Origin of the sequence: Geobacter sp. OR-1 (genome assembly GCF_000813145.1) — a bacterium.
Lineage (GTDB): Bacteria > Desulfobacterota > Desulfuromonadia > Geobacterales > DSM-12255 > Geoanaerobacter.
The window spans coordinates 284,925-329,634 of sequence record NZ_BAZF01000003.1 but is presented as its reverse complement, the minus strand read 5'-3'; the positions used below and the strand labels follow the sequence as shown (position 1 = coordinate 329,634).

39 protein-coding genes, 1 tRNA gene, 2 pseudogenes and 1 riboswitch (1 of these 43 running past the window's edge) are annotated in these 44,710 nt (G+C 57.0%); of the genes and pseudogenes, 27 read left to right on the top strand and 15 right to left on the bottom strand.

What is annotated here, in order from left to right; all coding sequences use genetic code 11:
• The coding region (locus tag OR1_RS05105) for a tetratricopeptide repeat protein (RefSeq protein WP_041970415.1) at positions 1 to 1,814 on the top strand (1,814 nt) is incomplete at its 5' end.
• A 163-nt stretch (positions 1,815 to 1,977) separates the two neighbouring features.
• Here OR1_RS05105 and OR1_RS05100 read toward each other — a convergent pair.
• The 4 genes from OR1_RS05100 to mqnB form a co-directional block, all read right to left on the bottom strand.
• The gene (locus OR1_RS05100) at positions 1,978 to 2,430 is read right to left on the bottom strand and encodes a septal ring lytic transglycosylase RlpA family protein (protein ID WP_041970414.1); all 453 of its coding nucleotides are present in this window, start codon (positions 2,428 to 2,430) and stop codon (positions 1,978 to 1,980) included.
• Positions 2,431 to 2,681: 251 nt separating this feature from the next.
• A complete protein-coding gene (locus OR1_RS05095) occupies positions 2,682 to 4,295 on the bottom strand; it encodes a PAS domain S-box protein (protein WP_152609811.1) in 1,614 nt (537 codons plus the stop codon).
• 34 nt (positions 4,296 to 4,329) lie between these two features.
• A complete protein-coding gene (locus OR1_RS05090) occupies positions 4,330 to 5,205 on the bottom strand; it encodes a 1,4-dihydroxy-6-naphthoate synthase (RefSeq protein ID WP_041970413.1) in 876 nt (291 codons plus the stop codon).
• 4 nt (positions 5,206 to 5,209) lie between these two features.
• Positions 5,210 to 5,929, bottom strand: coding sequence for a futalosine hydrolase (gene mqnB, locus OR1_RS05085; RefSeq protein ID WP_041970412.1), 720 nt, complete (start codon positions 5,927 to 5,929; stop codon positions 5,210 to 5,212).
• Between the two features lie 160 nt (positions 5,930 to 6,089).
• Here mqnB and gspC point away from each other — a divergent pair, with 160 nt between their 5' ends.
• From gspC to gspN, 13 genes are all read left to right on the top strand, one after another.
• Positions 6,090 to 6,977 carry a type II secretion system protein GspC gene (gspC, locus tag OR1_RS05080; RefSeq protein WP_041970410.1) on the top strand — a complete coding sequence of 296 codons (888 nt, stop codon included), beginning with the start codon at positions 6,090 to 6,092 and terminating at the stop codon, positions 6,975 to 6,977.
• A gap of 11 nt (positions 6,978 to 6,988) precedes the next feature.
• Complete coding sequence (gspD, locus tag OR1_RS05075; protein ID WP_041970409.1) at positions 6,989 to 8,878, top strand: type II secretion system secretin GspD; 1,890 nt, start codon at positions 6,989 to 6,991, stop codon at positions 8,876 to 8,878.
• Positions 8,875 to 10,434 carry a type II secretion system ATPase GspE gene (gene gspE / locus OR1_RS05070; protein WP_041970408.1) on the top strand — a complete coding sequence of 520 codons (1,560 nt, stop codon included), beginning with the start codon at positions 8,875 to 8,877 and terminating at the stop codon, positions 10,432 to 10,434. Before gspD ends, gspE begins: the two co-directional genes overlap by 4 nt.
• Positions 10,415 to 11,488, top strand: coding sequence for a type II secretion system F family protein (locus OR1_RS05065; protein ID WP_237754226.1), 1,074 nt, complete (start codon positions 10,415 to 10,417; stop codon positions 11,486 to 11,488). The genes gspE and OR1_RS05065 overlap by 20 nt, the downstream gene beginning before the upstream one ends.
• Positions 11,421 to 11,627, top strand: a complete 207-nt coding sequence (locus tag OR1_RS22695; protein WP_370543328.1) for a type II secretion system F family protein — start codon at positions 11,421 to 11,423, stop codon at positions 11,625 to 11,627. The genes OR1_RS05065 and OR1_RS22695 overlap by 68 nt, the downstream gene beginning before the upstream one ends.
• 50 nt (positions 11,628 to 11,677) lie before the next feature.
• Positions 11,678 to 12,121, top strand: a complete 444-nt coding sequence (gspG, locus tag OR1_RS05060; protein ID WP_041970406.1) for a type II secretion system major pseudopilin GspG — start codon at positions 11,678 to 11,680, stop codon at positions 12,119 to 12,121.
• A 142-nt stretch (positions 12,122 to 12,263) separates the two neighbouring features.
• Positions 12,264 to 12,770: a prepilin-type N-terminal cleavage/methylation domain-containing protein gene (locus OR1_RS05055; RefSeq protein WP_041970405.1), complete on the top strand. Its 507-nt coding sequence runs from the start codon at positions 12,264 to 12,266 to the stop codon at positions 12,768 to 12,770.
• Positions 12,767 to 13,105 carry a type II secretion system minor pseudopilin GspI gene (gene gspI, locus OR1_RS05050; protein ID WP_041970404.1) on the top strand — a complete coding sequence of 113 codons (339 nt, stop codon included), beginning with the start codon at positions 12,767 to 12,769 and terminating at the stop codon, positions 13,103 to 13,105. Before OR1_RS05055 ends, gspI begins: the two co-directional genes overlap by 4 nt.
• The gene (locus OR1_RS05045; RefSeq protein WP_041970403.1) at positions 13,105 to 13,758 is read left to right on the top strand and encodes a type II secretion system protein GspJ; all 654 of its coding nucleotides are present in this window, start codon (positions 13,105 to 13,107) and stop codon (positions 13,756 to 13,758) included. Before gspI ends, OR1_RS05045 begins: the two co-directional genes overlap by 1 nt.
• Complete coding sequence (gene gspK, locus OR1_RS05040; RefSeq protein ID WP_041970401.1) at positions 13,755 to 14,690, top strand: type II secretion system minor pseudopilin GspK; 936 nt, start codon at positions 13,755 to 13,757, stop codon at positions 14,688 to 14,690. The genes OR1_RS05045 and gspK overlap by 4 nt, the downstream gene beginning before the upstream one ends.
• Positions 14,690 to 15,961, top strand: coding sequence for a type II secretion system protein GspL (gene gspL, locus OR1_RS05035; protein ID WP_041970400.1), 1,272 nt, complete (start codon positions 14,690 to 14,692; stop codon positions 15,959 to 15,961). Before gspK ends, gspL begins: the two co-directional genes overlap by 1 nt.
• Positions 15,961 to 16,503: a hypothetical protein gene (locus OR1_RS05030; RefSeq protein WP_041970399.1), complete on the top strand. Its 543-nt coding sequence runs from the start codon at positions 15,961 to 15,963 to the stop codon at positions 16,501 to 16,503. Before gspL ends, OR1_RS05030 begins: the two co-directional genes overlap by 1 nt.
• On the top strand, positions 16,500 to 17,345 hold the full coding sequence (gene gspN, locus OR1_RS05025) for a type II secretion system protein GspN (protein WP_041970397.1): 846 nt from the start codon (positions 16,500 to 16,502) through the stop codon (positions 17,343 to 17,345). The genes OR1_RS05030 and gspN overlap by 4 nt, the downstream gene beginning before the upstream one ends.
• Positions 17,346 to 17,350: 5 nt before the next feature.
• On the opposite strand, the gene OR1_RS05020 is transcribed toward gspN, so the two are convergent.
• Together OR1_RS05020 and OR1_RS05015 are read right to left on the bottom strand one after the other, a co-directional pair.
• Positions 17,351 to 18,418, bottom strand: coding sequence for a methyltransferase (locus OR1_RS05020; protein WP_041970396.1), 1,068 nt, complete (start codon positions 18,416 to 18,418; stop codon positions 17,351 to 17,353).
• Between the two features lie 39 nt (positions 18,419 to 18,457).
• A complete protein-coding gene (locus tag OR1_RS05015) occupies positions 18,458 to 19,411 on the bottom strand; it encodes an HD-GYP domain-containing protein (RefSeq protein WP_041970394.1) in 954 nt (317 codons plus the stop codon).
• A 249-nt stretch (positions 19,412 to 19,660) separates the two neighbouring features.
• Between OR1_RS05015 and OR1_RS05010 the strand changes: the two genes are divergently transcribed.
• Genes OR1_RS05010 through OR1_RS05000 form a run of 3 tightly spaced genes read left to right on the top strand, consistent with a single transcriptional unit; the run spans position 19,661 to position 25,127 of the window.
• Complete coding sequence (locus OR1_RS05010; protein WP_041970393.1) at positions 19,661 to 22,627, top strand: NAD-glutamate dehydrogenase domain-containing protein; 2,967 nt, start codon at positions 19,661 to 19,663, stop codon at positions 22,625 to 22,627.
• The gene (locus OR1_RS05005) at positions 22,620 to 24,203 is read left to right on the top strand and encodes a sensor histidine kinase (protein WP_041970391.1); all 1,584 of its coding nucleotides are present in this window, start codon (positions 22,620 to 22,622) and stop codon (positions 24,201 to 24,203) included. Before OR1_RS05010 ends, OR1_RS05005 begins: the two co-directional genes overlap by 8 nt.
• 45 nt (positions 24,204 to 24,248) lie before the next feature.
• Positions 24,249 to 25,127, top strand: coding sequence for a hypothetical protein (locus OR1_RS05000; protein ID WP_041970390.1), 879 nt, complete (start codon positions 24,249 to 24,251; stop codon positions 25,125 to 25,127).
• On the opposite strand, the gene OR1_RS04995 is transcribed toward OR1_RS05000, so the two are convergent.
• The 9 genes from OR1_RS04995 to trxA all read right to left on the bottom strand — a co-directional run bounded on the left by OR1_RS04995 (position 25,102) and on the right by trxA (position 32,104).
• Positions 25,102 to 26,199: an MBL fold metallo-hydrolase gene (locus tag OR1_RS04995; RefSeq protein WP_041970389.1), complete on the bottom strand. Its 1,098-nt coding sequence runs from the start codon at positions 26,197 to 26,199 to the stop codon at positions 25,102 to 25,104. The two genes, OR1_RS05000 and OR1_RS04995, sit on opposite strands and share 26 nt — an antisense overlap.
• 152 nt (positions 26,200 to 26,351) lie before the next feature.
• Positions 26,352 to 27,191: a hypothetical protein gene (locus OR1_RS04990; RefSeq protein WP_152609810.1), complete on the bottom strand. Its 840-nt coding sequence runs from the start codon at positions 27,189 to 27,191 to the stop codon at positions 26,352 to 26,354.
• A 131-nt stretch (positions 27,192 to 27,322) separates the two neighbouring features.
• Positions 27,323 to 27,952 carry a hypothetical protein gene (locus OR1_RS04985; protein ID WP_041970386.1) on the bottom strand — a complete coding sequence of 210 codons (630 nt, stop codon included), beginning with the start codon at positions 27,950 to 27,952 and terminating at the stop codon, positions 27,323 to 27,325.
• Positions 27,953 to 28,007: 55 nt separating this feature from the next.
• Positions 28,008 to 29,093 (bottom strand): hypothetical protein, encoded by a 1,086-nt coding sequence (locus OR1_RS20605; protein WP_052440263.1) that lies wholly within the window; start codon positions 29,091 to 29,093, stop codon positions 28,008 to 28,010.
• Between the two features lie 176 nt (positions 29,094 to 29,269).
• Positions 29,270 to 29,347 (bottom strand) — tRNA-Glu (locus OR1_RS04975).
• A gap of 86 nt (positions 29,348 to 29,433) precedes the next feature.
• Complete coding sequence (locus OR1_RS04970; RefSeq protein ID WP_041970385.1) at positions 29,434 to 29,697, bottom strand: hypothetical protein; 264 nt, start codon at positions 29,695 to 29,697, stop codon at positions 29,434 to 29,436.
• Between the two features lie 211 nt (positions 29,698 to 29,908).
• Positions 29,909 to 30,976, bottom strand: a complete 1,068-nt coding sequence (locus OR1_RS04965; protein ID WP_052440262.1) for a GGDEF domain-containing protein — start codon at positions 30,974 to 30,976, stop codon at positions 29,909 to 29,911.
• 285 nt (positions 30,977 to 31,261) lie between these two features.
• Positions 31,262 to 31,765 (bottom strand): TlpA disulfide reductase family protein, encoded by a 504-nt coding sequence (locus tag OR1_RS04960; RefSeq protein ID WP_041970383.1) that lies wholly within the window; start codon positions 31,763 to 31,765, stop codon positions 31,262 to 31,264.
• 9 nt (positions 31,766 to 31,774) lie between these two features.
• Positions 31,775 to 32,104: a thioredoxin gene (gene trxA, locus OR1_RS04955; protein ID WP_041970382.1), complete on the bottom strand. Its 330-nt coding sequence runs from the start codon at positions 32,102 to 32,104 to the stop codon at positions 31,775 to 31,777.
• 183 nt (positions 32,105 to 32,287) lie between these two features.
• On the opposite strand from trxA, the gene OR1_RS04950 reads away from it, so the two are divergent.
• The 10 genes and pseudogenes from OR1_RS04950 to OR1_RS20600 all read left to right on the top strand — a co-directional run.
• Complete coding sequence (locus OR1_RS04950; protein WP_041970381.1) at positions 32,288 to 32,962, top strand: bifunctional precorrin-2 dehydrogenase/sirohydrochlorin ferrochelatase; 675 nt, start codon at positions 32,288 to 32,290, stop codon at positions 32,960 to 32,962.
• Positions 32,959 to 33,774, top strand: coding sequence for a c-type cytochrome biogenesis protein CcsB (gene ccsB, locus OR1_RS04945; protein ID WP_041970379.1), 816 nt, complete (start codon positions 32,959 to 32,961; stop codon positions 33,772 to 33,774). The genes OR1_RS04950 and ccsB overlap by 4 nt, the downstream gene beginning before the upstream one ends.
• A gap of 18 nt (positions 33,775 to 33,792) precedes the next feature.
• Complete coding sequence (hemA, locus tag OR1_RS04940) at positions 33,793 to 35,097, top strand: glutamyl-tRNA reductase (protein WP_041970378.1); 1,305 nt, start codon at positions 33,793 to 33,795, stop codon at positions 35,095 to 35,097.
• Positions 35,098 to 35,168: 71 nt separating this feature from the next.
• Positions 35,169 to 36,122 carry a hydroxymethylbilane synthase gene (hemC, locus tag OR1_RS04935; RefSeq protein WP_041970376.1) on the top strand — a complete coding sequence of 318 codons (954 nt, stop codon included), beginning with the start codon at positions 35,169 to 35,171 and terminating at the stop codon, positions 36,120 to 36,122.
• Between the two features lie 69 nt (positions 36,123 to 36,191).
• Positions 36,192 to 37,738 (top strand): annotated as a pseudogene (cobA, locus tag OR1_RS04930) (uroporphyrinogen-III C-methyltransferase).
• 2 nt (positions 37,739 to 37,740) lie between these two features.
• Entirely contained in the window at positions 37,741 to 38,721 is a 981-nt protein-coding gene (hemB, locus tag OR1_RS04925; RefSeq protein ID WP_041970375.1) for a porphobilinogen synthase, read from the top strand.
• A 129-nt stretch (positions 38,722 to 38,850) separates the two neighbouring features.
• A pseudogene (locus tag OR1_RS04920) lies at positions 38,851 to 39,415 on the top strand (elongation factor P).
• A gap of 150 nt (positions 39,416 to 39,565) precedes the next feature.
• Positions 39,566 to 41,617 carry a sodium-translocating pyrophosphatase gene (locus tag OR1_RS04915; RefSeq protein WP_041970373.1) on the top strand — a complete coding sequence of 684 codons (2,052 nt, stop codon included), beginning with the start codon at positions 39,566 to 39,568 and terminating at the stop codon, positions 41,615 to 41,617.
• 159 nt (positions 41,618 to 41,776) lie between these two features.
• Positions 41,777 to 41,874: riboswitch (cyclic di-GMP riboswitch) on the top strand.
• A 135-nt stretch (positions 41,875 to 42,009) separates the two neighbouring features.
• The gene (locus OR1_RS04910) at positions 42,010 to 44,088 is read left to right on the top strand and encodes a S8 family peptidase (RefSeq protein WP_052440261.1); all 2,079 of its coding nucleotides are present in this window, start codon (positions 42,010 to 42,012) and stop codon (positions 44,086 to 44,088) included.
• Positions 43,973 to 44,710: the 5' end (the start) of a CARDB domain-containing protein gene (locus OR1_RS20600; protein ID WP_160295211.1), read on the top strand. Its footprint extends 3,453 nt past the window's final position; 738 of the gene's 4,191 nt are visible here — the first part of the coding sequence; it begins with the start codon at positions 43,973 to 43,975; its stop codon lies beyond the right edge, outside the window. The genes OR1_RS04910 and OR1_RS20600 overlap by 116 nt, the downstream gene beginning before the upstream one ends.

Here is a 44,710-nt window from a genome sequence, read left to right as displayed (position 1 = left end):
CCAAGGACCAATGCACCGAAGCCCGTGAAATCATAGAAGAAGCGGCGGCTGCCGGCGACACCGAAAAGGCCGCTGCCGAAAGCAGGGCCATGCAGGCCTGCCCCGATGGTGCGGCCAGCCACTATGTCAAGGGGCGGAGGCTCGAAACCGCCGGCAATCGGGACGCAGCAATCAATGAATATCGTGAAGCGCTCAGGATTGACTCGTCATTCGCCCCTGCGAGCGGCAACCTGGGCCTGCTTTATCTCGACAAGGGGATGCTGGACGAAGCAGCCGTTGAGCTGACCCAGGCGGTGAAGACCAACCCGTTGCCGCAGTATCAAAAAGGGCTGGGCAGGATCTTCAGCGAACGCAAGATCTACTCGCTGGCCCAATATCATTTTGCCGAGGCGCTCAAGTCAGCCCCGGGCGATTATCAGATCCACATCGACCTGGCAAAGGTTTACGCCCGCCAGGGACAGCTCGAAAACGCCGAGACCGAGTACAAGAGAGCACTGTTCACTGCCCCGGCGGCAGAATCGGCCCGGCTGGGTCTTGCCGAAATAGAGATTGCCCGCAACAGATCGGATAAGGCGCTGGAAGAGCTCAAAAAGGCTTCTGCCGCCAACCCGAAGAACAAGGATATCCACAAGCGGCTGGGCGAGCTTTACGAGCGGCTCGGCGACAAAAAATCTGCTGACTTCGAGTATCTGCTCGCCGGAATTACCCCCAAGCCCTCCCCTGACCTTTATCTTGATTACATTAAAAAGGGTGACGCCTTTATGGCGGAACGGAGATTTGAAAAGGCCCTGGCCGAATACCAGGCAGCTATCAAACTGAATCCCGACTGGCCCGAATCCCACCAGAAGCTTGGCGAAGCCCTGGCAGCGAGCGAACGGACCGACGAGGCCATTGCGGCATTCCGGGAGGTAATCCGCTTGAAGGGCGGCTCTGCCCCTCTATATTTCAATATCGGGCAGATCTACGAAAAAAAGGGGCTGGTCGACGAGGCCGTGGTCGAGTACCGCAAGGCGGCCAAGCTGTCGCCGGACCATGCCGAATCCCGTTACCGGCTGGCCGAGATCTATGCCAATCGAGGCAGTGCGAATCAGGCCGTGGAGCAGTATCGGGAACTGCTGAAGTTACGAACCGACGATACGCAGATCTACCTCCGCCTCGCCCGAATCCTGAGCAGCGCCAAGGATCCGAAGGATGCGATCGCCGCCTACTCTGAAGCAATAAGGCTGCAACCCGAGAATATTGACGCGCACCGTGAGCTGGCGCAGCTTTACCGGAAGCACAACATGGCGGATGAGTCCGAAAAGCAGCTCAAGGAACTCATCAAGCTCAAGAAAGACGACACCGAGGCCCGCAATGCCCTGACAGCGATCTATGTCAAGAACAAGAATTATGACGAACTGATCAGTTTGCTCAAGGAAAACGTCGAGATGGCCCCCAATGACGCCAACAGTCATTACAAACTGGGGCTGGTGTATGAATTCAAGAAAAACTACGAAGACGCGATCGCCTCCTACAAGGCTGCACTGGTGATCAAAGCTGATCATGCCAAAGCGCTCAACGCCCTGGGGCGTGCCCATATGAAGACCGGCAATATCAAGGAAGCAAAAGAGGCGTTGGAAGCGGCAAAAATGGCCGATCCCGCCCTGGAGGAACCGACCGTCCTGTTGAGCAACATCAGGGACGAACTTTCCACGGAACCGAAAAAGTACAAGAAGGGGAAGAAAGCCAAGAAGGGCAAAAAGGCGAAGAGCAGCAAAAAATCCAAGGGTAAATCAAAGTCAAAGACGCAGAAGAAGGCCAAGAAGCAGCAATAACCCCCCTCAATACCCCCTTAGATAAGGGGGGGAAGCGAACAGAGTGAGCAGGGGGGTTAGATCCTCTGTATTTATAGGCGAAGCCGTGTAAAGAAGATGCGAAAAGGCCGGGGATTGCTCCCCGGCCTTTCCTTTTTCGCCCTGTAATTTTTTGTTTTGCTCGCTACCCGGCCTCTTCTTCAAGCTGGATAATCTGAACCTTGACGAGCCCCTTGCCGAGGATGCCGATCTTACCGGCAGCGCTCCTCGAAAGGTCAATATGCGGTTTCTTTCGAGATTTGCAGCGATCATTCACGGTAACTACCACCTCTTTACCGTTGGCAGGGTTGACCACCCGTACCTTTGTCCCGAATGGAAGCGTTGAATGAGCTGCTGTCAGTTTTTCGGGGCGGTAGCGCACCCCTGATGTCGTCCGTCTGCCGTTGTACCGCTTTGCATAGTAAGTAGCGTAACCTTCTACTCCACTGCTTGACGGTTGTGCCTGTTCGGCACTCTGCGCTTGACCATTGGCTACTTCTACAGGTTCGGCCTGCACAGGAAGTGTGTGGAGCGGCAGGAACAGCTGGCCGGCAATGAGCGCGGCAACAAGACTGCCCCGCAGGTTCACTGGCGCCATGCGCACCTCCTTTTGGGCGAGGCTGTCTTATATCACGCGGCCGGGAGGGGGTCAAGAAAAACCGTCCCTTTGCGTCATAACATGCCGGCATTGCTGCTATTTTTTTCAGTAAACCATGTGCGATGGGGAACAAGCCCCGAGAACCGGGGCTGGCAAGTCATAACAGCAAGCGGCATCGAACAGGACGCAATTTGGCGATAAGCCAATCGCTACCGTCGAGGCCCGGGCAGCGCAGTCTGCCCTTCCGGGCATTACCTCTGTTCCTTTGCCTCCAACTCCCGGACCGCCTGTTCAAGCTGGGCAGAGATCTGTTTCAACTCGGTGGCGTCGTGAATGGTAATGACCGTGCCGGAGAGATCGGGCAACTCCGGGTCATCGAAGGGGTAAGGGTTTAGAACGAACCAGCGGCCGGTCGGTTCATGGTACAGTTCGATACTCTGCAGGTAGATCATGCCGGTTATTAGGTCATACTGGTGCAAAAGCTCCACCCAGTCCGAACCGAGGATCTCGGTATACGGAAGCCCAACGAACTGCTGCAGAGCGCGGTTGCACCGCTTGATCTTGCCGTTCCGGTCCGCAAGGATGACCATGTCGCCGACATGATCCATGGTCATCTCCCACTCTTTCTTCACTGTTTCAACCTGATCGAAGATGCGCGACAACTCCTCATGCTTACTCTGCAGTTTGGCCTTGCTCTCAATGAGGTCCCTTTCCAGCTTCCGCTGCTCGGTGACGTCCCTGGCCACGGCAATCAGATACGCTTCCCCGTTGAACTCGATCACCTCGGCCGACCAGACCATGAACCTGACGTCGCCGGACTTGATGCGGAACGCCACGTCGAGATTGCGGACCTTCCCCTTCTCATCCAGCAGTTTCAGCATCTTGACCCGCTCACGCGGGTCCACCCAGATTCCGAGCTCGATGGCGGTGCGGCCGATAACCTCGTCACGGTCATAACCGGTGATCTGCAAAAAGGCATCGTTGACCTCTACATATCTGCCATCCGCAACCCTCGTCATCACCCCCCAGTCCGGGCTCGAATGAAAGGCCTTGGAGTACTTCTCTTCCATGAGGCGAAGGGCATCCTCGGAATGGCGGCGGTCGGTAATGTCCTGAACCGTCCCCATCATCCGCAGCGGCGCGCCGGAATCGTCGTAAGTTACTTCGCCCTGCTGGTGAACGATCCGCTCCCCCCCGGACGGGATGATCAATCGGTGCTCAAAGCTGTACCCCTGCCGGTCATATAGCGATTCATTCACCTTGCGGTTTACCAGGGCCCGGTCGTCCGGGTGCACGATCCGGAGAAATGCCTCGTAGGAAGCCTCGAAAGCCTGCGGATAAAGGCCGAAGATCCGGTAGATCTCGTCCGACCAGGTCATCTCGTTGGACCGGACGTTCCACTCCCAGTTCCCGATATGGGCAATCATCTGAGCCTTGGCCAGACCTGATGCGATCTTTCGGAGCGACTCCTCGGCCTGGCTCCTCTGCAAGGCATAGCGGATGGAACGCTCCAGGTTGCCGCGGGTCAACTCACTCTTGACGAGGAAATCAACCGCGCCCGCCTGCATGGCCTCAATATCTATTTCCCGGTTATCGATCCCGGTAAACACCACCATGGGACCGGTGCACCCCGATCTGCGCGCTTCACGGATCAGGTCGAGCCCATTCCGCCCCCGCAGATTGTAATCAAGAAGATAGATATCATGCCGGTTAGAGAGCATCGCCTCAAGACCTGCCCCGTATGAGGAGACCCAATTCAGCTCGAATTTCCCCCAACGGCTTGAGGCCAGCAACTCCCTGGTCATGACGTAATCATCCTCGTCATCTTCGACAAGCAGCACTTTTATCGGCAATTCGCTTTCCATGGCCACATGGCCCCCTTCCGGATCAAACAAACATTTAATCCGTAAAAATCCCCTTACCGGCCCGCGGTATCACGCCTGCAGCTTCGGCGCGCGCCATCAGGCACTCGACCGCCCGCTGCCCGTCAACGCCGATATCAACGGAAAAATCATTCACATACACACCGATATGGGCGGCGCACACCTCGTCGCTCATCTCCTGGGCATGGCTGCGGATATACTCCTTCGCTACGCCGGGATTTGCCAAGGCATGGGTCACACTGGCAGCCACGGCACTGTCAAGCTGGGAGATCACCTCTCTACCCAGGGAGCGCCGGGCGACTATCCCGCCGAGCGGAATGGGAAAACCGGTCGTCTCCTCCCACCACTCGCCCAGATCCAGCAGCTTCACCAACCCGGATTCCTGATAGGTGAATCTCGATTCGTGGATGATCACGCCGGCAGCAAACTCTCCGGAAGCCACCTTGGGCATGATCTCGTGAAAAGGGAGGAATTTCAGCCTGCTGAACCCGGCATCGAACAGCCGGAGCAGCAGACAGGCGGTCGTAAACTCGCCGGGCACGGCAATCGGGAGGTTCCTGAGACCCGATAATTGCATATTTCCGGCTGCCACTAGCAGCGGGCCGCACCCCCTGCCGAGCGCCCCGCCGGAGCGAAGCAGGCAGTAACTGTCGCGGACATGGCCGAAAAGATGATAGGAAACCTTGCTCAGGTCCAGGGAGCCGGCCAACACCAGCCTATTGAGGGTCTCAACGTCCTCCAGTCTCTCGACGAAGCGAAACGGCGTTGAAATCAGCCCTTTTACCAGGGCATGAAAGATGAATGTATCGTTCGGGCAGGTGGAAAACCCCAGAGACAGTGTCGGAGTCGAAGCGTCAGCCCCGGATACTTTGGAGGTAGAGGCAATTGTCATCGGATCAGTAGCTTTCAAGATACTTGAGGATAAAGCGTTGCGCCTGCTCTACGGCAAGCGGGATATCCCATCGGGACAGATCGCGGTCTTCCACCATGTTGCTTATCCCTCTCACTTCGAGACAGTCGACCCCGTACTGCATGGCAACCAGCGCAACCGCCGCACCTTCCATGTTCTCGCATACCGGCGCAAAGCGGTCGTAGAGTTCGCGCCCCCGGAGCACAGTACCGCTGCAGGCGGAAACCGTCAGGAACCGCCCCCGCCTCAGAGTAATGTCAAGGGCCGAGGCCAGCTGTCCCGCCTTTTCCGCGGCGGCAAACGACAGCGGAATTTCGTTGAAGTACCGCTCACCCTTGATTTCGTGCACGGGAATGCCGATGAATTCCAGCCCCTGCCATCCTTCCGGAGTGATTACTCCGTCATCGCCGAAGATTTCGCTGACGGCAAGGGCCAGATCCCCCACCTTGAGTCCGCCTTCCGGGTAGGCCCCGGCACAGCCGATATTTATGACCAGTTCCGGCTGCCATTGAAAAATCAGCGCCGAGGCAACGCTCGCGGCATTCACCTTGCCGATGCCGGCGGCCGCGATAACAACAGGCCGCTGGTCGGTCGGGCTGACATAGGCCACGGGAAAACCCCGGTCCCTGACCCGTTCGCACCGCAGGCTGCGGACAAGATAGGAAACCTCCTGCTCAACGGCTGATATTATCAGAACTGGCTGCAATGTTGCCCCTGGACCGCAGATTTTGTTGGCAAATCATATCATACCGCCCCACCTCCGGCAACTCCGTTCTGATCCAGGCTTCCGGCCTCTTTTCCCTTGCATAACCAGACCGCTTCAACTATCATTCAGCAGTTTTATCAGCCATGCACAAGGTTTTCCTATGGAGAAATGGATAACGCCGGTCAACAGCTGCCTGGCGCTTCTGATCATAATGGCTCTGGCCATGATTTCTGCCGACCTGGTCGCGCGCCGCATCGCCGGAATCACACCGCCATCGTCCGGACTGCTCCGGAAAGCCCCCCAGCAAACTTCCGCCAGCCAGCAAAACGAAGAACTCTCATCTTTCGCTCCGATCCTCGAACAGGGGCTTTTCGGGCCCGCCTCCCGGGGGAAGCTCGCCCCCGTAACTGCTGCCGCAACGAATCAGAACCAGAGTGCGCCGGTCCTCGCGCAGGGAGATTTGATGCTGCTCGGTAGCGTCCTCGGATCGTTCCGGGAAACTTTCGCTTTGATCCAGAAGACCGGGACCAAGGAAGAGCGGGTTTTCCGGCTTGGCGACCGGGTATTCGATGCCGGAGAACTGGTATCGGTCCGGAAGGAGTATGCCGAGGTCCTCGTCAACGGCAACCGCATCAAGATCCTCTCGCCGACCGCTCCGGGAACTGTGCCTACCGGTCCGGGCGGCTCCTCGCCCCCCCTGCAGGGCAACCTGGCGGTCCAGGTGGGGAGCGGCAGCTATGTCATCGATCAACGCGCACTGAACGCCGCTTTGGACAACATCGGCCAGGCAATGACCGATGCCAGGCTGCTTCCAAGCGCCAAGGACGGGAAGGTAGAAGGTTTCAGGGTCTCCGAAGTTAAGCCGACCGGGATTTTCGCCACCATCGGGATCCGGAACGGCGACGTCCTCCTGAGGATCAATGACTTCCCGATCGACTCACCGGAAAAGGCGATTCAGTCGTTTGCGTCCCTGAAGGGGCAGAGCAGAATCAAGCTGGACATGATCCGCGACGGCCAGCCATCAACATTCAATTACGACATTCGGTAGCGGGGGTTGCCTTGCATAAACGACTCAGCCATCTCATCATAATTCTCATCCTGATCTCCCTCCCGGTGCAGGCCTATGCCAAGGGGGTCATCCTCAACTTCAACGACGTCGACATCTCGACCATGGTCAAGTTCATCAGCGACCTGACCGGCCGCAACTTCATCATGGATGAGCGGGTCAAGGGGAAGATCTCGGTCTACTCCCCGACGAAACTCTCCAATGATGAGGCTTTCAACGTCTTCACTTCGGTGCTTGAGCTGAAAGGGTTTACCGTCGTCCCTTCAGGCAAGGTCAACAAGATCGTCCCGATCTCATCCGCGAAGCAATCAGGGATGAAGGTTCTCGAAGAAGGGGACCGGCTGCCGGTCAACGACTCCTATGTGGCCCGGGTCATTTCCCTGGAGAATATCACTGCTGCCGAGGCTGTGCCGTTTCTGCAGCCGGTGGTCTCCAAGGACGGCTACATCTCGGCCTTCGGTCCCGGCAACCTCCTGCTGGTGGTCGATTCGGCGCTCAATATCCAGAAGATCGTCGGCCTCGTTGACAAGATCGATGCCGAGCAGCAACGCGAAGGCGCGGAACTCATCTTCCTCAAGAATGCTTCTGCCGAAAGCGTTGCCAATGTTGTCAAGGACTGGATCGGCAGCAAGGACAAAGGCGGCGCCAAGCCGGCAGGCCAAACCGGCAACATGGTCCTGGCGGACACACGGCTGAACGCCCTGGTGGTGTTTGGCAGCGACACCCTCAAGGAGGACGTCAAACGCCTGGTCAAGGTGATCGACATCGCCCCCCCTGAAGCGAGCAGCAAGGCCAACGTCTACTACCTGGAAAACACCGACGCCACCGAGATGGCCAAGGTCCTTGACGGCGTGGTCAAGGGGATCAGCGTACAGGCAACTACCCAGCCCGGCGCCGCGACCCCCCAGGTATCACCGTTTGAAAGCGGCAAGATCACCATCACCCCGGACAAGGCATCCAACTCCCTGGTGATCATGGCGTCTCCCAACGACTACAACAACCTGGTTCAGGTGATTAAAAAGCTGGACCGCCGCAGCAAGCAGGTGTTCGTGCAGGTTTTCATTGCCGAGGTTTCGCTGGACAAGTCCAGAGAATTGGGGATGCAGAGCGGGGTCATCGGCGGGGCAGCCCTGGACAAGTATCTGGCCGTGGCAGGCATCTACGACCCGCTCGGCACGTTGGCTTCGGTTCTCGGGAGCGCGAGCAGTACAACGGCAGTACCAAACCTGCAGGCTCTGCTGAGCAACTTCGAGGCGCGGCCGGCCAATGTGACCGCGGTACTCAAGGCACTGGACAAAAACGGCCTGGTGAATATTCTCTCCACCCCCAATATCCTGACCACGGACAATAAAGAGGCCGAGATCAATGTCGGCGAAAATGTGCCGTTTCAGGGTTCATCCACTGTTACGACCGGATTTCAGACGACATCGGTCGAACGCAAGGACATCGGCATCAACCTGAAGATCAAGCCCCAGATCAGCGAAGGTGACTATATCCGGATGGATATCAACCAGGAGATCTCGGCGGTAAAGGACAGCAAGGGCCAGGCGATCGACCTGGTCACCACCAAGCGTTCGGCCAAGACCAGCATCATTGTCAAGGACAAGGAAACGATCGTCATCGGCGGCCTGATCCAGGATTCGGAAAACGAGGTCGTCACCAAGATTCCGCTCCTGGGGGATATCCCCGGACTGGGGTGGCTGTTCAAGACCAAGACCAAGACGCGGCAGAAAACCAACCTGATGATCATGCTCACCCCGCATATCGTCAGGGATGCCGCCGACCTCGCCGCAACCACGCAGGCGCAGAGAAACAGTTTCGGCGATGCCCTCAGCAAGGACACCTCGGTCAACGTCCGGGAAGAGTTGAAAATCAAGCCATGACCAATCTTGACCCCGCATCGCTGGCAGCCCGCCTGGACCTCCCTTTTCAGGCCGAGATCGACGACGGCCAGGTCGATACCGCACTGCTGAACAAGCTGCCGCTGACCTTTGCCCGGAGCAGGCAGGTGCTGCCGCTACGGCTGGATGACGGGGCGCTGCTGGTGGCAATGGGTGACCCGACCGATCTTCCGGCACTGGACGAGCTGGGCGACCTGTATGCTGCCTCGGCTCAAGGGGTTGTGGTCCCGGCCAAAGAGGTCCTGGATGCAGTAAACCGGCTCTATTCGAGAATGGCGGGCTCGGCCCAGGAAGTTGTCGAGGAACTCGAAGGGGAAGAGCTTTCGACCATTGCGACGGAGCTGTCGCACCCGAAAGACCTCCTTGACCTCACCGACGAAGCCCCGGTAATCAGGCTGCTCAACTCCATCCTCTTTCAGGCAGTCAAGGAGCGCGCCAGCGATATCCATATCGAGCCGTTCGAGCGGGAACTGGAGGTCCGGTTCCGGATCGACGGCGTTCTCTACCGGATGCTGACGCCCCCCAAGGTCGTGCAGGAAGCGCTGATTTCCAGGGTCAAGATCATGTCGTCCCTGAACATCGCCGAGAAACGGCTCCCGCAGGACGGCCGCCTCCGAGTGATCGTGGCCGGCAGGGATGTGGACATCAGGGTCTCGATTGTCCCCACCTTTTTCGGTGAACGGGTCGTGCTCCGGCTGCTGGACAAGCAGAAAGGGGTAATCTCCCTCAGCCATATCGGGCTTGGTGAAAAGCAGGTCTCGCTCATGGAACGGCTGCTGGCAAGATCCAACGGCATCATCCTCGTGACCGGGCCGACCGGCAGCGGTAAAACGACCACACTGTATGCGGCCCTCACCCGGCTCAACTCCCCGGACAAGAATATCATCACCATCGAAGACCCGGTTGAGTACCAGCTGAAAGGGGTCGGACAGATCCAGGTCAACGCCAAGATCGACCTCACCTTTGCCAATGGGCTCAGATCGGTGCTGCGCCAGGACCCGGACATCATCATGGTCGGCGAGATCAGGGATGCCGAAACCGCCGAAATCGCCATGCAGGCAAGCCTTACCGGCCACCTGGTCCTCTCTACCCTCCACACTAACGATGCCGCCACCGCCGTGACCCGGCTGGTCGACATGGGGATCGAGCCTTTCATGGTGGCCTCAACCCTATCCGCAGTAATTGCCCAGCGGCTGGTGAGGGTCATCTGCCCGCACTGCCGCGAGGAGTACACCCCTGACCGCGAGTATCCCGGCCTGACCCTCCCCCCCCGGATATTCCGGGGTAAGGGGTGCGACAAATGCTACAACCTCGGCACCATAGGGAGGGTGGGCATTTACGAGATGCTGCTGATCGACAGCGAGATTTGCAGCATGATCATGCAGCGGAAACCGGCCGGGCTCATCAAGGAGTATGCCGCGGCGCAAGGGATGGCCACCTTGCGGGAAGACGGCCTGGCAAAGGTTGCCAGCGGCATCACCACCATCGAGGAGCTGCTCAGGGTAACCCAGGACGATTATGCCGATCTACCGGTATAATGCATATAAGGCCGGAGGTGCCGCCAAGGCCGGGACCATTGAGGCCGACACCCCCCGCGAGGCGCGCCTCCGTCTGAAAAACGAGGGGCTGTTCGCCAAAGAGATCGTCCCGGTGGAAGATATCCCTGCCGGCAGCTCCCGCTGGCGGGCCCGCAAAGGGGTGCCCCAGCCGGAACTGGCGCTGGCGACCCGCAGACTGGCCACACTCCTGGCCTCATCGGTTCCTGTTTACGAGGCAATTGCGGCGCTCCACGAACAGGAGCGGCCAGGGCCGCTGCGCGACATCTTCGGCCGCTTGAAAGAGCGGATCAAGGAAGGGAGCGGTCTGGCAAAGGCGCTGGGAGCCGAATCCCATGTGTTCAGCGACAGCTATATCGCCATGGTTGCGGCAGGCGAGGCGAGCGGCGCACTGGAAAAGGTCCTGGACCGGCTGGCCGACTTCCTTGAGGATCAAGCCACGATCAGAAGCCGGGTGGCGACTGCCCTTGCCTACCCGATGCTCATGACCGTAGTGGGAAGCGGGGTGATGCTCTTCCTGCTCGCCTTTGTCGTGCCGAAAATAGTCATGGTCTTTGAACAAAACCGGGCCACCCTGCCGCTGATCACAATCATTCTGCTCGTGGTAAGCCATTTCATGCAGAAATGGTGGTGGACCCTGGTCATTGCCGCCTGTGCCGCGGCAATCGGATTCGACCGGATGCGGGGGAAACCCGGTTTCAGGAGATGGCTCGATCATTTCTGGCTGAAACTGCCGCTGGTCGGTTCCCTGCTCCGCAAGCTGGCCCTGGCCAGATTCGGCCGGGTGCTGTCCCTGTTGCTTTCCAGCGGCGTCCCGGTCATCAGGGCCCTGGAGATCGCCGGCGAAGTGGTAGCCAACCGCGCTTTCCGCGAGGCGTTGGACAAGGTCAAGGCTGATATCATCGAGGGGGGGTCGCCTTTCTTCTTCTCTGGCGCAAAGCCCGCTGTTCCCCCCGCTCCTGATCCACATGATCGCCGTCGGCGAGCGCGGGGGCGAGCTGGAGCAGATGCTGAACCGGGCCGGCAGCGCCTTTGAAAAGGAGTTCGAGACCTCGGTCACCCGCGGCATGGCCCTGCTGGAGCCGCTGCTCGTACTTGGGATGGGGCTCGCGGTCGGCACCGTCGTTGTGGCGGTGTTGCTGCCGATATTCCAGCTCAACCAGCTCATAAAGTAGATATCTTCGCCATGAATTCAGTAACGGAACCGAAACAGGAGGATCATCATATGCGGAATCGCAGCCTTAACAATCGCGGCTTCACCCTGATCGAAATAATGGTGGTCATCGTTATCCTGGCGCTCTTGGCAGCACTGGTTGGCCCCAAGCTTATCGGCAGAACCGATGACGCCAAGATCACCGATACCAAGGTCCAGATCAAGAACATGGAAACCGCGCTCAAGCTCTACAAGATGGATACCGGCTCCTACCCCTCTACTGAGCAGGGACTCAACGCCCTTGTTGCCCTCCCGACCACCGGCGTTGTCCCCAAGAACTACAAGGAAGGGGGATACCTGGAGAGCAAAAAGGTGCCCAAGGATCCATGGGGGAACGAATATGTCTACCTCTCCCCCGGTGAGCACGGCGACTACGATATCTGTTCCTTTGGCGGCGACGGTGTCAAAGGGGGCGAAGGGAAGAACAGCGACATCTGCAACTGGAACCTCCAGTAGGAATGTCCCTTTTGCACGATATCTGCGTAACACTTTATCATCCCTGGTGCGGCGCAGTTTCCGGTTCGCTGCCACGGAGTGGATCGATTGCCTCGATCTCCGGCAAAAGGTTCATTCCTGAACCATACGGTTGCCTTTTGTCATGAAGCACGGTCAAGGCGGCTTCACCCTGATCGAGATGGCAGTTGTGCTGGTAATCATCGCCATGACCGTACTCCTGGTGCTGCCAAGACTGCCCGACACCAGCGGCGCGGCGCTTAAGAAATCCGCCCGCACACTGGCTTCAACCATTCGCTATGTCAGAGACCAGGTAACGGTCAACCGGATCGCGCACCGCCTCCGCTTTTTCCCGGGCGAGGGTAAGATCACCATAACCACCCTCCCTCCCGGCGGCACCGAGACCAGTCCGAAAGACCCGTTCCTGAACAAGCAGATACTCGCCGACCGGGTCACTGTCACCGATGTCGAAGTTCCCAGGCTCGGGAAAGTCAACAGCGGTGAGGTGGCTGTCGATATCGGCGCGGCCGGCGTTGCCGAAATTACGACCATCCATCTTAAAGAGTCCGGGGGAAAGCAGATGACCGTCATCGCCTTTCCGTACGGCGGCCGGGTCACGGTGGAGGAAGGGTACCGGGAGGTCACTCCTTGAGGGGGTTCTCTCTTCTTGAGGTCATGGTGGCCCTGGCAATAATTGCCGGAGTGCTCGTGACCGTCATCTCCTCGTTCGGCTACCACCTGGACATTGCCAACCGTGATCGAGAAGAGACCGTCGCCATGCTCCTGGCAAGGAGCAAGATCGACGAGAGCCGGTTGCGCAACGAAAAGGCCGGTCAGGGAACCTTTGCCCCGGCCTGGCCCGAGATCGAATGGGAGTTGGCCACCGAGCCATCCCCCTGGCCCGAAGTGGAGAGCCTGAACCTGACCGTTTTCTGGAATAAGCGCAAGAACAGTCTCAAACTGACGCACTACCGGGGAAAGGTCTAATGACGGCGCTGCGCAAGATCCATCGCCAGAGCTGTCACGAACCGGACAGGACCAGCGGCGGTTTCACCCTGCTCGAAGTGCTGATTGCCCTGGCCCTGCTGGCAGTGATCGCTGCGGCGCTCTATGGGAGTTACTTCACGCTGTTACGGGGTAAAGAGACCACTATTGCGGGAATGGACCAGCGCCGCGAGATCCGCGAGACCCTCGATCTCCTGAGACGGGAGCTATCCGCAAGCTGGTACCGGGCCGGCGACCCGGCGACACCCTTCGTCGTCGAGGATCGCGACCAGTTCGGCAAACCGGCCTCGCGGCTGGTCTTTGCAACCATCGCAGCGCCGATCGCCGGAGGGGTGCCGGTTTCGGATCAGCTCGCCGTAGAATACACCACTGTGGCCAAAGGTGAGGAGCTCTCTCTGAACCGTTCCGCTCTGGACCTGTACAAAAGCTCGAAACCGGTGCCGTACCCGCAGATCGAAAAGATCGAAGGGTTCCTGGTGGAATGTTCCACCGACGGGTCCAAATGGGTCAAGAGCTGGGATACCGCCATTAACGGCAAGCTACCCACCGCGGTCCGCGTGACGCTCCGGGTGCGGGAAGGTTCCCGGACCGTAGATTATTCGACCATAGCATCGCTGCGTATGGCTGCGCCATGAGGGGTGAAAAGGGGTTCGCCCTCGTCATTACCCTGCTGGTCACTGCGCTGCTGGTGGCGCTGACTGCGGAGTTCACTGCCGAGATCTTTATGGACACATCGTCCCGGCACTCCTTTGTGGCCGGTCAACAGGCGAGCCTGTTGGCGGAATCCGGGATCACCGGCGGAGTGACGCTGCTCCAGCTGACCCTCCGCAATCAGCAATACAGCTCGCTTAGCGACCCGTGGGCGACACCGCAGAAACTTTCCGATGAGCGGGGGGAATTGCGGCTTGTCATCGAGGATGAAAGCGGCAAGGTGAATATCAATTACGTGGCCCCGCCCAACGGAGAGCTGGAGGGACGATTCATGGCCGGGGTGGCAGAACGCCTCATCCGTTCCCTCAAGATCGATGGTAGCGGGGACCTGATCGATTCCCTGGCCGACTGGATCGACCTGAATGACTACCCGCATCCGGGCGGGGCGGAAAGCCCATATTACGGCGCGCTACCAACACCGTACGCCGTAAAGAACAGGCCTCTGGACACGGTTGAAGAACTGGCGCTGGTGAAAGGTTTTGCCGGAAAGCCCCTGGAGGCGCTCAGACCATACATAACGGTCTATCCGGAGAACCCCAGCGCTCCGGCAGCGCCGATCAACATCAACACTGCCTCCAAAGAGGTCATTGCGGCCCTGAGCGAGCAAATAACCGCGGATCTGGCCGGTCGCGTGCTGGAATACCGCTCCTCTACCCCGTTCAAGAATCCTGCTGACCTGGCTAAGGTATCAGGGTTCGAGGCCATTGCCACCGGGCTGCTGACCAACATCAGCGTCAAAGGTTACGTGTACCGGATCCGCTCCGAAGGGCGAGTCCAGGATGTCAGCCGTACGATCGAGGCGGTAGTCAGGCTTGTCGGTGTAACACCTCAATTTCTCTACTGGCGGGAATATTAATGACTTATCTTATTATTCATCTTACCGGGGCAGATGTTGTCGCAGCCCGGTTCTCGGCAAAGCGCAAATCCCTCGCTTTTCTCCAGGGGGTCCGGCGGACACTTTCGGAGTCCGGAGGCTACCGGGAACTGCTCAGCGGGCTCGATCATTCTGACGGGGGAGAAAAGGTAATCCTTTCCATACCTCCGGCACTGGTCCACTCCCGCCTGCTCTCGCTCCCGATCACGGACCGCCGGAATCTCAGAGAGATCCTGCCGCTGGAACTTGCCGGGGAGATGGCGGTCCAGTCAGAAGAGATGGCCTTCGACGGCCTGCCGCTGGGAGGGGATTCGCTGCTGGCCGCCTGGTGCCGCACAAGCGGCGTTGCCTCGCTGATCGAGGAACTGGCCGTTGCCGGGATCGAGCCGGAGATTGTGACTTGCTCGGCGCTCCACTGGAACTATCTCCTCCCGGCCGGCACCGAAGCTCCTTCAGCGGTCACCGACGGCAATGCCCTTATGATCGGGACTACTGCCGGCCCCCAACTGGTCAGGGCTCTTCCTGCCGGGCACGGAGAACGGGAATTTGCCCGAACAATCTCGGCCTTTGAGCTGTCGCGTAACGAAACCGTCGCCGCTATCGTCCGGATCGGAGCGGCATCGAAGCCGGGCGATATTCCGGCAGCCGAGATCATGGATGCCTTTGGCAATGATACTGCGGCCGCCGGCGACATTGCCGGGGCTTATGCAGTGGCAAAGGCATGCGTCGAGGGAACGGTCGTGAATTTCCGGAGCGGCTCCCTGGCCTATACCGCCGGCCAGGAAAAAAATCTTCGCCGGCTTCGCCTAACCGCCATCCTGGCAGCGGTTCTGCTGCTGCTGATCTTTAGCGAAACCGGATTGAGGTATTTCCTGGTACGCCGTGACATCGCTTCGCTTGACGCCTCCATAGGCGCCATATACCGCGAGATTTTCCCCGCCAGGCAAAAGCCGCGGGATGCCGTCGGCGAGGTGCGCTCAGAGATCAAGCGCCTGTCCGGAACCGGATCTTCCCAGCGGGTGCTCCCCATCCTCAGGAAACTCGCAGAACTCAAAGGAGACGATGTTTCCGGGTTCTATGAGACTGAGATCGAAGGGGCGAACATCCGTCTCAAGGGGGACGCGAAATCGGGCAACGACTTCAAGAGCCGCGCCGCCAAAGTGCTTGCGACAGCGGAGATATCGGAAATCAAATCGAAGAGCGACGGTTCGGTGTCGTTCGTATTCCGCGGCAGCGTGAAGGAGGGGAACTGATGAACGTTATCAAGCATCTCGTTGCCCGCTTCAACGAACTCGATCCCCGGACCCGGCTCCGCATCGGAATCGGCCTGGCCATCCTCCTGGCAATTGCCCTGCTCTATTCGTTTGCCAGGGATCAAATCACTAAGATGGAGCGGCAGAGAAGCGCCAAGGAGGCGGATATCGCTGACCTGATCGTCCTCAGGCAGCGGTATCGGGAAGCGGCCTCGGCTGCCCAGCGGTCCGCCAACCTTCAGGCGTCCCTGCGTCCCGACGATTCGCCCGCCAAACTGGTCGAAGATATCGGTATCAAAGGGAAGGCCCTCCAGGTCAAACCTTTGAAATCAGAGGAGCGGGCCGGGGTTCAGGAAGAGATTGCGGAGATCAGGATCGATGCGCTAACGCCGAACGAGGCGGTCAACCTTCTTTACCGGCTTGAATACGGCGGCAAGCCGGTCGCGGTGAGAAGGGCGCTGATCAAGACCAGGTTCGACGACCCGGCGCGGCTTGATCTCGCCTTGACGGTCGCCCTAAGGAAGGGTCCGGCGCAGAAATGAGGCGACTCCCCTGCTGGCTCAAGATCGTTGCGGCAACCGGCGCCGGCCTTGTGCTCTTTCTGTACCTGACCGTCATGTTCGTGCCCAGCACCGAACTGCAGCGGCTGGCGAACCGCGTCATGGCTCCGCACGGGCTGAAGCTCTCTGCAACCTCCTTCGGCAAGGCGTTTCCGCTCGGGGTCAGCGCCAAGGGGGTGTCGCTGGCAAGCCAGTCCGGCGAGGTCCTCACCTTCGACCGGTTCACCCTGCGGCTCCGGCTGCTGCCGCTGTTCGGAGCACGGATGGTCTTTTCCTGCACCGGGACAATCGGCAAGGGGACCATCGAGATGGAGACGGAACTGACCCGGAAAAGGCGCACCGACTTCTCCTGTCGAAACATCCGGCTGGAAGATATCCCGTTTTTCCGTACTGTTGCCGGCGCGCAGGCCAAGGGGGAGCTGCGGATAAAGGGGGATCTGCAGGGTAAAGGACAGAACGCCAAGGGCTCTTTGCAGCTTGAAGCCAGCAATCTCGACCTGAAGGGGGTGAGCATTAGCGGGACTCCGCTCCCGGATGCGTCATACCGGACCCTGCAGGGGATGCTCCGGATCAGCGGTGGCAAGACTCTGCTCGAAAGCGTTACCCTCCAGGGAGAAGGGCTCTATGTCCGTTTGAGCGGCAGCATGCCGGCAAGCGGCTCCCTCGCCGACACCCCCATCGACCTGAAACTGGAACTGATGCCCAAACCCGCGTTCCTGGAAAGTCAGAAGTTCATCTTCCTCCTGCTCGCAAAATACACCGTATCCCCCGGGAATTACCTGCTGCCGATCCGCGGCACCCTCGGCTCACCGCTGCTTCAATAGTTTATTTACAATCCGTTATCGATGGTCGAGGAAGTTTTCAACGCTAATGACGCCGCCTGATAAGGGGTGCGGCGACTGGCGACCAGTGCCAGAGAAAAAGAGGGGAGTTCGAAGACCGTGTTATGTCTGAGCCCGGCCTTCTGCAGCATGTCCTTGATTTCGTCAATGCTGTAACTGCGGCCGTTCCAGGTATTGACCAGCATGTGTAGGTCGTACAGCGCGCCGAAACTGTTGGCGTCCCGATAGAAGTCGTGAACAATCAGCAACCCGTCATCCGCCAGCAACGCAGTGGCCTGCTCCAGGAGAGCCGCATTTTCGGCAGCGCTGTAACAGTGGCAGATATTGGAGAACAGGAGGATATCGGCTTTGGCCCGATACCCGGAGACAAACGCGGACAGCTCCTCCAGGTCGATGATGTTGCAGGGATAATAGCTCAGGTTATCCGGGATACAACCGGATGCAGCGCGGCTGCAGACGTCGGCGAGGTCACAGGCGATCCCCTGCCACAGCGGGTTGCGGCCTAGGAACTCGCGCAGATAGGTGCCTTCCCCGGCGCCGATATCGATGATGGTGCCGCTTTCCGGGAGCCGGGTTACTGCATCCCACAACTCACGGGAACGAACCACGGCAGCCTCGGTCATGGCCTGCTGAAAGAGCTGCAGCCGCTCCCGGCATTCATCCGGCGGATGCTCCCGGATCAGCGCCCCCTGCCCCTCATGAAGAACAGTCCCAAGCCTGTGCCAGTTTTCCATCAACAGCGGCTCGAACACCAGCACCTGACGCTGGCTGGTGGCGCTCGACCGGCTGAGAAAGGTCCGGCTGAACAGCGAAAGGTGCAGCAGTCCGTCGCACTGTTCCAGAAGCCCGGTACTCACCAGCAGGGCGATAAAACGCTCTCCCTCCTCAGGCTGCAAGTTAGTCGCGGCCAGCAGTTCCAAGGATGTAGCGCTTCCTTCTTCCAACCGGTCGATGATCCCCAAGCGAACTGCCTCAGCCACGACGCAGAACATCCGGTAACCGCTGGTCAGCTCACAGAAGGTACGGTACGAGTTGTCGGAAGGGAGAATTTTCATGGCTGGTGTTAAATCTCGGGAAATAATTGTGCCGCGGAACTACCCCAGCTGTTCCATGATTATCGATTTGAATGCGGTAAACAGAAGGGTGGAGAAACATTTATGGGTCTCATCGTTAATAATCGCCAATGCCTCTTCCGGAGTGGACGCTTTGCGGGTTGGCCGGTCGACAACAAGCGTACAGTACATATCCGCCAAGCCTACCACCTGGGTGGTGATCCTGATTTCGTCCCCTTTCAGCCCGCCAGGGTATCCGCCGCCAAAATATCTCTCATGGTGATGGCGCACCGCATCCAGCACTAGATCGCTGTACTGGCCGTGTTTCCTCAAAAAAACATAGCCCTCAATTGGGTGACGCTTGATTTCATCGACTGAGGGTGTGGTCCAGTAGTCTTTCTCCTCCGACAGATTGGGCATTATAAGGCACATGCCGATATCGTGCAGCATGCTGGCGACACCGACATCCACCAGCAAATCATACTGTTCCGGAAAGAGCTTCGACCATGCCAGCATCGATATGGCTGCGACCTGCATCGAGTGTTTGACGGCAAAAGGGGAGGAGATGCTCATTTTCTCGAACAGGCTTGCGATGCTCTTATTTTCCGAGATGTGTTTGGCCAGATGTCCTGTCAGCTTTTGGCAGCGCGCCGCATCCTGCGATTTTTCCGGGTCCGAGAAGATATCGTTCAGATATGACGAACTGGTTTGACAGAGGGCATCACATTTCGACTCATGATCCACATCCTCTCTCTGGAGAATCTGAGACAGGTTCTCCTCCGCGAAGCGGGAAACCACATCAAAGTCCCCGGTTCTGACATACATGGTGGAGATATTGTTGTTAAGCAGCCGGTCGCTGTCCTCATCGGTAAAAGGGCGTGTCTCGTCCTTGTACAAGACATAATTGCCACGCGATTCCGTATACAAGGCAACCTGCGGGAAGATGCCGGGTATAACGCATGCGATCGATATCGGTGCATAAAGGGCAAGACTCACTATCAACCTCCGGTGCGGGACATGTCTGCGTGACAATGCCAATCTTATCAGCGTGCTATTGTTTGGCAAGCTGATTCGCTTGATGGCGGCAATCTGAAATGAATAAAAGAAAGAAGGGGCCTCCTGAAAGGTGACACAGTGCTGTTCTTTTGGCAGGCAATGGTAAATTAAACTTTCCTTAGCTGGCAAATTCCGTCATCTACGGTAGATTTTCTCTTGAGCTTGAACTTCTCCAAGGAGTGACCGACCATGACCCCTCAAGGGACCGCTCTGCTGCCCGCTTCCAGCCGCTCTGCCAACCGCGCCTGGCTCAAGGCCGAGATGAATCCGTATTTTTTCGTCTCAATGAAGGACGAGCCCGAAGCGCTGGTAATCCTGGAGCGGGAGTTGGGGACCCTGTGCCGCAACCGCCGCCTGATCCTGGCCGACCGCGACAAGATACTGATCCAGGCAATCGCCAACTTCCCCGGTTCGCTGTATGAAACGCTCCAGACCATCCGCGAAAGCGAAATCTCCTATGCCATGTTTTCCCATTCCGAAGGGGCAATGCCCGGGACGGGCCAGACCCTGGAGATCCAGCGATTCGAGTTCGACCGGAAGAGCAACGAAGAGATCTGCGCCGCAGCCCCCCCCGACATCCCCGCAGCAATCAGGCGCAAAGCGATACGGGAACTGAAGCGGCTCTACCCGGGGTTCGACATGGTCGATTTCGACCGTCTGCTCCGGCTGATCTGGCTCAACAACGAGAATTACGTGCGCACCTCGTCGCCGATACGGGTGGCCCAGGTCCTCCACCTGCTGCAGAAAGGGAACCGGAACAACGGCCTGTACCTCGATGTGGAGCTGATGGGGGACGGGAGCGAGTCACGGGTCCATTTTGCCGTCGGCAACCCACCCCAGACCGATTTCCTCACCCAGGTGATGGAGGTGTTCAACCGCCTCAATCTCGGCGTCAACCGGGCCTACTGCCTGACCATCTCCAACGGCGTCCACCCCTATTTCCTTGGAACCTTCTACGTGCGCCGCCGCGACAGCTCCCCCCTGGAACGGGGATCGGCGCAGTTCACCGAACTCCGCCAGGAACTCTACAATTCGCAGATCCTGGCCACCAAATCGTACTGCTACCGCGAATGCGTCACCACCGGCCTGTTGTCCGGCGAGGACGCCTCTCTGGTGAATGCCCTGATCGCCTTCTGCCATACCAACCTGGCCCATAGCCAGCCGGACCGTTTCGGTGTGGAAGACGTGCAGAGCGCCTTCCACTCCCACCCCGAGATCGCCCTGCAGTTGGTGAAACTCTTCAAGACCCGCTTCGACCCCGACAACAACAACCGGGAGCAGGATTTCGACCTGCTGCTGGCCGAGACCAGGAGAGAGTTGGCAGGGTACAACACCGGCCACCGGTACCTGGACGAGATCCGGCGTGACATCTTCGGCTGCGCCCTGGTTTTCATCCGCAATACATTGAAGACGAACTTCTTTGTCCCGGAAAAGCAGGCGCTCGCCTTTCGTCTCGACCCGGCCTACCTTGACGAACTCCCCCGGCAGTCGACCGAGGACCTGCCGCAGGCCAAGCCGTTCCGTATCACCTTCTTTTTCAGCCGCTCGGGGTTCGGCTTCCACATCGGCTTCTCCGACATTGCCCGGGGAGGATGGCGCACTGTCATCGCCCGCAATCCGGACGACTTCATCACCAGTGCCAACACCCTGTTCCGAGAGAACTTCGTCCTGGCCCACACCCAGCACCTGAAAAACAAGGACATCTACGAAGGCGGCTCGAAAATGGTGCTGCTCCTCGACGCTGCCGACCTGATGCGGAAGCGGGAGCGGGAGCTGGAGACCTGGCGGCTCTACAAGCTGCAGTACGGGGTTATCAACGCCTTTCTCGATATCTTCATCACCAGGGGGGGAGTGGCCGCCAACCCGCTGGTAATTGATTATTACCGCCAGGATGAGCCGATCGAGCTCGGCCCGGACGAGAACATGCACGACTCGATGATCGAGACGATCGCCGGACTCTCGAAGAAACGGGGGTACATCCTCGGTATCGGCGTGATCTCCAGCAAGGAGGTCGGGATCAATCACAAGGAGTACGGCGTCACCTCCACCGGTGTTGTCAAGTTCGTCGAGATCACCATGCGGGAGCTGGGGATCGATATCCGTAAGGACAGCTTCAGCGTCAAGTTTACCGGCGGGACGAACGGCGATGTGGCCGGCAACGCCATTCGGATCATGCTGGAGCGGTGCCCGAAGGTTGCCATCCGCCTGATCCTGGACGGCACTGCTGCCCTGTACGACCCGGAAGGGGCGGACCACGTGGAACTGCAGCGGATCGTGCTGCGCTGCGATCTGGACGGATTCGATCCGGCGCGGCTCCACGACGGCGGCTTCATGCTGTTCCGGAGCGGCGCGAAAAGAGACGGGGTACGGGAACTTTACCGGAGAGTGACGAAAGCAGAAGGGAAGCTCAGCGAAGAATGGCTCTCCATCGACGATTTCTCCCGCCTTTACGGCGAACTCCCGTTCACGGTTACCGCCGACCTGTTCATCCCGGCCGGAGGCCGGCCGGAGACGATCGACGCTGCCAACTGGCAGGGGTATCTGCAGGCGGACGGCACCCCGTCAGCCAGGGTCATTGTGGAGGGAGCCAACTCCTTTATCACCCCTGAGGCCAGGGTGAAGCTGCAACGGAGCGGGGTCATCATCATGCGCGACTCCTCTGCCAACAAGTGCGGCGTGATCTCCTCATCCTACGAGATCATCGCAAACCTCCTGCTGTCGGAGTCAGAGTTCCTGGCCCTGAAAGAGCGGTATGTCGCGGATGTCCTGAAGATCCTGGAAAAACGGGCTGAAGACGAGGCCAGGATAATCCTGAAACGATGGCGCGAGGAGCCGGGAGCGCTCTGCACCGAGATATCGTTCAGCCTCAGCAGCGAAATCAACGCCCTGTATGCCAGGTTGTTCGGATTTTTCCGGGACCGCCCGGAACTCTGCCGCCAACCGCTCTTCAGGCGCGCCATACTGGCTCATCTCCCCGGCATCTTCCGTGAACAGCAGTACCGCCGCCGCGTTTCCAGGTTGCCCGAGAAATACCTCTATGCCATACTGGCAGCGGAAATAGGATCATCCATGGTGTACAATACCGACCGCCAGGCTGCATTCGAAGACTCAATCCGCCGCCACCTGGCGCGCATCCCAAGGGACACTGATGGCTAGCAAGCAAACCGGAGCAAAGACACCGTCGCCCGAACAGTTCGCCTATGTCAGGAGCATCAGCGACATCTTTTCGCTGTACATCCTGATTTCAGCAATCATCCTGGCAGCCGGGGCCTGGTATCTCACCACCAGGGAGATCCGGACCGCCCTGCAGAAGGGGGCGGTGAGTGAAGCGGAGCGGACGGCATTTGCCATCCTGGGCGCCACCCGCAGCCACATGCTGAAAAATGACCAGATTCTCGTGCATCAGGTGATCGAGGAGATCGGCCTTCAGGGGAGCGGCGGTCCGGTGCGAATTCTGGCCAAGAACGGCCGGGTCATCTCCAGCAGCGTCTCGGACGGGGAAAACAATACCATCCGCGCCGCTGAGTGCGCCCTCTGCCACGAAAAGGGGTCCAGCATCGTTAAAGACGCCGGCTACCGGATCGAGAAGAGCGGCAAGGAACGGCTCCTGACCTATGCCCGGATCATCCCGAACTCTCCGCAATGCACCGAGGCCTGCCATTACCACAAGAAGGAACAACGGGCACTCGGAATCCTTACCACCCAGATACCGCTGGTGGCCATGGATGCCGTTTATGCGAATCTGGTGGATAATGTCTGGATGCTCGCCTTTATCTGGGGTTCGCTCTCCTGCGGCATCACTTTCTGGGCACTGCGACGATTCGTTACCGGCCCCCTGACCTCGCTCTCGGAAAAGGCCAGGGCAATGGCTGCCGGAAGCCTCGAAGAACGGGTCGGCATCACCAGGATTCGCGAATTCGATGCCGCTGGATATGAGTTCAATCAGATGGCGGCAGCGCTCCAGGAATCGCAGCAAACCTTGCAGGACATGAACGTATCGCTGGAAAGCGAGGTCGAGAAACGGACCGGCGAACTCCTGGCCGCAAGGGTGCTGCTGGAACGTTCGGAGCGCCTTGCCTCCCTGGGAACCCTGGCAGCGGGGATTGCCCACGAGATCAACAATCCGCTCACCGGGATCATGCTTCATACCTCGCTGGCAATGGGCGAGACGAGCGAACAAGGCAAAGCCGACCTGGCAAGGGTTTCCAGCGAGGCGCAGCGCTGCGCCACAATTGCCCGGCGGCTGCTGGAGTTTTCCCGGTCCGACGAACCGAGAACTGCGCCGCTCAGCCTGGCCAAGGTGCTGTCCGAATCGGTTGAACTCGCCAGGGCCCATGAGGCGGTGAAACCGGTCAAGGTTGTTCTGCCGGAAGGCGATGCCACCATTGTTGCCGACCAGCAGCAGATGATCCAGGTCCTGGTCAATGTCCTGATCAATGCCGGCCAGGCAATGAAGGGGAACGGCACCATCAGCTGCGCCATATCCACTGAAGGGTCAACAGCAACCCTTCAGATCGCCGATGAAGGTAAGGGGATGACCGAAGAGGAGCTGGCGCGCGCCTTCGACCCGTTTTACACAACCAAAGAAGACGGAACCGGGCTGGGGCTGGCGGTCACCTACGGGATCATAGAGGGGCACGGCGGCGCGATCCGGCTTTCCAGCAAGCCGGGGGAAGGAACTGTTGTCAGCATTACCCTGCCAATGGCAAAGAGCGATGACCGGCTGTTCTGATTCATTATTGGCACGGGATACCCGGGGTTGCTGCAGGGGTGCCGAATGAGCAAACTGCAGGAGAACATGCCGCTCCGGTCAAGGCATGAAAACACGCTCACCGGCCTCCGGGAGATAAACGCCCTGCCCGCGCCTGAAAAAGAGCAGGTTTATGGCCGGATCATCCCGCCCCGCCTCTTCAACCTGCTGAACATTTCTCCGCTAACCTTTCTCGGCCCGGACCAGCGGAAAAGGGTCACCATCATTGCTCCGGAAGGGATGGCGCTGGCAAGGATAGAGGTGAGGCAAGAACCCGACGACGCCACTACTGTGTTTTTCCTCGATATTGCCGAGACCCATTATCACCAGATGGAACTCTCGTTCTGCATAATCAATGATCCCTCGGCACCGAGGTTTGCTGTCGATGTCGATGAAAACGGGCGGGACAACCTGTTTACCCGCCTGGGGCGCAATATCCCCGAAGAGATCAGGGCGATGCGGGCCGGGCTATTCCCGAACCAGACCAGCCGGGGACTCGGGATGTTCGGCGAGTTTTTCCACCTGTTCGAGCTCTTTGTCGATGCCCTCGGGATGGAAATCATCATGGCCGAACCGCTGACCTACGACAACGCCGTCAGGTATGAAAAATTCGGGTTCGACTACCTGACCGGCCGGCGCATGATGCTGACGATCGACCGGGAATTCAGGCCTGGCGGGGCGCTCTTCAAAAGGCTGGACGGTTCGACCCCGTTCCGGATGCCCGGGATGGAAAAGAGTGTTCACGGCAGGAGTTGGGCCATCCACGACGGTATCCTGAACGGCCCCTGGGGTGACCAGGAGGTGGGTGAAATCCTGAGCGAACCTTGGGACGAAATCAGGATCTATAAGACCATCGGCGTCAATGCCGGGATCAACACCTTTACTGCGGAAAACGGTCGGAGTTGAGCCGGGTAACATCGCAGGAATAGACCGGACGCGGGGCAACATGCTCGGGGATTCTGATGATCTTCGTTCCGGGAGGGGGTGAAAGCTCGGCGTAAAGCTCCTCGCTCCGGTCGAGGTAGGTCTTGGAGAGATGTATCGCTAGAAATAGCCGCGGCCGCAACCGGTCAAGCAGTTCGTTCAGGTCTTTGGTGCATAAATGCCTCGATGCCCTGGCCTTGTGCATATCGGCCTTAAGAAAGGCGCATTCGCACACCAGCAGCTCAACCCCCTGGAGAAACGACACCACTCCCTCGCGATTTTCCGGAGAGAACCCGATATCCGTGACGTAACCGATCCCGGCAGGGATTTCTGCGGCGCAGACCACAGCATAAAGTGCTTCGGCATCTGCGACCGGCTCTGCCACCCGGCAGCCTCCGGCCATTTTAGTAACCGAAATCGGCTCGTCCTGAGCCCATTCCCGGAAGTAGCGTTTTTTGAGCTCCCGCAGCCATTCTCCCTGCACCAAACCGTATTCCGCCAGTTTTCCGGCATCAATACCGAATATTTTCCTTTCATTCACCCGGAAAGCCAGGACCGGAATGCCGTGATCAAACAGCCGGGCCGAGACTTCGATATGGTTATGGCGATAGATCAGGTCTCCGGTCCGGTGCTGCTCGCCCGCCTCTTCGCACCGGAAGGCGGATGGCCCATGGAACTCGAACGAAACGGTCCGGTCGCTATGGATTTCCCTGACGATAAAGCTGCACCAGTATGGCTCGCACAGGTTCCAATCATACCCGTTCAAGCGGGCCGATACCCGGGCCGCGAATCCGGGCGGGCCGAACATTTCGATTGTTCTGGGGCTGGCGTGCACCTGCCGCACAAAGGCATCGAACCCCATGAAATGATCCATGTGGGCGTGGCTGACAAATATGGCCATTACCGGCTTCAGTTCGCGCTTTGCCAGGTGATGAAGCGAGCCGCAATCGATCATGATACTGCGATGAATGGGGCGGTCGCGAACAATCAGACACGGGTCTTCGATGAGACCGGAGAGATAGGCAGGTTCCAGGTAGCGAAACAGTCTGCTCATGGCGCCCTTTTCGACAAATAATGGCTTCAGCCGTAAAGCTGACCAGACACCTTTTGTTTCATTGTACCCAAAAGCGTTTGCGAAACAACAACAGAAAAGGCCGTCTCGGTGGAAACGGCCTTTTCGATCATTACCCTCCTGCTTGACCGCATTTAGTCAAGCAGATCCTTCCTTATATAGCCTTGATACAGCTTGGTGGCGTATTTTTCATAAATATCTTCATGGCGCATCAGAAAATCGGTCGCGACCTGGTGCCATCCGGGGGGATAAAACCCGTCCATATCCTGAAGTACAATGAGGCCCGGAGGGTTGCGCTCAAGGGCATTATTGAAAGTTTCCGGCGCAAATGTCCGTTTCATCGGGTCATTCTCCTTGAAAGCGCCAGCAAGGCTGGGCCGGTCATCGAATATCTGGAAGGTAAGATCCCGGCGGAACAACGGATGAAAAGGCCAGGGAGCTACCACTGTCTCGTTCCTGGGGATGATCCCCAATATATCATCATATTCGTTCAGGATGTTGAGACCGGTGGGCGCCATGGTTACCTCGCCGATAATCTTGTTGGTCGTAGGCGTGTTGCCGCGGGCATTATACGGCGTCAGTTTAAATTCGTCGGCAACCCCGTCGAGCCGCACGGCAAGAATACAAAAGGCAATAATGACATACAGGTGCCGCACCAATCTTATTGTTTTGGGGCCGGCAACCATTTCGGAATAGGCAAACGGCACAAACAGGGCCATACAGAGCAATATCGGCGTCAGGTACTGTTCACAATAGACGGCTTCAAAAAATGAGGAGACGATGCAACCCAGCAGGATGCCGCCACCACCCCAGATATGCGGGTCAGGTGTTCTCCACCCGGCTTTCGCATATCTCAGCCAGGCAAATATGCCGATTATGAATGAAACTGACAGGAGCGGGTGATGGCGCAAAAAACTCAGCACATAGACAATGATCGGGGAAAACCTCGGCAGATCGCCGATCTGTTCTTCCAATACCGAGGTAAATCTAAAATTGAAAAGGTATGCATATTTAATGTTATTTGTGATCGAGCCCTGGTTTAATAGAAATATGACGAAAATCATTGCCAGCGCTGAAATCGCCCCGACAATCGGCCCCAATATCGCTAGAGACGGTTTTTTTGTCTTTGCGTAATAAACCCCGATATAACCGAGTAAACCGAAAACAGGGGAAAATGGTATTTGGGCATTATGAAAAGAGAGGTCAGGCTGAGCATGGTGCATAGCACCAGCCTTAAGAAACCGGGTTCGGACATTACGAGAGACATGGCCAGGATTGCCGCCAGTGCCGCAAGATGATCGATACTGTACTCGGAAAAAAAGACGCCGATGCTCCGATCAGTGCTGATCAGGAGAAAGGGCAACAGCGCCAGGACCCAATCCCGGGAGATTCTTCGACCGTGGCAATAATAGGTGAGGCCGATAAGCGCTATGGTTGTTGCGGCGAACAAACGGAGTGCCAGTAGAACAAAAGCCGATTCGGGGAACAGCTTGAAATAGGGGAGCGTAATAAAATACCCGAGTGTCGGATAAAAGCAGAAGAAATCTACATTGGCGCGATATCCGGCAGATAACAACCAGAGGTAGCGGATATGGATAGAACCATCAAAGAAAGGGAAATGAGTAACGATATGTAATAGATATATGATTACTGAAATAAAGATGGCGGCGACGAATAAAACATTTATGGCTTTATCGGTAAGGGTGTCGAAATCCTGCTTAAATATTCTATTCAATTATTTTGTCTCCATCACTATTCAATTGCCTTACCTCCCAAACATGCGAGCGCTGCTAGTCGCCGGTGATGCTCCCCGAGTCGCCGCCCCCTTCGATAACGTCCACAATCCGCTTCCCGACAAGCGGGGCCACCGCTGCGGAGAACGTCCCGTTGGGATGGGAATCTCCTGAGCTCGCCGCATTTTCGAGCGTCAGGTACAGCCCGCCGCCGGTCTCCAGCGTCCAGAAGTCCCAGACAAAGATATTGTCCCCGGTTTCATCCCAGCTGTTTCTCACCCAGCTGAAAAACTGCCGGGCACGTTCCGCGTTTTCCGGCATGGTTGCTGCTTCGGTAAGTGCAGCCCCGGTCCAGACGATGAATTTCTTGTCCGGGAACTGGCGCAGCCGTGTCTTCAGGGCATTGTACTGCAGCTGGTAATTCTCCAGCGACTTCCTGCTGGAGGCGATGTCCGGAGCACCGGTATCCGCTTCGATGTCGCTCACCGGAAAACAATGCTTGAATACGATGACGTCGTAGTTGGCTGCCAGGGTGTCCAGAGTATCCTGTTCCAGGTAACCGGTTTCGCCCGTGGTATCGACCCAGAGCTTCCAGTAGTCGTACGGGTAGTTCTCCCACGGGTACGGACTGTCCGGGTAGGCGCGCTCGGTTATCTGGAAATTGGCGCCAGTGGAGCTGTTGTAGGACGAGATGAATTCCGGGACACCGCCGTACCAGACATTGTTGCCGGTGCTGTGATGCAGGTAGATGATCCTGACCGGGTCGGCAGGTGCGGAGGTGATGGCAATGCGGTCCAGCTCTAAAGACCCGTAAGATACCGAGAGCTCCCCTTCGATCGCAGTCATACCGACAGTGCCGGCGTAACTGCCATTATAGCCACCCTTGAGCTTAACGGTCACGGAGCGGTCGATATCCAGGTTCCCCCGGAAGGTCCCTGCCTGTGCGGCAATTACCGGGGTGTCACCGGTAATGCTGTTGAAGGCGGCAGCGATGGTCTGGTGAAATGTGGTGTTCCCTCCGTCCGTGAGCCTGGTAATGGCTGCCCCGGCACTGCCGGTATCAAGCGCAACAGCCGTTGTCAGTAGTGCAGCGGCAATGCCAACTCTCTTCAGGTTCAACCGACAGCCTCCCTGTACACCCATTGCCATCTCCTTTTCGGATCATCCCGACAACCTTAGAATGCGCCAACCTACATCTAACCAGTTGTTATGTCAATGCTAATTGCATAAAGCTTCTGGAATTTGAAATTGCGGAAAGTTGTACATGGGCAAAAAGAAAAAAGGCCGCTTCTCCGAAGAAAAGCGACCTTTTTGAGATTTGGCGTCCCCTGCCGGATTTGAACCGGCGTCGCCGCCGTGAAAGGGCGGTGTCCTGGGCCGGGCTAGACGAAGGGGACGTTGGTGTTGCTGTCATGCGCGGCAATCTGCGTTTTTACATGAGTCGTCGGCTCAAGTCAAGGAAAAGAATTGCCATGTCAAAATTTTATATGGGCGGATTGGAAATAATGTCCCTGACGGACAGCAACCGCTCGCGCAGGTTTTCACCGTTTTTTACTACCTGGCGGGCGCGCCACTCGCTCCTGACATAGGGCGAAAGCCGGGACAATGCCTCGTCGATCTTCCTGCTGACAATGACCCGCTCTTTGTAATCGAGCAGAGTGCCCGACTCCAACTGGCTCCTGATCGCCTCGAACTCTTCATCAAAATAATTGATTACCCGGTCAGCCATGTTTGCATCATCAGACATGGATACGAACCCCTGCATAATAATTTGCATTAAATTTACTCACCTAGAATGGATTTCGGCTCTTCGGCAGGATACTTTAATTTATCGATGAGAATATATTGGTTAACTGCGGGAAAATTCAAAGGTGTAAGGGGGGGGCGCAATGAACTGCACCATGCGCCGCCGGAAGGCCCAAAGGGAACAACTAGCTTAAATTATAGGGGAAATGACCCTAAGCAGTTCTTAGCCAGGCCACGCCTGCACCTCGGCGAGCCGGCTTTTTGATCTCCATGGTCTTGGAGGTATAGATGTAGGTCATATTCTTGCCGTTTTTCTTGGCCCGATACAAAGCCTGATCGGCACGACTGACAAGCTGTTCAACTGCACCACTGCTCCCCTGGGAAGCCTGAGCAATGCCGATGCTGGCGGTCAGCTTAACGGTTTTTCCCGAAAAAACAAAGACCGTGCTGGCAATTCTCGTTCTCAGCCGTTGCGCAATTTCGAAAGCCACCGAAGAGGGCGTTGAGGGGAGCATCACGGCGAATTCCTCCCCGCCATATCTGGCAACCAGGTCAGACCCCCGGCACCCTTCCTTCAGTATCTTCCCCACCGCCGCCAGGACCTCATCTCCGGCCGGGTGGCCAAAGCTGTCGTTGATCCTTTTGAAATCGTCGAGGTCGATCAGAAGCAGAGAAATGGGTTTAAGCTCCTTGCGATTCATTTCAACGGAAAGGAGTTCATCAAAAACCCGCCGGTTGAATAGACCGGTAAGGCCATCCTTGGTGGCAAGCTCCTTGACCTTTTCATGAGTAAGCGCATTCTTGAGCGTTCGGGAAAAATGGCCATTAATTTCGGCAAAGACTGCAGATGGATAATCACTCTTGGAGTTGTCAAATACGACCCTTATCTTCCCCATTTTTTCCGGGAGGACCATATCTACCCCTTTTTGACCGGAATCCGAAGTAATGAAAATAACTCCGCGGACCCGCTCGTCAATCTGGAACTCCCGGAATCGCTCCGAAGATATCTCCTTTGAAAGGGTACAAGCGCGACCGTCCCTGTTGCCGGGCGAAAACACAAGAGGCTCGACATCAAATTCCGGAGCCAATGCGAAAACAATGCTGGCATACGGGATAAAATCATATAGGCTTCTTGCCGCAATGGCGCAGATATCCTGCGGCACCAGGCTTGAGCTTGTCGCTGCCATGAAACGGCTCAAAAACATCATTTCCCGGAGCCGCTTTTCCAGATCGGCAACTTCATTCACACAACCGACGGAATCAGCCATATCATCAGACATGTGACTGTTGCTCATACTCTCAGACGTATATGAATGCATCATCCCCTCCCCAGCATTTTCTCCGCTGCCAACAAGGAACGCCCAGCACCAGGATGCTTGCAATTAAAGTGCCATCCACTTAACGCCTTGTCCGACAAGAGACAACAGCCCTTGATCCCCGTGGATCCCTGGCAATATGGGCCATTGGCAATTAATGGGCCGTGATTGACTCAAAAGTCAAATATCTGACAAAAGGGCTCAAAAATGTCATTAATTTATTATTATTGGGCAGGAAGCTACGAGAAGTTATTCGGAGAGGAGTTTTTGCAGAATCTGATCAAGACGTTTTTCAACTTCGTCGTTGTATCCCGAGAATTTTTCCGCAACAAGCCCTTTTTTGCTGATTACATACAGAGTGGGGACTGACCTGAGGGCATAATCGGCCTTAAAGCTCTCACCAACAATTGCAACCGGGTAATTTACCTTGTTTGAATTGATGAATTCGCGCACAACGCTGACACTATCGTCGTCGTCAAGGCTCAGACCGAGGATCTGAAGCCCCTGCTTGCCGTACTTCCGGTTAAGCAGCACCAAATGCCCAACCGACTCGCGGCAGGGAGAACACCATGTGGCAAAGAAATCCATCAGGAGCACTTTGCCCCGGTAATTATTCAAGGTTATCTGCTGTCCGGAAACACTGGTAACCCTAAAAGGGGGAGCAGCCTCCCCCTTCTGCGGGACTGCCAGGGCAAGCTGGGCAACAGAAACAAGCAACGCAACTGTAAGGCCACAAATGCGGGAATAATTCATTGTGACGAACTAAAGCGCCTTCTTAATCAAGGCCTCTAACTGGGACTTGGGAACAGCGCCTACTACCTGGTCAACAACCTTCCCCTCCTTGAAGAGGATGATCGTCGGGATACCCCTGACCCCGTATTTGGATGGCGTTGCCGGATTATCGTCCACGTTTACCTTGCCGACCTTGACCTTACCCTCGTACTCCTGGGCTATGGTATCGATCAGCGGTGCAATCGCCTTGCAGGGGGCACACCATGTTGCCCAGAAATCTACTATTACCGGCAGATTGCTCTGCAGAACTTCAGCCTCAAAATTAGCGTCAGTAAAAGCTGAAACCATTTCACTTGCCATAATCGCTCCTTACTTTGATGTTTTTATGCAGAAAACTATATCTTACTATCAGGAAAAATCAAGATCATTTGCCCCCCCTGCCTCCAGGCATTATTCAAACCAAACGTGAATCGTGGCAAATCTCGTCACACATGATATATTATCAACTTCGTGTATGACATATCGACCGGAAAGACCTTTCAGATGCCTCAGCTGACCATATCTCTCGACCTGCACGGCAAACCGGCGGTAGTCGTGGGCGGAGGCAGAGTTGCGGCACGAAAGTGCCTTACTCTGATACGCTGCGGAGCAGATGTAACCGTTATTTCGCCATTGCCGGCAACTGGCGTGCAACGGCTGGTAAGGCTTGCACTGATCAATCATTTACCGAGAAATTATTCCGAAGGCGACCTCAAGGGAGCGGTAATTGTTTTTGCGGCTACAGACCAGCCGGAGATCAACCGCCGGGTTGCATCAGAAGCAGCCATGCACGGCGTTCCGGTAAATGTTGCCGATTCACGGGAATTCAGCTCCTTCAGCTCACCCGCCACCCTGAGACGCGGAGAGCTGTCAATTGCCGTTACAACCGGCGGCAGCGCGCCGGCCTTGTCCCGCAGAATCAGGAAGCAACTCGCTGTAATCTATGGCAGGGAATATGCCGATACCGTGGCCCTGCTGGGGAAAATCAGAGAAAAGCTATTGACTCAAAATGACAACCGCAGATACAATAAGCGGATTTTAAGCGACCTGGCAAACAGTCCGATCCCGGAACTACTTAAAAATGGGATGCCCAGAGAAGTAGAACATCTCATCCTGGAACTCTGCGGCCCGGGCTTTACCCTGGATGAGCTTGGAATGCGGAAAGAGACCACTAAATGAACGCCATGCTCTATTTTTTCACATTAGGTTTATACCTTGCAGCCACAATTACCTATCTGGTCTATCTGGTCAAGCCGCAACCATCCCTGGCAAAGACCTCCCGCTGGATAATATACGGTGGCTTCCTGATCCACGCCCTTTTTACGCTCGGCCGCTACTTCGAGGGAGGCCGAACCCCGATAACCAACCTGCATGAATCCCTCTCATTTTTCAGCCTGGCGATTGTCGGGGTTTTTATTGTATTCGAGCGCCGCTACAAGGTGACGATCCTCGGATCTTTCGTGATTCCGATTGCCCTGGTACTGATGTCGATCTCGATGCTGTTCCCAATGGGGATTGCCCCGCTCAACCCGGCCCTCAAGAGCAAATGGCTGGTTGTGCATACCGTCGTCGCCTTTCTTGGCTATGCCAGCTTCACTGTCGCCTTTGGCGCCGGGATCATGTACCTGATCCAGGAGCGGTTCCTCAAACAGAAAAAACTGGGAGCAATGTACCAGAAGCTCCCGTCACTCGACAAACTGGACGACATCAATTACCGCTGCCTGACCTTCGGCTTCCCGCTGCTCACCCTGGCGATAATCTCCGGAGCCATCTGGGCCGAAACTGCCTGGGGCACCTACTGGAGCTGGGACCCGAAAGAGACCTGGTCCCTGATCACCTGGTTTGTCTATGCCGCCCTTCTGCACGGGCGACTCACGACTGGTTGGCGCGGCCGCAAGGCGGCGATCCTGGCGATTGCCGGGTTTTTCGTGCTCCTTTTCACCTTTTTAGGAGTCAATCTCTTACTGTCCGGACTGCACAGCTACAAGTAAAGCGGGGACTTTCAGCAGATGAATATCATAGTAGTGGGGCTGTCACACAAAACCGCCTCTGTTGACATAAGGGAAAAAGTGGCTTTCGCGCCGACCAACATGGAAAAGCCGTTGCGGGCACTTGTTGATATCCCTGACATAACTGAGGCGATTATTGTTTCCACCTGCAACCGGGTTGAGGTTTATGTAACCACGCACGATATCGCCGGCGGCATTGCCCGCGTAAAGCGCTTCCTTGCCGACTACCATAACCTTTCCCTTGAAAACCTCGATCCGCACCTTTATGCCCATCACGGCGAGGAAGCGATCCGGCACGTCTTCAGGGTTGCCTCAAGCCTTGATTCCATGGTCGTGGGCGAACCGCAGATCCTCGGGCAGATAAAGACCTCTTACGGCTATGCCGCAGAATTCAAATCGTCCGGCATCATCCTCAACCGCTTCCTGCATAAGGCATTTTCCGTAGCCAAAAGAGTACGCACTGAAACCAAAATCGCCTCATCGGCGGTTTCCGTCGCCTTTGCCGCAGTAGAACTGTCCAGGAAGATATTCGACGAACTGAGCGACAAGACCGTCATGCTGATCGGCGCCGGCGAGATGTGTGAACTGGCTGCCAAGCATTTCCTGAACAACGGCGTCCGGGGGGTCATGGTAACTAACCGGACCTTCGAGAGAGCTGAGCGGTTGGCAGACGAGTTCGGCGGCAGGGCGGTCAAGTTCGACGACCTGTTCGACTACCTGCACAAGGCTGACATCATCCTCTCGTCTACCGGAGCGCCACACTGCATCATCGGTCCGAAAGACCTTGATGAGGTCATGCGGAAACGCAAGCAAAAGCCGATGTTCTTCATCGACATCGCTGTGCCGCGCGACATTGATCCCAAGGTCAATGATGTCGAGAACGTCTACCTCTACACGGTTGACGACCTCCAGGAAGTGGTCCAGGCCAACCTGGCCCAAAGGGCCGAAGAGGCGAAAAAGGCGGAAGATATCGTCAACCAGGAGATCGGCCAGTTCTTCAAGTGGCTGTCATCCCTTGAAGTCACCCCGACTATCGTTGCCCTCCGGGCCAGATTCGACGAAATCCGCCGCACCGAACTGGAAAAGACCCTGGCAAACTGGAAGGATCTCCCCCCGGACGGCCAGAAACGATTGGAAGCGTTGACAAACGCGATCATGAACAAACTGCTTCATCCGCCGACCAGCCTGCTCAAAAAGGCCGGCCAGGGGGGACGGACAGATCTGTATGTTGACGCCCTGCGGGCACTATTCGAGCTTCAGACCGCCGACGAAGGGGAGCAGGAGCTCGGAGAGCTGGAAGAATAATACAATAGGCTACTGGCCGGCACCGGGTTAACCTGGCGCCGGTTTCAGTAGCGTAACAAGGAGATAGACAGATGGCATTGAAGCAGCTACGCATAGGCACCCGGGCCAGCCAACTCGCACTATGGCAGGCAAACTGGGTCAAGTCGGAACTTGAAAAACGCTATCCGGACATGGAAGTGACCCTGACCAAAATTAAGACCATTGGGGACAAGATTCTCGATGTCCCGCTGGCGCAAGTCGGCGGCAAAGGGCTCTTCGTAAAAGAGATAGAAGAGGCGATGCTTCGCGGCGAGATCGATATCGCCGTGCACAGCATGAAGGATGTCCCGACCGATTTTCCTGAAGGGCTCGGGCTTTACTGCATCACCGAACGCGAAGACCCGCGCGATGCCGTCATATCCAAAGGGGTAAAATTCGCGGATCTGCCGAAAGGAGCGAAGGTCGGGACCAGTGCCCTGCGGCGGCAGGCTCAACTGCTCAAGGTCCGGCCAGACCTGCAGATGGTCGTGATTCGCGGCAATGTCGAAACCCGGATGAAAAAGCTCGATACCGAAGGGCTCGACGCGGTCATTCTGGCTGCGGCCGGGCTCAACCGCCTGGGCTATACCGAAAACGTCACCGAACTCCTCCCCACCGACCTGTCGCTGCCGGCCATCGGCCAGGGAGCACTGGGGATCGAGTGTTCCTTGAGCAACGAACCGGTAAAGGAGGCGATCGCCTTCTTCAACCATCCTGCCACCAGTTATGCAGTACGGGCCGAGCGGGCGCTGCTCAAGCGCTGCGAAGGCGGGTGCCAGGTTCCGATTGCCGCGTTCGGCGAGGTGAGCGGCGATCAGATGACCCTGACCGGTTTCATCGCCTCGGTTGACGGCACCCGGACCCTCAAAGAGAGCATCAATGGCCCGGTCGACTCCTGTGAGCACCTCGGTTGCGAGCTTGCCGAGCGACTCCTGCGCAACGGCGGCAAAGAGATCCTCGAAGAGGTTTATCAGCGGGAGATCGGCCGAGTGGACGAAAACGTTTAACTAGCAACCGCACTGACGCCATAACCTAAACGCCGCCGCTTCGGCGGCGTTTTTCTTTGGATACCACCTATGACCAGCAATAACGGCTATGTCTACCTGATCGGCGCCGGACCCGGCGACCCCGGCCTGATAACGGTCCGGGGTCTAAACTGCCTGGCCAGAGCCGATGTGGTCGTTTACGACTACCTTGCCAACGACTCCCTTCTTTCCCATGCGGCCCCAAATGCCGAACTGATCTATGCGGGCAAGGTTGGCGGCGCGCATAACCGTGAGCAGACGCAGATCAATGACCTGTTGGTGCAAAAGGCGCTGGACGGCAAGGTGGTTGCGCGGCTCAAAGGTGGCGACCCGTTTGTGTTCGGCCGGGGGGGGAAGAGTGCGAGGCATTAAGGGCCGCCGGGATCGCTTTTGAGATCGTTCCCGGCGTAACCGCAGCGCTGGGCGCCGCTGCCTATGCCGGCATCCCGCTCACCCATCGCGACATAACCACCTCGGTCGCCCTGGTCACCGGACACGAGCACCCTGGCAAGGAGAGTTCCGAAATCGATTGGGAGAGGCTCTCCCTGGGCAGCGGCACCGTCGTCTTCTACATGGGGGTCAAAAACCTGCAGCAGATCACAGAGAAAATGATCGACCACGGCCGCGCCCCTGATACCCCGGTTGCTCTCGTCCGCTGGGGCACCAGACCCGAGCAGGAGGTCCTGACCGGCACCCTGGAAGAGATAGCGGCTAAAGCCAAAAAGGCCGGGTTCAAGGCACCGGCCATAACCATTGTCGGCGAGGTGGTCCGGATGCGGGAAAAACTCCGCTGGTTCGACACCCGACCCCTGTTCGGCAAAGGGATACTGGTCACCCGCGCGGCCGACCAGGCCGGGGAATTCTCCGCCATGCTGGAGGAACTCGGCGCAACCGTCTGGGAGTGCCCGACCATACAAATCGTTGATCCGGAATCCACAGACGCCATTGATAAGGCGATAACTGAGCTGTCCTCTTTTTCCTGGATCATCTTCACCTCAATCAACACGGTGCAGCACGTTTTTGCGCGGTTGAACGCTCTCGGGCTGGACAGCCGGGCCTTCGGCTCCGGCAAGGTCTGCGCGGTCGGCCCCAAGACAGCTGCGGCCATTGCCAAACACGGTATAACACCGGATATGGTCCCGCCAAACTACAAGGCAGAAGGGGTGATAGAGGCGTTCCGCTCAATGGAGCTCTCAGGCAAGCGGATCTTGTACCCCAAGGCCGACCGTGCCAGAGACCTGATCCCCAAGGCGATGGCAGAGATGGGCGCTGAGGTTGTTGACCCGGTCGCATATCGTAACATCCTACCTGAAGCTGTACCCCCTCCGATACTGCAGGCGCTCGAAGAGCGCAAAATCCACTGCGTTACCTTCACCTCCTCATCGACCGTGGACAACCTGGCAAAGCTTCTCGGCGAAAACCGCTTTCTGCACCTGCTCGACGGAGTGGCGGTTGCCGCCATCGGACCGATCACCGGCCGAACCTGCCGGGACCTGGGACTGAAGGTGACCATCGAGCCGACTCAATATACTATTGCGTCCATGAAGGATGAAATAGTAAGATATTTCAATTCACTCCATTCAAAAGAGGAGAAATAGGCATGTTCTACCCGACTTTCCGCGCCCGCCGCATCCGCGGCAAAGAAGCTTTCCGCAAAATGGTCCGCGAGACCACCCTTACTGCCAATGACCTGATCTATCCGATGTTTTCCGCCTTCGGCAAAGGGATAAAGAAGGAAATCTCTTCCATGCCCGGCATTTACCAGCAGTCGATCGAAAATATCGTCGAGGAGGCGCAGGAGGTCCATGCCCTCGGCGTTCCGGCAGTCATTCTCTTCGGCATCCCGGAGACCAAGGATGCCGTCGGGAGCGATGCCTATGCCGACCACGGCATCATCCAGGAAACGATCCGCGCCCTAAAGAAGCAGGTCCCCGGTCTGGTGGTGATCACGGACGTCTGCATGTGCGAGTATACGGACCACGGCCACTGCGGCATCATCAAGGACGGCGACGTGGACAACGACTCGACCCTGGAACTGCTGGCCAAGGAGGCGCTTTCCCATGCCCAGGCCGGCGCTGACATGGTCGCGCCGTCGGATATGATGGACGGCCGCGTCATGGCGATCCGCGAAGCGCTCGACAATAACGGCTTCAACCATCTCCCACTCATGAGTTATGCGGTGAAATATGCCTCCGGTTATTACGGTCCGTTCCGGGAGGCAGCAGAGTCGACACCGCAGTTCGGCGACCGCCGCTCGTACCAGATGGACCCGGCCAACCGCCTGGAGGCGATCCGCGAGGCCCAGATGGATATCGAGGAAGGCGCCGATATCGTTATGGTGAAACCGGGACTGCCATATCTCGACATCATCCGCGAACTGCGCAACTACACCAATCTCCCGGTCGCCGCCTATAACGTGTCCGGTGAATACAGCATGATCAAGGCTGCCGGGAAGATGGGATGGATCGACGAAGAGCGGGTCATCATGGAGACCATGATCTCGTTCAAGCGGGCCGGTGCCGACCTGATCCTCACCTATCACGCCAAGGAAGTGGCCGCGCTTTTGAAGAAAGGGATGTAGCAAAGCAAGGAAACGTACAAGCGCAAGGAAATCAGCAGCACAATGAGGGCCTGCCGAAACGGCGGGCCCTCTTGTTTTTAACCGTTCTTTCTGGTAAATATGACCAATTTAATCGACGGGAGACAATAAATGCTCAGCACATCCGACTTCAAACGCGGCCTTATCATCCAACTGGACGGGGCGCCATGCCTGATAATCGATGTCCATTACCAGTCACCGTCAGCGCGCGGTGCCAGCACCATGGTCAAGACCAAGTACCGCAACCTGCTCACGGCACAGGTACTGGAAAAGACCTTCCGCTCCGGCGACAAGGTGGATGAGGCCGATTTCGAACGCCACAAGGGGCAGTTCCTTTATACCGACGGCGACCGCGGGGTTTTCATGGACCTGGAAACCTATGAGCAGTTCGAAATGGAGGCCGAGGCGTTCAGCCTGATATCCCCTTACCTTCTCGAAGGGACCGAAGTGGTTCTGGGACTGTTCCAGGGCCGGATGGTGAGCGCCGACCCGCCGCAATCCGTGGAACTGATCGTCACCGAAACTGCACCGGTATTGAAAAACTCCACTGCCACCGCCCAGACCAAAGAAGCAATCCTTGAGACCGGTCTCAGACTCCAGGTTCCGCCTTATCTCGAATCAGGAGAAAAAACTTAAGGTCGATACCCGGGAAGGGCGCTTTCTCTCCAGGGCCTGACAGAGATTCCAACCCAAATCCGAAATTATTAACCCATTTATTCTGTTGACATTTCAACAGAATTCCTATTATATTTTTTCGTTTTTGGCGGCCCATAGCACCAACGCCTTTTACTAACAGGCAAACAATAAAGAGAAGGAGTTTAGTCAAATGGAACAGTACGCAGTATATTTCGCCCTGGCATGCGCCGCAGCAGCGGTCGTCTACGGCCTGCTCTCGGCAAACTGGATTCTGTCGCTCCCGCAGGGGAATGACAGGATGAAGCAGATCGCAGCCGCAATCCAGGAAGGCGCAGGCGCCTACATGAAGCGCCAGTACACCATCATTGCCGTTGTCGGAGCTGTCATGTTCGTTGCTCTCTTTGCAACCCTCGGCGCCAAGACAGCGGTTGGATTCGCCATAGGAGCACTCTTCTCCGGTCTTACCGGCTTCATCGGCATGTTTGTTTCGGTCCGGGCCAACGTGCGGACCACCGAAGCAGCAAAGTCAGGCATACATAAAGCTCTCAATGTCGCCTTCAAGGGTGGCGCCATCACCGGCATGCTGGTTGTCGGACTGGGACTTCTCGGCGTTGCCGGTTACTACCTGGCCCTGCAGCAGCTCATGCCGGGCGCACCGGTAAAAGACATAGTCAGCCAGCTGGTCGGGCTCGGCTTCGGCGGCTCGCTGATCTCGATCTTTGCCCGTCTCGGTGGCGGGATCTTCACCAAGGGCGCTGACGTCGGCGCTGACCTCGTCGGCAAGGTCGAAGCCGGCATCCCGGAAGACGACCCGCGCAACCCGGCAGTTATTGCCGACAACGTCGGCGACAACGTCGGTGACTGCGCCGGTATGGCCGCAGACCTCTTTGAAACCTATGCAGTTACCCTGATCGCCGCCATGCTGCTCGGCGCTATCGCCTTTGTCGGCAATTCCGCTGCTGTCAGCTACCCGCTGATCCTTGGCGGCATCTCCATCATCACCTCCATTATCGGCACCTTTTTCGTCAAGCTCGGCGCTAACCAGAAGATCATGCCGGCCCTGTACAAAGGACTGATCGCCTCGGCCGTCCTTGCCTGCATCGCATTCTATTTCGTCACCGCCCAGATGTTCCCCCAGGGATTGACCAACGCCAGCGGACAGACCTTTAGCGCCATGAACATCTTCGTCTCCGCCATCGTTGGCCTCGTTGTTACCGGTGCCATTTTCTGGATCACCGAATACTATACCGCCACCGAGTACGCTCCGGTGCGGCATATTGCCGAAGCCTCCACCACCGGTCACGGCACCAACGTCATTGCCGGTCTCGGCATTTCGATGAAATCAACGGCACTGCCGGTGATCGTCATCGCTGCCGGTATCATCGTTTCCTTCAACTCTGCCGGAGTTTACGGCATTGCCATTGCCGCGGTTTCCATGCTCTCTCTCACCGGTATCGTCGTTGCCATGGACGCCTACGGCCCGATTACCGACAACGCTGGCGGCATTGCCGAGATGGCCGAACTGGACAAGTCGGTCCGCGACGTCACCGATCCGCTCGACGCAGTCGGCAACACCACCAAGGCCGTCACCAAGGGATACGCCATCGGCTCTGCCGGTCTGGCGGCAGTCATCCTCTTCACCTCTTATGTCGATGAGCTGAAACTGGTCGGCAAGTCCATTTCCTTCGATCTGTCCGACCCATACATCATCGTCGGTCTGTTCATCGGCGGCATGCTTCCTTACTACTTTGCTGCGCTCTGCATGGAAGCGGTCGGCAAGGCAGGTGGAGCCGTTGTCGTCGAGGTCCGCCGCCAGTTCCGCGAGATCAAGGGGATCATGGAAGGTACCGGCAAGCCCGACTACGCCTCCTGCGTTGACATCGTCACCAAAACCGCCCTCAAGGAGATGGTTATCCCCGGCCTGATTCCGATCGCCGCACCGGTCATCGTCGGCTTCACCCTCGGTCCCAAGGCCCTGGGCGGCGTGATTGTCGGCACCATCGTTACCGGCATCTTTGTCGCCATCTCCATGACCACTGGCGGCGGCGCCTGGGATAACGCCAAAAAGTACATCGAGGACGGCCACTTCGGCGGCAAAGGCGGCGATGCCCACAAGGCCGCCGTTACCGGCGACACTGTCGGCGATCCGTACAAGGACACTGCCGGCCCGGCGGTCAACCCGATGATCAAGATCATCAACATCGTGTCGCTGCTGATCGTGCCGCTGCTCAGCAAGATGTAATCCCTGCTGAATCTGCGCTGTTATGAAAAAAACGGCCGTCCGGAACACCGGGCGGCCTTTTCGCATCAAGGGCAGCATTACGGCTACTCAGAAATGGCCCAGATTATGATTGCAAGGAATTTTGAATTGGAGTAGGCTATTTATTAGCTTTAATTAATATAAATCAAAAGCCAAACCCCGGATGACCGGGGGACGGAAAGCCACGGGACTTATGCTTCAGCAGGCTTCGCGCTGCTAAAGTTGGCCGGGTTGCCGGGGGCGCCATCCGAATGAGGCGCATCCGAGCATCCCGGCTTTTTTGATCCTACAATTAAATGTCAGGTGAATCCCGGAGAATGCGCCGAGGAAGACATCACAACCCGTTGCTGGTGATTTCTAACAAGGAGGTCACTATGAGAACGTGGGGACTTGATACGTCAACAGCGCTTCGTTGTAGCCATTACGCCAGTCATTATGTCCACCTGCGCCACCCGCTGCCCACCAGACTCGACCGTACCATTGCCGCAGTTTGCCCCCTTATCCTGGTAAGCATCCGAAAACGATCATCCTGGCTTCTGAAGATAGCAATGACAATACTGGTAACTCTGCTGCACACAGACGCACACGCCAGGACCGCAAGCCCCGGAAATGCCGTGCCAGATGCTGTTGGAACTGCAGAGATGGCTCACTTCTCAAGACATGAACTCAACAAACGAATGCTTCAGGACAACAACGAACTGATTATTAAGTTCAAGAGCAACGTACCACATGGTGCCATGAGCGCATTGCACGAATCTTTGGGCTCCAAGAAAACAAAAGCGATAAAGTCGTTGGCTTTACAGAGAGTGCAATTAAGAAAGGGATACTCGGTCAGGCAGGCCGCGGAAGATTATCGTAAGAGCCAGATTGTCGAATATGCGGAACCGAATTTTTTGGTTACCGCGACGCGAACACCGAATGACAGTGAATTCAACGGTCAATGGGGGCTCAAAAAGATTGATGCCCCAGCGGCATGGGATAGTTCCATCGGGAGTGACCAAGTTGTCGTTGGCGTCATTGACACCGGTATCGATTACAACCACCCCGATCTGGCTGACAATGTGTGGCGAAGGCCGGCAAGTGTACCTGATGGCTATAGTGATGATGAGAACAATTCGTATGCCAACATAGTGTATGGCATCAACACCAATAATGGCACTAGCAACCCAATGGATGACAATGGGCACGGGACACACGTTGCCGGTATCATAGGCGCCACAGGTAACAACTTCATCGGTGTGTCCGGCGCGAACTGGAGCATCAAGATACTCACCTGCAAATTTCTGGATGTCAACGGCTACGGGTACCTGTTTGATGCCTTGGCGTGTCTCGATTTCGTCCGCGAAATGAAAGAAAGAGGGGTAAATCTCGTAGCAACCAACAACAGTTGGGAGATAGAGGGGGGATTCGAGTCCAGCGCGTTGCTAGATGCCGTCGAGGCACAACGGGTCGCGGGTATCCTTTTCGTTGCGTCTGCGGGCAATGATTCTTCCGACAATGACCGGATAGCACGTTACCCTGCCACCATTGACAAACCCAACCTGATTTCTGTGGCAGCAATGGAGATATCGGACATTATGGCGCAGTTTTCTAACTATGGGAGAAGAACGGTCCACATAGGAGCGCCGGGGCAGTCAATAATAAGCAGCTATATCGGGGGAACATATGAGTACCTTTCCGGGACATCAATGGCTGCCCCCCACGTAACAGGGGTTGCGGCATTGCTCAAGGCACAGGATATGAGCCGTGACTGGGTTGCTCTGAAAAACCGTATCTTGTCTGGCGGGAAAGCGTTTCCTTCCCTGCACGACATGACTATTTCCGGCAGACTGGTAAACGCTTACGGATCAATGGCCTGCAGCAGCACGTTGCTCAATGCCCCGCTGTTGACAGTGCTGAAGTTTCCGACAGCACCGGTCGCGGGCACTGCATACCCGCTTGCAGCCCTGAGCATAAACTGCGACAGACCTTACGGCTTCGACAACGATGCCGAGGCCAGGGTCACCCTTTCCACAGGTGGCAGCATCACGCTGAAGGACGACGACAGGGACGGCATTTACACCGGGACCTGGACCCCTACGTCAGACCACCTGAGTGACGTCGTAAGGCTCACCTTCACGTCACCGGCAGGCTCGGAAACGGTCGCGACTCCTTCCGTAAAAGGCAAAGGGTTCTTCACGGCACCAACCGTAGTGACGAACGACTCATACATTTTTCTGAATCACCAGGCGTATGGCTCCGTTACCCTGTCTGCCACCGGAGGCGCCCCCCCCGTATACCTGGAGCTCACCGGACGATCTATCGGCAATCGGATTATCCCTCAGCCCGGAAGGTGTTTTGAGCGGCACCCCGTTATACGCTTTGGCAAAGGATGTCCGGGTCAAGGTTACGGACAGCCTGTCGATGTCAGATCTCGGCTATGTGAGGATTGTTGTCACGTCAGGGGCGATTGACGGCTGGCCACGGACTCTGGAGCAGAGAGGAACCAATGACAGCCAGGCGCTCTCGTCCAACCCAGTATTTTATGACATCAACAATGACGGGAAGGAGGAACTACTCGCACCTGACCTGAACGTACTGACGGTATTTTACGCCGACGGCACAGTAAGGAAGATATCCTTCCCCGGCCCGGTATCAACCCCGGCGCTTGCAGACCTGGATGGTGACCAAAGTATAGAACTTATCGTTTCGGTGAGTGGTCTCGGCACGTTGCCATATCTCTACCTCTTGGGGGGTGATCTGGCCGAACATCAGGGGTTCCCTGTTGCAGTTCACACCCAAGAAGCCAGCGCAAGCACGCCGGTGGTTGAGGACCTCAACAATGATGGCAATCTGGAGGTTATTGTCGTCTGCAGACCCAAAACCGCATCCACCGAGGCCGCTACCACCGACGACATGGTAATTCTCGACAACCAAGGGAACATGCTTCCGGGATGGCCAAAGAGTTTTGGGCCGCCATTCGACTCGAACACCGAACATCTCCCGGCGGTCGGGGATATCGACCTGGATGGGTCAAAGGAGATAGTATTCGCTGCAAATGACGGCTTTATGCGGATATTCCGCCTTGGAAGCGGG

Excerpts from the sequence above, each read along its gene's own strand:
- OR1_RS05100 (WP_041970414.1), bottom strand. The coding sequence starts at position 2,430 with ATGGCGCCAGTGAACCTGCGGGGCAGTCTTGTTGCCGCGCTCATTGCC.
- OR1_RS05095 (WP_152609811.1), bottom strand. The coding sequence starts at position 4,295 with ATGGAAAGCGAATTGCCGATAAAAGTGCTGCTTGTCGAAGATGACGAG.
- OR1_RS05090 (WP_041970413.1), bottom strand. The coding sequence starts at position 5,205 with ATGACAATTGCCTCTACCTCCAAAGTATCCGGGGCTGACGCTTCGACT.
- gspC (WP_041970410.1), top strand. The coding sequence starts at position 6,090 with ATGGAGAAATGGATAACGCCGGTCAACAGCTGCCTGGCGCTTCTGATC.
- gspE (WP_041970408.1), top strand. The coding sequence starts at position 8,875 with ATGACCAATCTTGACCCCGCATCGCTGGCAGCCCGCCTGGACCTCCCT.
- OR1_RS05065 (WP_237754226.1), top strand. The coding sequence starts at position 10,415 with ATGCCGATCTACCGGTATAATGCATATAAGGCCGGAGGTGCCGCCAAG.
- OR1_RS22695 (WP_370543328.1), top strand. The coding sequence starts at position 11,421 with ATGATCGCCGTCGGCGAGCGCGGGGGCGAGCTGGAGCAGATGCTGAAC.
- gspG (WP_041970406.1), top strand. The coding sequence starts at position 11,678 with ATGCGGAATCGCAGCCTTAACAATCGCGGCTTCACCCTGATCGAAATA.
- OR1_RS05055 (WP_041970405.1), top strand. The coding sequence starts at position 12,264 with ATGAAGCACGGTCAAGGCGGCTTCACCCTGATCGAGATGGCAGTTGTG.
- OR1_RS05045 (WP_041970403.1), top strand. The coding sequence starts at position 13,105 with ATGACGGCGCTGCGCAAGATCCATCGCCAGAGCTGTCACGAACCGGAC.
- gspK (WP_041970401.1), top strand. The coding sequence starts at position 13,755 with ATGAGGGGTGAAAAGGGGTTCGCCCTCGTCATTACCCTGCTGGTCACT.
- gspL (WP_041970400.1), top strand. The coding sequence starts at position 14,690 with ATGACTTATCTTATTATTCATCTTACCGGGGCAGATGTTGTCGCAGCC.
- OR1_RS05030 (WP_041970399.1), top strand. The coding sequence starts at position 15,961 with ATGAACGTTATCAAGCATCTCGTTGCCCGCTTCAACGAACTCGATCCC.
- gspN (WP_041970397.1), top strand. The coding sequence starts at position 16,500 with ATGAGGCGACTCCCCTGCTGGCTCAAGATCGTTGCGGCAACCGGCGCC.
- OR1_RS05020 (WP_041970396.1), bottom strand. The coding sequence starts at position 18,418 with ATGAAAATTCTCCCTTCCGACAACTCGTACCGTACCTTCTGTGAGCTG.
- OR1_RS05010 (WP_041970393.1), top strand. The coding sequence starts at position 19,661 with ATGACCCCTCAAGGGACCGCTCTGCTGCCCGCTTCCAGCCGCTCTGCC.
- OR1_RS05005 (WP_041970391.1), top strand. The coding sequence starts at position 22,620 with ATGGCTAGCAAGCAAACCGGAGCAAAGACACCGTCGCCCGAACAGTTC.
- OR1_RS05000 (WP_041970390.1), top strand. The coding sequence starts at position 24,249 with ATGAGCAAACTGCAGGAGAACATGCCGCTCCGGTCAAGGCATGAAAAC.
- OR1_RS04995 (WP_041970389.1), bottom strand. The coding sequence starts at position 26,199 with ATGAGCAGACTGTTTCGCTACCTGGAACCTGCCTATCTCTCCGGTCTC.
- OR1_RS20605 (WP_052440263.1), bottom strand. The coding sequence starts at position 29,093 with ATGGGTGTACAGGGAGGCTGTCGGTTGAACCTGAAGAGAGTTGGCATT.
- OR1_RS04970 (WP_041970385.1), bottom strand. The coding sequence starts at position 29,697 with ATGTCTGATGATGCAAACATGGCTGACCGGGTAATCAATTATTTTGAT.
- OR1_RS04965 (WP_052440262.1), bottom strand. The coding sequence starts at position 30,976 with ATGTCTGATGATATGGCTGATTCCGTCGGTTGTGTGAATGAAGTTGCC.
- OR1_RS04960 (WP_041970383.1), bottom strand. The coding sequence starts at position 31,765 with ATGAATTATTCCCGCATTTGTGGCCTTACAGTTGCGTTGCTTGTTTCT.
- trxA (WP_041970382.1), bottom strand. The coding sequence starts at position 32,104 with ATGGCAAGTGAAATGGTTTCAGCTTTTACTGACGCTAATTTTGAGGCT.
- OR1_RS04950 (WP_041970381.1), top strand. The coding sequence starts at position 32,288 with ATGCCTCAGCTGACCATATCTCTCGACCTGCACGGCAAACCGGCGGTA.
- ccsB (WP_041970379.1), top strand. The coding sequence starts at position 32,959 with ATGAACGCCATGCTCTATTTTTTCACATTAGGTTTATACCTTGCAGCC.
- hemA (WP_041970378.1), top strand. The coding sequence starts at position 33,793 with ATGAATATCATAGTAGTGGGGCTGTCACACAAAACCGCCTCTGTTGAC.
- hemC (WP_041970376.1), top strand. The coding sequence starts at position 35,169 with ATGGCATTGAAGCAGCTACGCATAGGCACCCGGGCCAGCCAACTCGCA.
- hemB (WP_041970375.1), top strand. The coding sequence starts at position 37,741 with ATGTTCTACCCGACTTTCCGCGCCCGCCGCATCCGCGGCAAAGAAGCT.
- OR1_RS04915 (WP_041970373.1), top strand. The coding sequence starts at position 39,566 with ATGGAACAGTACGCAGTATATTTCGCCCTGGCATGCGCCGCAGCAGCG.
- OR1_RS04910 (WP_052440261.1), top strand. The coding sequence starts at position 42,010 with ATGAGAACGTGGGGACTTGATACGTCAACAGCGCTTCGTTGTAGCCAT.